This window comes from Janthinobacterium svalbardense (assembly GCF_002327145.1).
Taxonomy (GTDB): domain Bacteria; phylum Pseudomonadota; class Gammaproteobacteria; order Burkholderiales; family Burkholderiaceae_D; genus Janthinobacterium; species Janthinobacterium tructae.
The window spans coordinates 1-57417 of record NZ_CP023422.1; the positions used below are offsets into that span (position 1 = coordinate 1).

Annotated in this window: 50 protein-coding genes (1 of these 50 only partly in view); 27 read left to right on the top strand and 23 right to left on the bottom strand. The window is 60.1% G+C overall.

Features of this window, described 5'->3' with window-relative positions:
• The first annotated feature begins 292 nt into the window (after positions 1 to 292).
• From dnaA to CNX70_RS00020, 4 genes are all read left to right on the top strand, one after another.
• Positions 293 to 1687, top strand: a complete 1395-nt coding sequence (gene dnaA / locus CNX70_RS00005) for a chromosomal replication initiator protein DnaA (RefSeq protein WP_034781304.1) — start codon at positions 293 to 295, stop codon at positions 1685 to 1687.
• Between the two features lie 149 nt (positions 1688 to 1836).
• A complete protein-coding gene (dnaN, locus tag CNX70_RS00010; RefSeq protein ID WP_086147318.1) occupies positions 1837 to 2943 on the top strand; it encodes a DNA polymerase III subunit beta in 1107 nt (368 codons plus the stop codon).
• A gap of 142 nt (positions 2944 to 3085) precedes the next feature.
• A complete protein-coding gene (gene gyrB / locus CNX70_RS00015) occupies positions 3086 to 5584 on the top strand; it encodes a DNA topoisomerase (ATP-hydrolyzing) subunit B (RefSeq protein ID WP_096232447.1) in 2499 nt (832 codons plus the stop codon).
• A 351-nt stretch (positions 5585 to 5935) separates the two neighbouring features.
• Entirely contained in the window at positions 5936 to 7243 is a 1308-nt protein-coding gene (locus CNX70_RS00020; protein WP_096238201.1) for an STAS-like domain-containing protein, read from the top strand.
• 232 nt (positions 7244 to 7475) lie between these two features.
• Here CNX70_RS00020 and CNX70_RS00025 read toward each other — a convergent pair whose 3' ends face one another.
• The 7 genes from CNX70_RS00025 to CNX70_RS28665 form a co-directional block, all read right to left on the bottom strand.
• Complete coding sequence (locus CNX70_RS00025; RefSeq protein WP_157750860.1) at positions 7476 to 8153, bottom strand: hypothetical protein; 678 nt, start codon at positions 8151 to 8153, stop codon at positions 7476 to 7478.
• On the bottom strand, positions 8150 to 9292 hold the full coding sequence (locus CNX70_RS00030; RefSeq protein ID WP_096232451.1) for a hypothetical protein: 1143 nt from the start codon (positions 9290 to 9292) through the stop codon (positions 8150 to 8152). The genes CNX70_RS00025 and CNX70_RS00030 overlap by 4 nt, the downstream gene beginning before the upstream one ends.
• Complete coding sequence (locus tag CNX70_RS00035; RefSeq protein ID WP_096232453.1) at positions 9285 to 10271, bottom strand: PD-(D/E)XK nuclease domain-containing protein; 987 nt, start codon at positions 10269 to 10271, stop codon at positions 9285 to 9287. Before CNX70_RS00035 ends, CNX70_RS00030 begins: the two co-directional genes overlap by 8 nt.
• A 328-nt stretch (positions 10272 to 10599) precedes the next feature.
• The gene (locus tag CNX70_RS00040) at positions 10600 to 11424 is read right to left on the bottom strand and encodes a restriction endonuclease (protein ID WP_096232455.1); all 825 of its coding nucleotides are present in this window, start codon (positions 11422 to 11424) and stop codon (positions 10600 to 10602) included.
• 5 nt (positions 11425 to 11429) lie between these two features.
• On the bottom strand, positions 11430 to 11789 hold the full coding sequence (locus CNX70_RS00045) for a hypothetical protein (protein WP_096232457.1): 360 nt from the start codon (positions 11787 to 11789) through the stop codon (positions 11430 to 11432).
• Positions 11790 to 11907: 118 nt separating this feature from the next.
• Entirely contained in the window at positions 11908 to 12081 is a 174-nt protein-coding gene (locus CNX70_RS28660) for a hypothetical protein (RefSeq protein WP_208624476.1), read from the bottom strand.
• Positions 12078 to 12440, bottom strand: coding sequence for a Fic family protein (locus tag CNX70_RS28665; RefSeq protein ID WP_208624477.1), 363 nt, complete (start codon positions 12438 to 12440; stop codon positions 12078 to 12080). Before CNX70_RS28665 ends, CNX70_RS28660 begins: the two co-directional genes overlap by 4 nt.
• 547 nt (positions 12441 to 12987) lie before the next feature.
• Between CNX70_RS28665 and CNX70_RS00055 the strand changes: the two genes are divergently transcribed.
• The gene (locus tag CNX70_RS00055; protein ID WP_096232459.1) at positions 12988 to 14049 is read left to right on the top strand and encodes a GGDEF domain-containing protein; all 1062 of its coding nucleotides are present in this window, start codon (positions 12988 to 12990) and stop codon (positions 14047 to 14049) included.
• Here the strand turns inward: CNX70_RS00055 and CNX70_RS00060 are convergent.
• Complete coding sequence (locus CNX70_RS00060; RefSeq protein WP_096232461.1) at positions 14028 to 14396, bottom strand: hypothetical protein; 369 nt, start codon at positions 14394 to 14396, stop codon at positions 14028 to 14030. The genes CNX70_RS00055 and CNX70_RS00060 overlap by 22 nt on opposite strands.
• 153 nt (positions 14397 to 14549) lie before the next feature.
• Between CNX70_RS00060 and CNX70_RS00065 the strand changes: the two genes are divergently transcribed.
• Positions 14550 to 15515 (top strand): hypothetical protein, encoded by a 966-nt coding sequence (locus tag CNX70_RS00065; protein ID WP_096232463.1) that lies wholly within the window; start codon positions 14550 to 14552, stop codon positions 15513 to 15515.
• Between the two features lie 3 nt (positions 15516 to 15518).
• Here the strand turns inward: CNX70_RS00065 and CNX70_RS00070 are convergent, their stop codons facing one another.
• Entirely contained in the window at positions 15519 to 16280 is a 762-nt protein-coding gene (locus CNX70_RS00070) for an SDR family NAD(P)-dependent oxidoreductase (protein WP_096232465.1), read from the bottom strand.
• Between the two features lie 182 nt (positions 16281 to 16462).
• On the opposite strand from CNX70_RS00070, the gene CNX70_RS00075 reads away from it, so the two are divergent.
• Positions 16463 to 17359, top strand: coding sequence for an AraC family transcriptional regulator (locus tag CNX70_RS00075; RefSeq protein ID WP_096232467.1), 897 nt, complete (start codon positions 16463 to 16465; stop codon positions 17357 to 17359).
• A 147-nt stretch (positions 17360 to 17506) separates the two neighbouring features.
• The gene (locus tag CNX70_RS00080) at positions 17507 to 18649 is read left to right on the top strand and encodes an AI-2E family transporter (protein ID WP_096232469.1); all 1143 of its coding nucleotides are present in this window, start codon (positions 17507 to 17509) and stop codon (positions 18647 to 18649) included.
• Positions 18650 to 18689: 40 nt separating this feature from the next.
• Here CNX70_RS00080 and CNX70_RS00085 read toward each other — a convergent pair whose 3' ends face one another.
• The 3 genes from CNX70_RS00085 to CNX70_RS00100 all read right to left on the bottom strand — a co-directional run bounded on the left by CNX70_RS00085 (position 18690) and on the right by CNX70_RS00100 (position 23331).
• Entirely contained in the window at positions 18690 to 20408 is a 1719-nt protein-coding gene (locus tag CNX70_RS00085; RefSeq protein ID WP_096232471.1) for a methyl-accepting chemotaxis protein, read from the bottom strand.
• A gap of 357 nt (positions 20409 to 20765) precedes the next feature.
• A complete protein-coding gene (locus tag CNX70_RS00095) occupies positions 20766 to 22376 on the bottom strand; it encodes a toxin-antitoxin system YwqK family antitoxin (protein WP_157750862.1) in 1611 nt (536 codons plus the stop codon).
• Between the two features lie 40 nt (positions 22377 to 22416).
• Entirely contained in the window at positions 22417 to 23331 is a 915-nt protein-coding gene (locus tag CNX70_RS00100) for a DMT family transporter (RefSeq protein ID WP_096232477.1), read from the bottom strand.
• Between the two features lie 103 nt (positions 23332 to 23434).
• On the opposite strand from CNX70_RS00100, the gene CNX70_RS00105 reads away from it, so the two are divergent.
• The 3 genes from CNX70_RS00105 (at position 23435) to CNX70_RS00115 (ending at position 25519) form a co-directional block, all read left to right on the top strand.
• A complete protein-coding gene (locus tag CNX70_RS00105; RefSeq protein ID WP_096232479.1) occupies positions 23435 to 24223 on the top strand; it encodes an AraC family transcriptional regulator in 789 nt (262 codons plus the stop codon).
• 117 nt (positions 24224 to 24340) lie between these two features.
• A complete protein-coding gene (locus CNX70_RS00110) occupies positions 24341 to 24940 on the top strand; it encodes a MarC family protein (RefSeq protein ID WP_071075094.1) in 600 nt (199 codons plus the stop codon).
• Between the two features lie 33 nt (positions 24941 to 24973).
• Positions 24974 to 25519 (top strand): DinB family protein, encoded by a 546-nt coding sequence (locus tag CNX70_RS00115; RefSeq protein WP_096232481.1) that lies wholly within the window; start codon positions 24974 to 24976, stop codon positions 25517 to 25519.
• On the opposite strand, the gene CNX70_RS00120 is transcribed toward CNX70_RS00115, so the two are convergent.
• Both CNX70_RS00120 and CNX70_RS00125 read right to left on the bottom strand, forming a co-directional pair.
• Positions 25484 to 26674 (bottom strand): MFS transporter, encoded by a 1191-nt coding sequence (locus CNX70_RS00120; protein ID WP_096232483.1) that lies wholly within the window; start codon positions 26672 to 26674, stop codon positions 25484 to 25486. The genes CNX70_RS00115 and CNX70_RS00120 overlap by 36 nt on opposite strands.
• A complete protein-coding gene (locus CNX70_RS00125) occupies positions 26671 to 27852 on the bottom strand; it encodes a serine hydrolase domain-containing protein (protein ID WP_208624478.1) in 1182 nt (393 codons plus the stop codon). Before CNX70_RS00125 ends, CNX70_RS00120 begins: the two co-directional genes overlap by 4 nt.
• Before the next feature lie 120 nt (positions 27853 to 27972).
• Between CNX70_RS00125 and CNX70_RS00130 the strand changes: the two genes are divergently transcribed.
• The 3 genes from CNX70_RS00130 (at position 27973) to CNX70_RS00140 (ending at position 34297) form a co-directional block, all read left to right on the top strand.
• On the top strand, positions 27973 to 28863 hold the full coding sequence (locus tag CNX70_RS00130) for a LysR family transcriptional regulator (RefSeq protein WP_096232485.1): 891 nt from the start codon (positions 27973 to 27975) through the stop codon (positions 28861 to 28863).
• Between the two features lie 208 nt (positions 28864 to 29071).
• On the top strand, positions 29072 to 30784 hold the full coding sequence (locus tag CNX70_RS00135; RefSeq protein WP_096232487.1) for a methyl-accepting chemotaxis protein: 1713 nt from the start codon (positions 29072 to 29074) through the stop codon (positions 30782 to 30784).
• Between the two features lie 174 nt (positions 30785 to 30958).
• A complete protein-coding gene (locus tag CNX70_RS00140) occupies positions 30959 to 34297 on the top strand; it encodes a DEAD/DEAH box helicase (protein WP_244198982.1) in 3339 nt (1112 codons plus the stop codon).
• Here the strand turns inward: CNX70_RS00140 and CNX70_RS00145 are convergent.
• Entirely contained in the window at positions 34294 to 35694 is a 1401-nt protein-coding gene (locus CNX70_RS00145; protein WP_096232491.1) for a heavy metal sensor histidine kinase, read from the bottom strand. The genes CNX70_RS00140 and CNX70_RS00145 overlap by 4 nt on opposite strands.
• Entirely contained in the window at positions 35691 to 36401 is a 711-nt protein-coding gene (locus CNX70_RS00150) for a heavy metal response regulator transcription factor (RefSeq protein WP_096232493.1), read from the bottom strand. The genes CNX70_RS00145 and CNX70_RS00150 overlap by 4 nt, the downstream gene beginning before the upstream one ends.
• Positions 36402 to 36540: 139 nt before the next feature.
• On the opposite strand from CNX70_RS00150, the gene CNX70_RS00155 reads away from it, so the two are divergent.
• Together CNX70_RS00155 and uraH are read left to right on the top strand one after the other, a co-directional pair.
• Positions 36541 to 37035, top strand: coding sequence for a GlcG/HbpS family heme-binding protein (locus CNX70_RS00155; RefSeq protein WP_096232495.1), 495 nt, complete (start codon positions 36541 to 36543; stop codon positions 37033 to 37035).
• Between the two features lie 11 nt (positions 37036 to 37046).
• Positions 37047 to 37457: a hydroxyisourate hydrolase gene (uraH, locus tag CNX70_RS00160; RefSeq protein ID WP_096232497.1), complete on the top strand. Its 411-nt coding sequence runs from the start codon at positions 37047 to 37049 to the stop codon at positions 37455 to 37457.
• Positions 37458 to 37471: 14 nt separating this feature from the next.
• On the opposite strand, the gene CNX70_RS00165 is transcribed toward uraH, so the two are convergent.
• Positions 37472 to 38170 (bottom strand): glutathione binding-like protein, encoded by a 699-nt coding sequence (locus tag CNX70_RS00165; protein WP_096232499.1) that lies wholly within the window; start codon positions 38168 to 38170, stop codon positions 37472 to 37474.
• A gap of 190 nt (positions 38171 to 38360) precedes the next feature.
• On the opposite strand from CNX70_RS00165, the gene CNX70_RS00170 reads away from it, so the two are divergent.
• On the top strand, positions 38361 to 38786 hold the full coding sequence (locus tag CNX70_RS00170; protein ID WP_096232501.1) for a YdgH/BhsA/McbA family protein: 426 nt from the start codon (positions 38361 to 38363) through the stop codon (positions 38784 to 38786).
• Between the two features lies 1 nt (position 38787).
• Here CNX70_RS00170 and CNX70_RS00175 read toward each other — a convergent pair whose 3' ends face one another.
• Positions 38788 to 40434, bottom strand: coding sequence for a methyl-accepting chemotaxis protein (locus CNX70_RS00175; RefSeq protein WP_096232502.1), 1647 nt, complete (start codon positions 40432 to 40434; stop codon positions 38788 to 38790).
• Positions 40435 to 40761: 327 nt separating this feature from the next.
• Between CNX70_RS00175 and CNX70_RS00180 the strand changes: the two genes are divergently transcribed.
• Positions 40762 to 41127: a hypothetical protein gene (locus CNX70_RS00180; RefSeq protein WP_096232504.1), complete on the top strand. Its 366-nt coding sequence runs from the start codon at positions 40762 to 40764 to the stop codon at positions 41125 to 41127.
• 60 nt (positions 41128 to 41187) lie between these two features.
• On the opposite strand, the gene CNX70_RS00185 is transcribed toward CNX70_RS00180, so the two are convergent.
• Positions 41188 to 41589: a hypothetical protein gene (locus tag CNX70_RS00185; RefSeq protein ID WP_096232506.1), complete on the bottom strand. Its 402-nt coding sequence runs from the start codon at positions 41587 to 41589 to the stop codon at positions 41188 to 41190.
• A gap of 171 nt (positions 41590 to 41760) precedes the next feature.
• Between CNX70_RS00185 and CNX70_RS00190 the strand changes: the two genes are divergently transcribed.
• Positions 41761 to 42603, top strand: coding sequence for an AraC family transcriptional regulator (locus CNX70_RS00190; RefSeq protein ID WP_244198983.1), 843 nt, complete (start codon positions 41761 to 41763; stop codon positions 42601 to 42603).
• A gap of 47 nt (positions 42604 to 42650) precedes the next feature.
• Here CNX70_RS00190 and folE read toward each other — a convergent pair whose 3' ends face one another.
• Both folE and nudC read right to left on the bottom strand, forming a co-directional pair.
• On the bottom strand, positions 42651 to 43217 hold the full coding sequence (gene folE, locus CNX70_RS00195; protein ID WP_035822985.1) for a GTP cyclohydrolase I FolE: 567 nt from the start codon (positions 43215 to 43217) through the stop codon (positions 42651 to 42653).
• 73 nt (positions 43218 to 43290) lie between these two features.
• Positions 43291 to 44130, bottom strand: coding sequence for an NAD(+) diphosphatase (gene nudC / locus CNX70_RS00200; protein WP_096238204.1), 840 nt, complete (start codon positions 44128 to 44130; stop codon positions 43291 to 43293).
• 293 nt (positions 44131 to 44423) lie between these two features.
• Here nudC and CNX70_RS00205 point away from each other — a divergent pair, with 293 nt between their 5' ends.
• From CNX70_RS00205 to CNX70_RS00225, 5 genes are all read left to right on the top strand, one after another.
• Positions 44424 to 46754 carry a catecholate siderophore receptor Fiu gene (locus tag CNX70_RS00205; protein ID WP_096232508.1) on the top strand — a complete coding sequence of 777 codons (2331 nt, stop codon included), beginning with the start codon at positions 44424 to 44426 and terminating at the stop codon, positions 46752 to 46754.
• A 374-nt stretch (positions 46755 to 47128) separates the two neighbouring features.
• The gene (locus CNX70_RS00210; RefSeq protein ID WP_071075063.1) at positions 47129 to 48442 is read left to right on the top strand and encodes a dicarboxylate/amino acid:cation symporter; all 1314 of its coding nucleotides are present in this window, start codon (positions 47129 to 47131) and stop codon (positions 48440 to 48442) included.
• Positions 48443 to 48550: 108 nt separating this feature from the next.
• Complete coding sequence (locus tag CNX70_RS00215) at positions 48551 to 49543, top strand: porin (RefSeq protein WP_096232510.1); 993 nt, start codon at positions 48551 to 48553, stop codon at positions 49541 to 49543.
• Between the two features lie 121 nt (positions 49544 to 49664).
• Positions 49665 to 51572, top strand: coding sequence for a sensor histidine kinase (locus CNX70_RS00220; protein ID WP_096232512.1), 1908 nt, complete (start codon positions 49665 to 49667; stop codon positions 51570 to 51572).
• Complete coding sequence (locus CNX70_RS00225; protein ID WP_096232514.1) at positions 51565 to 52908, top strand: sigma-54-dependent transcriptional regulator; 1344 nt, start codon at positions 51565 to 51567, stop codon at positions 52906 to 52908. Before CNX70_RS00220 ends, CNX70_RS00225 begins: the two co-directional genes overlap by 8 nt.
• Here CNX70_RS00225 and CNX70_RS00230 read toward each other — a convergent pair.
• Complete coding sequence (locus tag CNX70_RS00230) at positions 52901 to 53647, bottom strand: metallophosphoesterase family protein (protein WP_096232516.1); 747 nt, start codon at positions 53645 to 53647, stop codon at positions 52901 to 52903. The genes CNX70_RS00225 and CNX70_RS00230 overlap by 8 nt on opposite strands.
• A gap of 222 nt (positions 53648 to 53869) precedes the next feature.
• On the opposite strand from CNX70_RS00230, the gene CNX70_RS00235 reads away from it, so the two are divergent.
• Positions 53870 to 54718, top strand: a complete 849-nt coding sequence (locus tag CNX70_RS00235) for a porin family protein (RefSeq protein ID WP_096232518.1) — start codon at positions 53870 to 53872, stop codon at positions 54716 to 54718.
• 6 nt (positions 54719 to 54724) lie between these two features.
• Here the strand turns inward: CNX70_RS00235 and CNX70_RS00240 are convergent, their stop codons facing one another.
• Positions 54725 to 55234 (bottom strand): GNAT family N-acetyltransferase, encoded by a 510-nt coding sequence (locus CNX70_RS00240; protein WP_096232520.1) that lies wholly within the window; start codon positions 55232 to 55234, stop codon positions 54725 to 54727.
• A gap of 257 nt (positions 55235 to 55491) precedes the next feature.
• Between CNX70_RS00240 and CNX70_RS00245 the strand changes: the two genes are divergently transcribed.
• Positions 55492 to 56418, top strand: coding sequence for an ABC transporter ATP-binding protein (locus CNX70_RS00245; protein ID WP_071075057.1), 927 nt, complete (start codon positions 55492 to 55494; stop codon positions 56416 to 56418).
• Between the two features lie 9 nt (positions 56419 to 56427).
• Positions 56428 to 57417 carry the 5' portion of a M1 family aminopeptidase gene (locus CNX70_RS00250; RefSeq protein ID WP_096232522.1) on the top strand. Its footprint extends 2592 nt past the window's final position, so only the first 990 of its 3582 coding nucleotides appear in the window; it begins with the start codon at positions 56428 to 56430; its stop codon lies beyond the right edge, outside the window.

Genomic DNA, 57417 nt, shown 5'->3' on the forward strand with positions numbered 1-57417 from the left:
TGCCGTGATCGCCCGGAAATTTTCGCGCCGTACCCCATCCACCGGCACGCCCCCGCCACAGGCCGCGCCAGCACTGCCTGCATCGGGATAACCGGGGGATAAGTCGCCTCTTATACACACGGCGCCCCACCCCGCCACAGAAAAATAACAGCCGTGCCTGTGGATAACTTTGGCAGTCGGGAGTAGAATAGCGCGTTACGTGTGGCGAGCCCTCGCGCGACGCCGGCCTTGCAACACGGTGAACGCAGGGCAGAATCGATACGCCCTCCCACACCTTTTCACATAGACATACATGGATAATTTCTGGCAGGCCTGTTCCGCGCAGTTGGAACTGGAGCTGACACCGCAACAATTCAGTGCGTGGATCAAACCGCTTATCCCTCTCGATTACGAAGAGGGCAAGCTGCGCATTGCTGCGCCCAATCGCTTCAAGCTCGATTGGGTCAAGACCCAGTTCGCCAGCCGCATCACTGCCCTGGCCATTCAGTACTTCGAAGCGCCCACGGAAGTGCAGTTCGTGCTCGACCCGCGCCTGGCCCTGCCGAAGAAGCCCGTCACCGCCAGCACCCCGGCCAGCGATCCGAATGGCGGCGCGCCCAGCGCGCGCGCCGCGGAACCGCAGCCCAGCGTGCCGGAACTGAGCATCGGCGCGGCGCCGCGCCGCGAGCAGAGCCGCATCAACACCGACCTGACTTTCGACAGCTTCGTGACGGGCAAGGCCAACCAGCTGGCGCGCGCCGCCGCCATCCAAGTGGCGAACAATCCGGGCGTGTCGTATAACCCGCTGTTCTTCTACGGCGGCGTTGGCCTGGGTAAAACTCACTTGATCCACGCCATCGGCAACCAGGTGATGGCAGACAATCCGGGTGCGAAGATCCGCTACATCCACGCAGAACAGTACGTTCGCGACGTAGTGACCGCTTACCAGCGCAAGGGTTTCGACGACTTCAAGCATTACTATCACTCGCTCGACATGCTGCTGATCGATGATATCCAGTTCTTTGGCGGCAAGAGCCGCACGCAGGAAGAGTTTTTCTATGCGTTCGAGGCATTAATTGCTGCGAAGAAACAGATCATCATCACCTCGGATACCTATCCGAAGGAAATCACGGGCATGGACGACCGCCTGATTTCGCGCTTCGACTCGGGCCTGACGGTGGCCATCGAGCCGCCGGAACTGGAAATGCGCGTGGCGATTCTGCTGAAAAAAGCCAAGCAGGAAGGCGTGACCTTCTCCGACGACGTGGCCTTCTTTGTCGCCAAGCACTTGCGCTCGAACGTGCGCGAGCTCGAAGGCGCGCTGCGCAAAATTCTGGCGTATTCGCGTTTCCATGGCAAAGATATAACTATCGATATCGTCAAGGAAGCCCTGAAGGACTTGCTGTCGGTGCAGAACCGCCAGATTTCCGTGGAAAACATTCAGAAAACGGTGGCCGACTTCTTCAATATCAAGGTAGCCGACATGTATTCCAAGCGCCGGCCCGCGAATATCGCCCGGCCGCGCCAGATCGCCATGTACCTGGCCAAGGAATTGACACAGAAGAGCCTGCCGGAAATCGGCGAGCTGTTCGGCGGCCGCGACCACACCACGGTGCTGCATGCCGTGCGCAAGATCGCGCTGGACCGCACCAAGAACCCGGAATGCAACCACGAATTGCATGTGCTGGAGCAAACGTTGAAGGGCTAAGCACCATTTGGCAAGACTGGCTCAAAACGTGCTTTACCCTTATCATCTGGGAGGGCACCGCAGCCGGCCTGTCGGGGCTCCCTATGGCAACAATTGTTAAATTAATACGTTAAACGTCGTACTGTTCAACCTATACATTGAGGATAAATATGCAATTGGTCAAAACCACCCGAGATACCCTTCTCCGGCCACTGCAGATCGTGAGCGGTATTGTCGAGCGTCGGCACACTATGCCGATTCTGGCCAATATCCTCATCCGCAAAGACGGTGAAAATGTCTCCTTCCTGTCGACCGACACCGAAGTGCAGATCACCACGCACGCGGAAATCGGTTCCGGTGCGGACGTGACCGGCACCACCGTGGCCGCGCGCAAGCTGCTGGACATTTTGCGCGCCCTGCCCGAATCGGGCGACGTCACGATGACCCTGCTCAACAAGCGCCTGACCGTGCAAACGGGCAAGTCGCGCTTCGCCCTGCAAACCCTGGCGGCGGAAGAGTTTCCTACCGTACAACAGGCGGAAAGCTACAACGCGTCCGTCACCCTGCCGCAAAAAACGCTGAAACACCTGTTCAACATGGTGCATTTCTCGATGGCGCAGCAAGACATCCGCTACTACCTGAACGGCTTGCTGCTGGTTCTGGATGGCAATCATGTCATCGCCGTGGCCACCGACGGCCACCGCCTGGCGTTTTGCCAGGTCGCCACCGAGCAGACGTTTGCGCGCCAGGAAGTGATTATTCCGCGCAAGACCATCATCGAACTGCAGCGCCTGCTGGAAGAGAACGATGAACCGGTGCAGCTGGACATCGCCGCCAATCAGGTGAAACTGACCTTTGCCGACATCGAGCTGATCTCGAAGCTGGTGGAAGGCAAGTTTCCCGACTACACGCGCGTGATTCCAAAAGGCTACAAAAACGACTTCACCATCGGCCGCGATGAACTGCTGCGCTCGCTGCAACGTGCCGCCATCATGACCAGCGACAAGTTCAAGGGCGTGCGCTGCATCATCACCCCGGGCAGCATGAAGATCAGCTCGACCAATGCGGACCAGGAAGAAGCCGTCGAAGAGCTGGAAATCGATTACGGCGGCGACTCCGTCGACATCGGCTTCAACGTGACGTATCTGCTCGATGTGCTGAACAACCTGAAATGCGAATACGTCAACATCGCGCTGGGCGACTCGAATTCGTCCGCCCTGATCTCCATCCCGGACAATGCCGACTTCAAGTATGTCGTCATGCCGATGCGCATTTAAACAAAGGGGTCAGTCCCTCCGGGTCTGACCCCAGCAGTTGCCGTTGGGGTGAATTACGCTATCACCCAAAACCCAATGAAAGGCCGGGGTCAGACCCGCAGGGTCTGACCCCTACAGCAATCGTTATTTGAGAAAGCAGTCCATGTCCGAGAATCCACAAGACACCCCGATCCAGGCCATCACGGAAGAATACGGCGCCTCCTCCATCCAGATCCTGGAAGGCCTGGAAGCCGTGCGCAAACGCCCGGGCATGTACATTGGCGACACCTCGGACGGCACCGGCTTGCACCATCTGGTATTCGAAGTGCTGGACAACTCCATCGATGAATCGCTGGCCGGCCACTGCACCGACATCCACGTGACCATCCACAGCGACAATTCGATCTCGATCACCGACAATGGCCGCGGCGTGCCGACCGGCCTGAAAATGGACGACAAGCACGATCCGAAGCGTTCGGCGGCGGAAATCGTCATGACCGAACTGCACGCGGGCGGCAAGTTCGACCAGAACTCCTATAAAGTATCGGGCGGCTTGCACGGCGTGGGCGTATCTTGCGTGAATGGCCTGTCGAAATTGCTGAAACTGACCATCCGCCGCGATGGCAAAGTGCATCACATGGAATTCGTGCGCGGCGTGCCGCAAGACCGCCAGATCGTCATGGTGGGCGACATCGCCACCTCGCCGATCAAGGTCATCGGCGAGACGGACAAACGCGGTACCGACGTACATTTCTGGGCCGACGAAGAGATTTTCACGCATGTGGAATTCCACTACGAAATCCTGGCCAAGCGCATCCGCGAACTGTCCTTCCTGAACAATGGCGTGAAGATCAAATTGTCCGACCAGCGCACGGGCAAGGAAGAAATCTTCGCCTTCGAAGGCGGCACGCGCGGCTTTGTCGAGTACATCAACAAGGCCAAGTCGGTCTTGCACCCGACCATTTTCCAGGCCACGGGCGAGCGCATGTCGGACCAGGGCACGAACATCTCGGTCGACGTGTCGATGCAGTGGAACGATGCCTACAACGAACAGGTGCTGTGCTTTACGAATAACATCCCGCAACGCGACGGCGGCACCCACCTGACGGGCTTGCGCGCGGCCATGACGCGCGTGATCAACAAATACATCGATGAACACGAGTTCGCCAAAAAGGCGAAAGTGGAAATTTCCGGCGACGACATGCGCGAAGGACTGACCTGCGTGCTGTCCGTGAAAGTGCCGGAACCGAAATTCTCGTCGCAGACGAAAGACAAGCTGGTATCGTCCGAAGTGCGCGGTCCCGTCGAAGAGATCGTCGCCAAGACCCTGGCCGATTACCTGCAAGAAAAACCGAACGACGCCAAGATCATTTGCGGCAAGATCGTCGAAGCGGCACGCGCCCGTGAAGCGGCCCGCAAGGCCCGCGATTTGACGCGCCGCAAAGGCATCATGGACGGCCTGGGCCTGTCGGCCAAGCTGGCCGACTGCCAGGAAAAAGACCCCGCCCTGTGCGAACTGTACATCGTCGAGGGTGACTCGGCAGGTGGCTCGGCAAAACAAGGGCGCGACCGCAAGTTCCAGGCGATCTTGCCGCTGCGCGGTAAAGTCTTGAACGTGGAAAAAGCCCGTTTCGAGAAAATGCTGTCGTCCGAGCAGATCACCACCCTGATCGCCACCCTCGGCACCTCGATCGGACCGGACGAATTCAACGTCGAAAAGCTGCGCTACCACCGCATCATCATCATGACCGATGCGGACGTCGACGGCGCCCACATCCGCACCCTGCTGCTGACCCTGTTCTACCGCCAGATGCCGCAACTGGTCGAACGCGGCCACATCTACATCGCGCAACCGCCGCTGTACAAAGTGAAAGCGGGCCGCGACGAGCGCTATCTGAAAGATGACGCCGAAGAAGCGAGCTACATGATGACGGTGGCGCTGAACACGGCCGTGCTGGTGCCGCGCACAGGCGCGGAAGGCATTTCCGGCGAGACGCTGACGGAACTGGTGCGCAAGTTCAACCTGTCGAACAGCATCATGACGCGTCTGACGCGCGTCATCGACCGCGCCGCCCTGACGGCCATCATGACGGGCGTGCAGCTGGACCTGTCGACCCTGGACCTGGCGGAAACCTCCGCCCTGGCCCTGCAGACGGCCATCAACGACAGCGCGGTCAAAGTGCATGTGCGTTCCGACGAGTTGTCGGAAAAACACATGCTGCGCATCGAGCGCATGCACCACGGTAACATCAAAGTCACGGCCATCGACGCCGACTTCGTGCAAGGCCCGGACTACGCCGTGCTGAGCAGCGGCGCCGCCACTTTCGAAGGCCTGATCGGCGAAGGCGCCTTCGTGCGCCGCGGCGAAGGCGAGCGCATCAAGGAAATCGCCGTGGCCGACTTCCACCATGCCATGCAATGGCTGCGCGACGAAGCCGAACGCACCGTCTCGAAACAGCGCTACAAAGGTCTGGGCGAGATGAACCCGAGCCAGCTGTGGGAAACCACAATGGACCCGACCGTCCGCCGCTTGTTGAAAGTGCAGATCGAAGACGCGATTGCTGCGGATCAGATCTTTACGACGCTGATGGGCGATGATGTGGAACCACGCAGGGCGTTTATTGAGAATAATGCGCTGCGTGCGGGGAATATTGACGTATAAAGCTGTCGGATGACACAATTAATGAAAACTGTGCCAAATTAGTGAAAAATTGTGCTTCAAATTAAGTAAAAATGCCAACTTTTTAGTTGGCATTTTTCATTTAAAAGGCTGACTTGAACAATGCATACCAGAGCATCTAAGAAAGATTCCAAAAGGAACATAAGGTACTACCATTGTTATGGAAATTATTATAATATTGATTTGAAATAACATTCGCATTCCTAAGGAGATTCCATCACTTAGGTTCAGGTTAGAAATTAGTAAGCCGCATTTAAGTAGCAAGCGGCAGAAAGAAATATTTTAATTTCCTTGGAAATCGATTACAAAAACTTTAAATGCGAGAGGACAAACATGCTTCCCAGCGAACTGAGAGCTATAAAAGAGAATATTTCCAGAAATCGGTCTATTACACTAGACCTCCCGCGCGTATTTGCTTTTAAGGATCATGATATATTTGATTTTGAGTCCTTTTTAAAATTTTTTGATTGGACACTGAGCGACCGAAATGTCAGAATTGATTTGCGTAACTGTTTGTCGGCCAATTTTCAAGCATTATCCTTATTAGTTCTTTATGGCTGGAGACTGAGTACTCAGGGATGTAACGTAAGGTTTATTACTGAAAACACAAAAGACCATGGAGTAAGCGCGATGTGGGGTCAAATGGGTGCCCCTGGACTATTTTGGGTACTTGGTAATGAAAATCAGCAATTTAAGGGGTATCAAAAAAAACCACTGTTTGCGGTTAGAAACATTGATGACTTCAAAGGTGTAATTCAGGCGGCAGAATCTTATACAAAGGGATTCAATGTAGAGTACGAAGGAACATTACGATATGTACTTGGGGAGCTTTTATATAATACTTTGGAGCATGGACGCGCCTATACAAAAAAAGGAAGAAAACAAACACAAATTCCATCGATTGTTCAATTCACTTGGTATAAGACTCGTAATGAAATTCAATTCATTATTGCGGACATTGGGATCGGCGTAAAAAGACATATAGAACAAGCTTATCCTGGACAAGAATCGGATGAAGAAGCTATTAAGTTGGCAATCAAACCAAAAATTTCGGGCACTTTCGGGAGAAATGATCCTTACACGAACAAGAACAATGCCGGCATGGGCTTATACATATCATCTAATATTATTCGAAGATTGAATGCTGATATGCACGTGGTTTCTGGCAATGGACTTTTGCACATTTCCCCAAGAGACATTACGGGGAAAACAATGCAAACCAACTGGCCAGGTACATTCGTGCTAGTTACTGTCCGACTTGAAGACAATCCCCAATTCGAACTCCATAAGATCATGCAAGAATTTCGCGATTTTGCTGCCAAGGAGTTAAAAGAGGGAGATAAAAAGGAAGATGACAATCGGCATTATATAAGTATATCTAACTATTTTGGGAATTATGCCGAAGATAAAGAAGCGGCTATTAAATTTCGTGATCGACGTCTATTTCCTGAAATTAATGCTGGAAAAACAATAGTGATCGATTTCGATAGAGTAGTCAGTTCGCCACATAGTTTTTTGAGCGCACTATTAGCCTCGCCAATTAAAACCTTAGGCATGGCGGCATACAAGCAACTAAAGTTCGTAAATGCTACTCCTGAAATTCGTGAAACTATTGATTTTATCTTTGACGATAATACTTAGACTTCAAATTAATTTGTACGCGCTGTGTTAGCCGCTTTTAGCGCAAAATCAAAAGGAAGGCAGAGCAAACGGCCTGCCCGCGCTGTCGCAAGGCGGGCGTAAATAGCATCACACTTGTAATAATCGCGGTGGTAAGCGCGCGCAGGTTTAGTGTTAGTCCGCGTTCCTCCAGCAGCCAGTGCCCTACGGTTGGAATCCCATCTCCTGGAGGCGATTCATTCGCATGCCCGTTCTAAGGATTTGCCGTCAAACTCTGGCGGACGATCCGGATATAGTCGTTCAGGTGTTCTTCCGGAATCCTAGCTATACCAGAGTTGGACATATGGATTGGAAACACGAGTTGGCCAACCGGGATTTTCACTTGAATTTTTTCCAGCGTAGATTTTCTTTTGCCCGATAGCTGCTTCAGAGCGTCACGAACGTCTTTCCCGCCCTTCAGCAGAATTTTTGCGCTAATTTCCGGTTCGAGTTCAAGGCCAGCGACCTGAAGCGAATCGACAATCACTTTCTTGCCCAATTGCTTTTGAAGAATTTCGACCCACAGCAAGAGATCGACGTTGATTGGCTCCACCGCAACCGAGAAATTACATAGTTCGAGTACCTTGCTGAGGAATTCGCGCGTGCTCCGGTGAGCATCACGCAGCTCAATATGCGGGAATTCTGAAAAAAAGGTGAAGTCAATTCGCCTGTATGTTATCCGGTCAAATGATTCTTCGTTTCCGAACGGATCGGTAACGGTCTCCTTATAGTTCAGCTTTTCGATGTAGTGGGCTTCGATGGAGTCATCGCGAACTCGTTCGATTACGAACCCGTCAAAACTATCCGGAGTAAAAAGCTGCGTCTTCATTTTCGCGGCCAGCGCCCTAATCGTAAAGGGCCACTGAGCTTTCAACCACCGAACTCGTTTCATGATTGGGTTCCAGACAAAGGCTGCACTGCGGCGGACTCCGATTCGGAAATGGTCTTTCGAATTTCCGAAATGATGCGACTCGCAGTTTGCTCGATGGTTGCCAGGAATTCCTGCCTGTCTTCAGTCGAAATCGGACGCAGCGTCTTCGTGTATTCGCCATCGGAAAAATTCAATGCGCCGCGCACGGAATACTTGAAACCTTTTCCCGCACCCGGATCTTCGAACGCGGCTTCGAATTCGACAATCGGATACGGCACTTGCGTTTGTTTCGACCGCCAAATGATCGAGGTAATGAAGAACCCTTTTTTCTGAAGGCTTTGGTACTCTTCAGACGCGAGCAGACTTTCCCCCTTGAGGGCTACGTTCCTAACCAATGCCAATGCTTCCTGCTTTGCGAGATCCTTGCCTTGATCGTCCTCAAGGTCCAGCTCTTCGTCGTCGACTTCCCGCTTAATCGGCTCGACCTTGACGCTCGTTACATTGTCAAGCTTGAAGCCATTCAATGAACTGATCAGCGAAGTGAAGAATTGCGTCCTCTGGGCAGCAGTGGAAAATTCTGATATCTCGATGAGCTCCGTCGGGATATCGGCTTTCTTCCTGCCGTCGAGGCGATCCTTCAAGTCGCTGACGATTTCCTTTGCCTTCGCGTTTGCGGGCATCCGTACAATCGTCTTGTCGCCTTCAACGTGAAACTCGATGCCGGCCTCCTTCGGAGTGCGCTGGACTAAGCGAGTCTTCGAATAATCGATTTCGGAGTACTTGACGTTGACCACGTATTGGTCCGTCCCCTTTTGATGCGCGGTCGCCTTTTCGTCCGACGGGGAATCGGCGATGTATTCTTTCGCTATCTCCTTGATGTCTTCTATCGTCAGCGCGGCATTGAGGGTAACCGAAGTGATTTTTTCCGCGCGACCGGCGTGCTCGCGCTGGTCCAGGATAATGTTCAGGTCGTTGTAATCGTGAGTCAGCAACGACAGGCTGTCAACCAAGGTTTCCCGACTGTCTTTCGACGAATAGAAGATGCCCCTGTCCTTTGCCAATTCGAGGATCACGGCTGGGCTGATGCGCTGTCTTGATGACATCAGGACATCATAAATTTCCTTATCGGTCGCGCAGTACAGCAGCGTGTTCTTAGCCATTGTCCATCCCCAATTCAAGTTCAGAAAATTTCGTTCGCACGTCGTTGATCTGGGAAAACTGGATCGAATTCAGGCGATCCTTGATGTCAGTGCCGCCGCCGTATTCATCGACATACTGATCCTTCGCCTTACCGAAATGCGCTGCCGCACTCGGATGAGCATCCAGCGTCTTGATAAAAACGTCTGTGCCGTCCACGAGGACTTGGTAGTGCATGAGGTAGTCGATGAGGTACAGGTACTCTTCCACGGACGTTCCCCGCTGCCTGCAAAAAACGACGAAGCCCTTCCTGTTCTGTTTCTTTGGGTCCGTATATGACAGCACTATCCAAGGCGCAGTCAGCATTTCCAACGTACACGCTTTTGCGTGTTCGAGTTGCACGTTCTTCCGCCGTACCAGATGCGGATAAAAATATCGGCAATATTCCCGGTCCGGCAGGATGCTAGCACTACCGCGCATATAGGCGATTTCGTGATGCACGTTGTTCAACCAATACACGTCGCTTGGCCCGAACACGACGATTTTCGACTTGGTCGGGATATCGAGCTTCTCGTTCTTGATCTGGGTCAACAACCCATTGAAGTCCTTGTCGTATTCGCCGTCATGGTTATAGACGAATAGCAGGCCGCAAATTTCCGGCGAAATGTGGTCGTGCAAGAAATTGGTCCGGAACTCTTCGCTTTTTTCGGCGCAGCTGATCGCTCTCGCGAGGCTTTCAATCGCGGACCGAATACTGCCGGCAGTAATCGAACCCTTACCGTAACTCTTCAGGTCACAGTTCACGTAGGTTCGGGCCTGCCGATATGGTTCTTCGTAGTAGAAGACCACATCCGACGGATGCGTTTTGACCTTGTGGGTGGCTTCGTCCTCGCACGGCCAATTCAGGTTTGTCGGCCCCATTCTTTGCCAAAGGAATTCAGCGAAAATCTCTCTCGACAGCTTTTCGGCCATTTTGGCCTTGTTGATTGTTTCACCTGCCATCGTCACTCCTTAGAATTGTTCTTTTTTTGCCAGGCGCCTTGTCGACGCATTTAGTGTAGATGGCATTCATATCGCTCTATCATTGCCAATTTTATAATTTTAGCAAATCAAGCTCTCCATGCCTATGAATTAATCAGAACAGGCATGGGGATGTGCATTTGAAATCGCTCTACTTCCCTTACGGCAATGAGCGCATATCTCCTGAACAAGCGCGGCGGCATTACCGCCATACAGATGCAGCTCGGCCAGCGGACCATCGCGTACAGGGTAGCCGGTACACCTTTCACGGCAAGTGAAGTGAACGATATCGGCATCGGCAGTGCAGGCATTACGTCGTCCCTTGAAGTAGCATGTCTGCAAGTTCGGTCGTTGGGGACCATAAACCGGATTCGCCTTGCAGATAGTTTTGACACAAGGAAACGATTTTGCTCTCCGTCCCGAGGCGAACTATGTGCTGTTCGACTTCAGTTCGACCGTTCATAACATCGGTGGTGAATCCCGTTGATGAAAGTAACAATCCCGTTGTCCCGTCAGCTGCTCGTGCGATCACGTCGATCAGTGATTTTAGAGCTGTGCGACCGGGTTTCTTGCCGCTACCTGCCCAGTGCTTGACCTCGACAAGAAACGTCTTACTCCCACTAAGACCGGTACACTGAAGTTCAAGATCGAATCCGCCGTCCTTGCCCGAGCGCGTTAGCCGGGTCATGAATCCCATTTTTTCAAACACCTCGCGAAGTACACGTTCTAAATCTCGCCATTCGACATCCTTCAAGCACAACGGATTCTCAGCGATAGCAATTGCTATACCTCTCATCGCAGCACGAACAATGATTTCCAGCCCCGACGAAGCGATGGTGAGCGAATCGCTAGTATCTGGTGCGCTTACTTCGCTTAAGAAGCGTTTTAGAGTGATCCTTCCGGACGATGAAATCTGAATGCGTCCATCTGCTTCGAGTTCAAATGCTCTTTCCTTAAGGTAGCGCCAAGATCTGCCGCTTGGAGGAAATTTTCCGTGCCATTCGTATTGTAAAATCGGTCGATCAATAGGCGCAGTTACATCGACCGAAACATACGGCCCTCGCGGATCATTGTCGGGATTTTTGTATCGAGACCGATCCAATGGAGTCGTAGTTGATTTCCGTTGACTTGTCATGGTAATTAGAACTGTGCTAACTTCTTCAGCGCATCCGAAAGGCGTTCGGCGCCCTCAATGGGATTATTGTCGAATACCATCATGTACTTGAACGACGCTCCAGCTTTCGATTCCCATAATTTCCCGAGCTTCAACTTGAGTTCTGAATCGGTATTATCTCGGTCATCACCCTTAGTTTCCAAGACTACGGTTTTTCCAGATTTCATTTTTAAAATGAAATCTGGGTAGTGATTGAGGAATCCATTGATGCGGAAGCCCTTTCCTCTCGAAAGATTTCGATGCCACCATTGAACGCTTTCCAAATTTGCGATGTCGTTGATTACGCGGCCTTCAAACGTCCCAAGAGACGGGGTCAGATCCGCCATTACGACACGATCTCAGCCGTGCCGATATCCAAACTTCTGCGCAATCTCAGCGCCAATGCATCATCGCGCAGCACGTCGCTGGGGTTCCAGAGTTTCTGGACAATATCGTTGTTGTTCATTAGCTTGTATCCTGATTCAAAATGTTGATGTACGCACTGTAGGCATACACGCGGTTGCGTTTTTGGCCGGTCACTTCCTGCACCATGCCCAGCGTACCTGCCATGGCATCGAGTGCCTTGCCCACCGTTGCGGCGGTCAAGCCGGTGGTCTTGCTCAGGGTGGCAATATTCAAGATGGGGTGCGCAAACAGCGCATCGAGGATGTGCTTGGCCGACCCCGCCAAGCGACCAGTTCCGCCAGCCGTGCCTTGTCTTGCGCCAGCAACTGCGTCAGCGCCTGGGCCGTGCTGACGGCCTGATTAGCGGTGGCGGCGATGGCATCGGCAAAGAACAGCAGCCATGCTTCCCAGTTGCCGCTGATGCGTCCCTGTTGCAGGAAGCGGTAGTAGGTTACACGATGCTGTTTGAAGAACACGGAAAGATACAGCAGCGGTTCCTGCAGGATACGGGCGTCAACCAGTATCAGCGGTATCAGCATGCGACCGAGGCGGCCATTGCCATCCAGGAAGGAATGGATGGTTTCAAATTGCACATGCCCAACGTCATCAGCGCTTGATGTACTTCCGTCAGCAATCGAAAACTGACGGGCTACCCTTGCCGTATCCATTCCCCGTGAGTCCACGTTGCATAGATTCGCTGAAGTTAACATGAATGGATATCTTATTTTAACTTAAGGTCAAAAATGAAATAATGAAATCCTTATTTTATGTTGGCGCTATCAAGCCGCCTTCGGCCACAGCACTTCGCCAAAGGTTTGCAACACTGGCTCCAACTTGCCATCCAACATCGCGTCAAGACGCCGACGATGCTGGCGGCGATATCTGATTGGTCTTGCTGCGCCAGACGGTTTGCAGCATGGCCTCGGTATAGCTGTGTTGATCGAGCAATAAGCGCACTTCTTTCATACTGTGGCGGCAGCAGGACATTGTCCACCGTTTTCCTCGCCTCGACTCCCACTGCCCCCAAGAAACCAGTACACTAGTTCCTGAGCGCAACTACTTTTGTACTTGCGCCATGCCGCCTGCCGTTGCCGGGAGGCGGCCCTGCCGCAAGGCGTGTTGTCTGCCAGGACAAATGCAATGTTCTCTTCGCGCAGCCTGTCGCCTGCCTTCTATTACCTGTTCTTTTCAGGAGAACGGGAGCAGCAGCAGCGCTTTTTCAAGGAACTGCATTTCATTTCGATAGCCATCCTGACGTTTGGCCTGGTTTGCTGGCTGGTCACGTTCAGCCTGACCTTGTCGCGCGCTTCGCTCGATCATACGCAGGCGGCGCTGGGCGTGACGGGCATGCTGGTGGGGCTGCTGCTGACCGTGTATGCGAGGTCGCTGCAGGCCATCATCGCCAGCGGCAGCATCAGCGTGCTGTTCATCGCTTTCGGCTTTCGCGTGCTGATACTGGGCACGGAAGATCCCGCTTTTTGGGTGTTGCCACTGGGCGTGATGATCACCTTGACGACGGCACCCATCTTCAGCGGCATCGCGTATTACCTGGGCGTCTCGCTGGGCGTGTGGGCCATCGTTGGGCTGGGGCAGTTTCCCGTGCATGCGGGGCGTATCGACCAGCATTGGCCTGTGCTGGCCGTGACCATCAGCGTGATCATCGGCCTGGCGCTGAATATCTATTTTCTCGTCTTGCGCATCCATAACTACCGCTCCCAGCGCGAACTGGCGACGATGGCCTACAAGGATGGTTTGACCGGGCTCAACAATCGACGCATGTTTACGCAAAGCGCCCGCGTCCTGCAGCGCACGGCGCACACGCCCGCATATTTTTTAATGATCGACATCGATGACTTCAAGCAAATCAACGACGTGTACGGCCATGAGGTGGGCGACGAGGTGCTGAAAAAGATTGCCGATATCATCGCCGGGCTGTGTGGCGAGCATCTGTGCGGCCGCCTGGGCGGCGAGGAATTCGCCATCATTTACCTGGGCGAAAAGAACGCGGCCTGCGCCTTTGCCGCGCAACTGGTCGACAGCGTCGAGGCGGCTTTCGTGCCGGAACGCAAGGTGTCCGTCAGCATCGGCATGGCGGAAATGCTCAAGGAAACGGACTTGTCGCACAGCTACCGGCGTGCCGATGAATCCTTGTACCAGGCCAAGAAAAGCGGCAAGAACCGCTACGTGCTCAACGCCGCCTGACCATCGCCGTCGGGCGTGGCATCGAGCAGCGCCAACAAGGCTTGCGGCGCAATCTTCCACGGATCGCGCTGTTCGGGATCCACCTCGTACCAGCTGTCCAGAGCGCCGATCTTGAGGATGGTCAAGGGAATGTCCTTGCTCTCAAAGAACGCCAGCATGCGGCGAATCAAACGGCTCACCTTGGCGTGGTCTGCCTGGTACAACGAACTGGTATAGAAGCAGCCCTTCTCTCCCATGCGCAATCTCCTGGCCGCGCCGACACGCGATTGAAGCACGTACTTGTGCAGGAACTCGGTCACGACCTCATCGTCGACGGGAATACTGCAGGAAATGGTGACCTTGGCCATGATAACGGGGACAGTGATTCAATAGCCAAGCTTAGCAGAAAGAGTTTCATTCCTGGAATGCTAAGATCGCGGCGCGCGCATGCCGGCAACCGGGCCGGCATGGCGTCTCGACAAGGATTGCCATTGAACACCCCAGGAAAATTCACTCTTCGCATGCTGTCGCTGTGCGCTACCCTGTGCCTGCCGCTTTCCAGCATGGCACAAGCCATTTCTGCCGAAGATGCCGCCTTCGTGGCCGCCACCGTGCCCGTCTCCGTGCCATCGCCGCCGCTCAGCCTGAACGAGCATCCCGAGATCCGCGCCGACGTCTTCAAGCTGCTGGGCTATGCGCGTGGCAGCTATACGCAGGACGACACCCTGGTCGCGCTCCAGGTACTCGACAGCATGCAGTCACTGGACGACATCACGCGCACCATGCTGCCCGACGGCCGCTCGGTGCTGGCCTCCATCGATGCCGGCACGCGCGGTGCATGGCGCGCCGCCATGCTGTTCGACCCGCAACGCAAGCTGTTGGCGCTGGGCCTCGTCAATGGCCATTGTGCGCCCGCCTGCCTGCCGTCCACGCATGCCGTGCTGACACTGTTCCTGCCACCAGGCGCAGAGGACGAGATGGCCGCACCGCTGCTGGTGTGGGCGCGGCAACTGCCGCCGATGCTGGTGCAGGCTGCGCCAGAACAGCGGCAAAGCATTGCCGTGGTGGAATACATTAGCACCCGTCCCGACCTGCCCGGCTGGAAGCAGCGCGACGTGCCGCCCGGCTTTCCCGCCAGCTTGCTGCACCTGCTGCTGCCGAATGCGGAACTCAACAGCAGCTCCAGCGGCGGCAAACTCATCGCGCCGGCCGGCCTGGCCGGTTTGCCCATGCGCACGCCCACGGAAGCGGCCGAGGCCGGCGACGAGCCCATGCCCGATGCCAGCATCACCCTGCGCAGCTATGCCGATTTCCACTGGGTGCTCAACACCTACGCCAAGCTGGCCAAGGGCGCGCAAGTGAAGGGGCATGACGAGAAGGTGGTCTTCAGCGGCAGCGATGCCAGCGGCCGCTACACGGTGACCTTGCGCGAACAGGGCAAGAAAGACAGTGTGTTCATCACCGTGGCCAGCTGGAAGAAAGAATAGCTCCTACAAGTAGGCGCCACCCGAGACTTCGATACGCTGGCCATTGACCCAGCGGTTGCTGTCCGACAACAGCGACGCGATCATGGCGCCGATGTCATCCGGCTGGCCCACGCGGCCCAGCGCCGTTTGCGCGGCGATGAACTGGTTCGTCTGCGGATTGTCGCGCACGTCGCCGCCGCCGAAATCCGTGGCGATGGCGCCCGGCGCCACCGTGTTGACGGTGATGCCGCGCGCGCCCAATTCTTTGGCCAGGTAGCGCGTCATCACCTCGACCGCGCCCTTCATGGCCGCGTAGGCCGACATGCCCGGCAAGCTGAAGCGGGTCAAGCCGCTTGACAGGTTCAGGATACGCCCGCCATCGGCGATCACTGGCAGCAGAGTCTGGGTCAGGAAGTAGACGCCCTTGAAATGGATATTCATGAGCTGATCGAACATGGCCTCACTGGTATCGGCAAACGGCGCCATCAGGCCGATGCCGGCATTGTTGACCAAATAATCCAGGGTATCGCGCCCCCAGCCTTGCAAGGTGGCTTGCAGCGCCTGCGAAAAACCGTCGAACGAGGCCACGTCGCCGCAGTCGAGTTGCAAGACGGCGGCACGGCGGCCCAGTTGGCCGATTTCGGCCGCCACGGCTTCGGCTTCGCCACGCTGCGCATGGTAGGTGAGGATGACGTCGACGCCTTGCCGGGCCAGGTGCAGGGCGGCATTGCGGCCCAGGCCGCGGCTGGCGCCCGTCACCAGTGCGATTGTTTGAGTGGTTGACATGTGCATTCATTGGGTGGGTGAGGAGGCGACCAGTGTCGCGCCGCAGGCGGTCCGCGTGAATAGGCAAAACTCCACATTCCATGCCTAAAACTCCAAGCCGCTTGCCAGCCGACGAACAGGCACGCTACGATGGCTGCACAAAAAAAAGTCAGCACCGTTGCTGCTATCAGACCAGGAATGCCATGTCCACTACCCCACTGGCGGCCGCCATCGCCGCGCATACCGCAACGCGCAACACGCCGGATGGCTTTTATGCGACCGATATCGCAGCGCTGAAACTGATGCGCATAGGCGAAAAAACCCTGCCCGCCTATGCGCTGTACACGCCCGCCCTGTGCCTGGCCGTGCAAGGCGCCAAGCAAGTGATGCTGGGCGATGCGCTGTTCGATTACGGCGCCATGGAATTTTTGATTGTCAGCGTGGACTTGCCTATTCTTGGCAGGGTGACGCACGCCACGCCGGAACATCCCTTCCTCGCGCTAATCCTCGAACTCGACGTCAAGCTGTTGCAGGACGTGATCCGCCAGCTCGACGGAGAGGCTGTCGCGCCGGGCACGGCGGCGCTGGGCGTCTTCGTGGGACGGCTGGAAGAGCAGGCGGCCGATTGCCTGCTGCGGCTGGTGCAACTGCTGGGCCAGCCGCGCGCCATCGCCATGCTGGCGCCATCCATCCTGCGCGAACTGTATTACTGGCTGCTGAGCAGCCCGCAAGGCGAACAATTACGCCGCCTGGTGGCGCCCGACAGCCGCACCCTGCGCATCGCCGAAGCCATCCACCTGATGCAAGCGGATTTTGCCGCCCCCATCGGCATCGGGCGCCTGGCGGCGCTGGCCGGCATGAGCGTCTCGTCCTTCCATGCGCACTTCAAAAGCATCACGTCGCTGACGCCGCTGCAATATCAAAAACAGCTGCGTCTGCTGCAAGCGCGGCGCCTGATCGTCACGCGCGCGGCCAATGCCTCGCAAGCCGCGTATCAGGTGGGCTATGAAAGTGCCTCGCAATTCAGCCGCGAATACACGCGCATGTTCGGTACGCCCCCCAGCCGCGAACGGGTGGTGGGTGATGTCATACAGCACTGAAAGATTGCCCCCACGCATAGGCAAATGGCATTTTGCTATTTTGCAGTATGATTTCTTACTGTGCGGCTACGCCGAATCCCTACCCTGCGCATCTATTGAACTCAAGCTCAACCACGCTTGAGCAGCAACTCTGTCTAAGGAATTTTTATGTTCGGTTTTAATCTGCGCGTCGCCAAGATGGTGTGGACGGCTTTCCTCATCGCCTTTCTGCTCTTCCTCACCTACAAGGTCTCGTCGACTCTGATCGTGGTGGTCTTTGCCATTTTCTTCAGCTATCTCGTGTATCCACTGATCGGGCTGCTGGAGCGCTATGGGCCGAAGCGCCTGCCGCGCACGGCCAATATCGGCATCGTTTTCCTGGTGGTGATCTTGCTGGTGGCGATACTGGGCTCCATCTTCGGGGCGCGCATCGAGGAAGAGGCGATCAAGCTCAGCGATCAATTGCCAACACTGCTTAAAGGGAATAATTTTGCCGAGCGCATCCCCTTGCCGGAATTCATGGAACCCTTGCGCGCGCGCCTGCTGTCATTCATGCAGACACAGCTGAGCAGCGGTACCGGACAAGCCATGCCGCTGGCGAAAGAACTGGGCTTGACCGTCATGCATGCGGCCAGCAACCTGATCTATCTGGTGCTGGTGCCCGTGCTGAGCTTTTTGCTGATAAAGGAAGGGCCGGACATGCGCGACGGCTTGCTGTCCCTGCTGAACCGGCCGAACAAGAAGCTCTGGGGCGCCATCATCGATGACCTCGACATCTTGCTGTCGCGCTATGTGCGCGCCCTGCTGCTGTTGTCGATCGCCACTTTTGTGTCCTACAGCATCGCCTTTTCCCTGCTGGGCGTGCCGTACAGCCTGCTGCTGGCGGGCGCCGCCGCCTTGCTGGAATTCATCCCGTTTGCCGGCCCGCTGGCGGCCGCCGTCATCGCCGTAGTCGTGGCCGGTTTCAGCGGCTACGATCACGTGTTCTGGCTGATCGGCTTTATCGCCGCCTACCGCTTGTTCCAGGATTACGTGGTCAATCCGTACCTGATGAGCGAAGGCGTGGAAGTGAGCCCGCTGATGGTGATCGTCGGCTTGCTGGCCGGCGACCAGTTGGGGGGCGTGGTGGGCATCTTCCTGTCCGTGCCCGTGATGGCGGCCATCAAGATCGTCTTCGTGCGCGCGCGGGCGGCGCTGCAGGCGCGCCATGATGCGCATGAGAAAGCAGAACAGGCGGCCGAGGAAGCGCGCGCCCAGGCCCTGGCCGAGGCGGCGCTGCTGCAGGAACAGGGCAGCAAGGTGGCCCTGTAAGCGCAGTAATCCCTGTAAGCGCAGTAACTTAAGCAGTCACTTAGAACTCTTCCCACTCGCCGCTGTTGTCGGCGGCAGGCTTGGCTGGACGCGGCTTGGCGACGGCAACCGATGCCTGCGCCAGGCGCACTGCCGGGCGTTTCAAGGCCGTGCTGGCGGCGGCCACGACAGGCTTGCGCAAGGCAGGCTTGGCCGCTGCCGGGCCGCTGTGGGCAGCGTCGAGTTTGAAGATGCTGACCATTTCGGCCAGCGCCGCCGCCTGCTCCTGCATTGCTTCCGAAGCGGCTGCCGCCTCTTCCACCAGTGCTGCATTTTGTTGCGTCACGGTATCCATTTCCGCTACAGCTTGATTGATCTGGCCGATGCCCAGTTCCTGCTCGCGACCAGCGGCGCTGATTTCGCCCATGATGTCCGTCACGCGGCGGATGCTGGAGACGATTTCGTCCATCGTCGTGCCCGTCTGGCTGACCAGCGCGCTGCCGGCACCCACGTTCTGCACCGACGCTTCGATCAGCATCTTGATGTCCTTGGCGGCGCTGGCCGAGCGGTGCGCCAGGTTGCGCACTTCCGTGGCGACGACGGCAAAGCCACGGCCTTGCTCACCGGCGCGCGCCGCTTCCACGGCCGCGTTCAGAGCCAAAATATTCGTCTGGAAGGCGATACCATCGATCACGCCGATGATGTCGGCGATCTTTTTCGACGATTCGCTGATGGTGCCCATGGTATCGACCACTTGCGCCACCAGCGCGCCGCCCTTGACGGCCACGTCCGATGCGGAGACGGCCAGCTGGTTCGCCTGGCGCGCATTGTCTGAATTCTGCTTGACGGTCGAGGTCAGCTCTTCCAGCGAGGAGGCCGTTTCTTCCAGGCTCGACGCTTGCTGCTCCGTGCGGCTCGACAGATCCAGGTTGCCCGAGGCGATTTCATTGCTGGCCGTGGCGATGGCGCCGCTGCCGTCGCGCACGCCGCGCACGGTGGTCGACAGGCGTTCCTGCATCTTCTGCAAGCCCGTCAGCAGGGCGCCCATCTCGTCGTTGCGCGTGATGACGATGTCATTGGCCAGGTTGCCGTCGGCAATAGCACCGAAATGGCGCAGGGCCTGGTCCAGCGGGTTAAAGATGGCGCGCAGCAGCAAGATGCTGGAAATAATCGTCAGCAAGGCGCCCACTACCATGCCGATGATGGCCATGGTCACCTGGGTTTGGTAGCTGGACTGGCTCTCCGCATACATTTTGGCAGCCGAGGTGGCCTGGTATTGCGTCAGGGTTTCTGCCGCCTGGTCCAGGGTACGGTAGAGAACCGACAAGCCTGTCATCATCAGCTTGTCCGCCTGCTCGATATTGTTTTCGCGCAAAGCCTTGCTCATGGACAGCATGCCATTGTTGATATAGTCGTTGCGCTTCTTGTCCATATCGTCGGACAGGCTCTTTTCTTCCGCACTTTGCGGCAAGCCCAGATACACCTTCCAGGACTTGTTGGAAGCCTCGATGAATTGCTCGGAACGCAACAGGATATCCTTGGCATCGGCCGCATCCGGGTGCACCATCACGCGGTCCATCGTGAAGCGGGCGCGGCCCAGGGCGATTTGCGATTCGCCGATCGCCTGCGTCGACGCCAGCTGGTTGCTGTAGACCTCGTTGAGGCTGTTGTTGGCCGATTTCAGGCTGATGATGCTCATCACGCCCAGCAAGGCGATCAGCAAGCCCAGCACACTCATGGTGGCAATCAGGCGCATTTTTATTGTTATATTCGACAGCATGCAATTTTCCTTGGTAAGGGCGCAACCATGCCTGGGCATGCCGGACGGATGACGGCAAGCGCCAGATGGGCGGGGCAGTTCTTCATTGTTCAGGACAAAATTAGGTCGATGGAGCGTGACTGGCGGCTGGGGGAAGGCGGCCGGCTCATCATCGTCAGGAGTGAAATACAGGGCAACAGGGTTGAGGTTTCCTGTACTTTTAATTTCCTGATTGCAAGATACAGGGAAAGATTACCAGTAGCAACATCCAACAGGAATTTTCACGCTTTGTAACAAGCGGATGATGTTTTTTGCGCAGAACTGGCATTCCGCAATCGTGCGCGGTCGCGCCGGCATGCCAATATGTTAATCAGCAAGTTAATACATGGTTTCTTCGATGAGCTGGCCATCGTCGCGGAAAGACTGAAACCGGCCCGTTTTATTGCCCATGTTGTAGGCGCCGATCTGCTTCGGTTTGCCGTTCTGGAAATGTTCGATGTTGACGCCATGCAGCACGCCTTTGTGCCAGTTGCGGTGAAATTGCGGCACTTCGCCATCGGGATAAAACAGGGTTTCCGCACCATCGCGCTTGCCGTCGGCAAAGCTGCCCTGGTAACGCCGCTTGCCATCCGGATAAAAACTTTCCATCGTGCCATCGAGCACGCCCAGGCGGTAATGCTCGACCAGTTCCAGCTGGCCGTTGGCCGCATATTGCTCCAGCTTGCCATCTGGCTTGCCGTCGAGCATGGTCAGCACTTGCCAGCCGCCATCCGGCGTCGCCTTCTTCCACGGCCCCTGCTTCACGTCATCGACGTAGTTGCCGCCACCGCCAGGTTCGACCCACTGGCCCTGCTTCTTGCCATTCACATAGTTGCCTTGCCATTGCAGCACGCCATCGATGCGACGCTCGCTGGGACCGTTCAAACGGTCTTTCACAAAATGGTCGTAGCCGGTGAAGCTGTGCATGTCCGCTGCGCGCCATTCTGCCACGCCCGGGCTTACTTCCCAACGCCCAGTGCGCTGGCCCCGCTGCATCATGCCGGTGGTGGTGTCGTCACCGCTTTCATATATCCATGGCCCCTCGGCCCTGTCGTCGACATACGCGCCAGACGAGCGGATGGTGTTCGGCTCCTCGAAGTGCCATACGCCGGTGCGCTTGCCCTGCACATACTGGCCACGGGCAAACACGCTGCCCACGCAGCAATTCACGTCGTATTCGATAAATACGCCATCCTGGCTGGCGGCAAAGCGCTGCGGCTGCGTTTCCCAGGTGATCCACTTGACGTGGTAGCTGGGCGCGCGGCCCCCTTCCCAGCCCTTGCCCAGCAGATACGTGACGGTCAGAGCATGGCCATCCTTTTCCTGGAAGGTTTTTTTATAGGCAAACGCGGGCGCTTCCGCCGGTTTGCCCGGCAGTAACTCGCCGTCGATATTGAAATAGCCGACCAGGGTGCCGTGCGCATGCTCGATGGCGTCGAATTCGGCCACGCCCGAAGGCGCGTAAGCGATGCTGTAATCGATCAGTTGCAGGGACGCCAGCGCCGCGTGTACCCGCGCTTCATCCATGACCTTGGCACCGTGCACGATGGCGTCCAGCGCCGGTTGCAAGGTGGCCACCTTGAACATCCTGCCGCCGCTGCGCTCGTAGCGGTAGGCATGCAAGCCGTACTGACCATCGTTGCGGCTGAGCACGAACGTGGTCTCGCCTTCGCTGTCGAGGTCCAGCTGGAACACGGCTTCGATGCTGGCCTTGCCGTACTGGTCCAGGTTCATGCGTTTTTCGCTACCCTCGTTGCACTGGCAGTAGTAGCCGTTGACTTCGCCATTTTCCCGCAGGAAAGCCAGCACCACGCCGCCGTCGCGGCGCTCGATGGCGCTGGCGGTGGCCATGGGCGCGCCTTCATAAAAACGCGGCGCCGCCTGCGCCGGGGCCAGGCTGCCCAGCGCCAGCAGCGCCACCATCGTACTCATCCAAAATGTTTTCCGCATGCCAACTCCACTACCCAAAAGTGCCATTATGCATGGCCATTCAGGCAGTCCCGGACACCCCAGGACGCTGGCGCCACAGGGGCCGCTGCACCGTCTGCGCCAGCAGCACGCCCAGCAGCGAGATGCCGCCGCCGACCAGGTGATATATATGCATGCTTTCGTGCAGCCAGACGATGGCCAGCAAGGCCGTCAGCAGGGGCAGCAGGTTGACGTAGATGCTGCAGCGGTTCGGCCCCAGCAGTTTGACGCCTTCGATCCACAGGTAGGACAGCACGATGGACGAGCCGATGCCCGCATAGCCGATCAGGGGCAAGGTGGTGGCGTCCAGCCGGGCGCTGCCGGCTGGCAGCAGCAGGAACAGCGGCAGCATGCACGCCAGGGCCGCCAGCGCCTGGCAATAAATGGCTTGCCAGGCAGGAATGGACAGACGCCAGCGGCGCAGCAGCACGCCATACAAAGCGAAGATCAGGCAGGCCAGCAGCATCAGCGCGTCGCCCGCATGCACGCCCTGCTGCAACAGGGCCAGCATATCGCCGCGCCCTACCAGGTACAGCAAGCCGCCAAACGACAGCACGCCGCCGGCCGCCATGCCCACCGTCAGGCGCTCGCCCAGCAGCAACACGCTGAGCAGGGCCGTCATCAGCGGCGCCAGCGCCGTGACGATGGCCATATTCGTCGCCGTCGTCGATTCGGCGGCGCGGTAGGACAGGCTCTGGAATAGCGCCATCGACATCACGCCACACAGCGCCAGCTGCCACCACTGGCGCCGGATGGCGGCGCGGTTGCGCCACAGGGGGAGAATGATAAACGGCGTCATCACCAGCAAGACCAGCACCAGACGATAAAAGGTGATGGCCGTGGGGGCGATGCTGGACGCGGCCAGCTTCGAGACGACGACGTTGCCGGCCCACAGCAGCATGGCCAGAAACGGATACAGATAGGCGCGCACAGGCATGCGAGGCTCCATAAAACATTGCGGGGGAACCATCATGCCGCAGGCGCGCTGCGCTTTCTCGCGCTAAGATGCCTGTACCTATCGCAAAACTGACCCTGTTTTTATGGATTGCACCTCCGCCGCCTTTCAGGAATTGCTGCCCGTCACGGCGCGCGCCATGGCGCTGGCCGTCGACTATGTGCATGGCCACGTGATTTCCGTGCACCGCCACACGCATGCGCAATTGCTGTATGCCATCGAGGGCGTGATGACCATCGAGGCGCAGGGCGGGCGCTGGGTGGTGCCACCCACGCGCGGCGTATGGCTGCAGCCCGGCATCGCGCACCAGGTGCGCATGAGCGGCGCGGTGAAAATGCGCACCGTCTTCATCGATTGCGCCAGCTCGCCATTGCTGCCGCGCCACAGCTGCGTGCTTGACATCAGCCCCCTGCTGCGGCAACTGATCGTGGCAGCCGTCGACATCGCGCCCGATTTTACGGAAGGCAGCCGCGACTGGCATCTGCTGCAATTGCTGTTGCACGAGCTAAACAGCCTGCCCGTGCTGCCCCTGCATCTGCCGCTGCCCTTTGACGCGCGCCTGCGCGGCATCTGCGCGCGGCTGATGGCACAACCGGGAGAGCAAGTGACGGTGGCGCACTGGGCGCAGGAACTGGCGATCACCGAGCGCAGCCTGCACCGTTTGTTCCAGAAACAGACGGGCATGCGCTTTGGCCAGTGGCGCCAGCAGGCCCGTTTGCTGCGGGCGCTGGAACAATTGGCGCACGGCAGCAAGGTCATCGACGTGGCCATGGAGAATGGCTACACCAGCCCGAGTGCGTTTACTGCCATGTTCAAGAAACATTTCGGCACCACGCCCACCGCGTTTTACCAGGCAAAAGTCATCGCGGCGTAAAAAAAATGCTGCTATGCATCAATAATCATGGGCGATAGCCGCCGCTCTTGTTATCATCGCAAGCCTTATCGCACCGCGCCCATCCTGGCAGCGGTGCTGACCTCAGCCTACATCACCATGACACAGAATTTCTTCCAGACTTTTATCCTGCTCTTGCTCGTCACCGACCCGTTCGGCAACGTTTCCCTGTTCGTCAATGCCCTGAAACGGGTACCGGTCGAGCGGCGCTGGAAAGTCGTGGTGCGCGAGTGCATGATCGCCTTCGGCATCTTGCTGCTGTTTATGTTCTTCGGCCGCCATTTCCTGAACGCCTTGCAATTATCGGAAGTGGCGCTGCGCATCGGCGGCGGCGTAATCCTGTTCCTGATCGCCATGCGCATGGTGTTTCCACAACCCAACGCGGGCAATAGCGACCACGAGATGGGCGGCGAACCGTTCATCGTGCCGCTGGCCATCCCCGCACTGGCCGGCCCGTCGGCACTGGCCACCGTGCTGCTGTTTTCCTCGCACGAAGTCAATGAAGTGATCGCCCACGTGGCGGGCTTGACGGCCGTGGCCGTCGTCTGGCTGGCCGTCTTCCTGTGCGCCGAACGCTTGCAGCGGGCGCTCGGTCCAAGGGTCATGACGGCGTTCGAGCGCCTGATGGGCTTGATCCTGACGGCGATGGCCATTGAAATGTTGCTGGCCGGCATACGCGCATTTTTGAAGTCTGTATAAAATAGCCTTTCATTCATACACGGAGGTTTGTCCATGAGCCGTTGCGCCCACCTTTGCCTGATGGCCGACTACAACCAGTGGATGAATGCCAAGGTCTATGCGGCGGCGGCCAGCCTGCCACCCGGCGAGCTGCAGCGCGAGCGGGGCGCCTTTTTCGGCTCCCTGCTGGCCACCCTGAACCACGTGATGGTGGGCGACACCCTCTGGCTGCAGCGCTACGCCAGGCACCCGGCCGGCTTCCCCCTGCTCGACCCCATCCGCGCCATTACGCCGCCCGCCTCGCTCACGCACCCGCTGTTCGCGGCCGAGGATTTTGCCGCCATGCACGCGCACCGGCTGTGGCTGGACCAGCTCATCATCGACTGGGCCGCCTCCATCCGCGAAGAAGACCTCGATCATTTGCTGGACTACCGCAACAGCAAGGGGCCGAACCGGCGCGAGTTTTTCAGCCTGCTCATGCATTTCTTCAATCACCAGACGCACCACCGGGGCCAGGCCAGCACCCTGCTGTCGCAAGCGGGCGCGGACATCGGCGATACGGATCTACTGTTTCGCATCCCCAACCATATCGAGGACTGAGGGCAGGCGGTAGCGCCATGCCTTGAGCAGGATCACCCCCAGCGCCAAGGCACCCAGCAGCGCGCCGCAGGCCAGCGCCCCCCGCATGCCGTAGGACTCGATGGCCATGCCACCGGCCAGCGCGCCCAGCGTCACGCCCAGGTTGATGGCGGCGATATACACGCCGATGGCGAACGCGGGCGCCTCGCGCGCTTCGCTGCTGAGCCACACTTGCGTCACGATCAGCCCGCTCGTATGCGCGGCGCCCCAGAACAGCAGCAACACGGCCAGGGCCACCCAGCCGATATCGCCGCCCGCATACTCATACAACAGCCAGTACGCCAGCCCCAGCAGCACAGGCTGCAGCACCACCGTGCGCAGCACGTGCGTGCCCAGCTGGCGCCCGGCAAACAGATTACCGGCCACGCCGCCCACGCCAAACACCACCAGCGCCAGCCCCGTCTGGTGCGCCGACAAGCCCGCCACCTGCTGCAGATACGCGGCCGCATACGCATACACGGCAAACATGGCGGCAAACACCAGCACGGCGGCGGCAATGGTGAACCACAGGGCGGGTTTGCGCAGCACGGCCAATTGACGGCCATACGCCATCGGCGCCTCCTGCTGCGTGTCCGGCAGGAACAGGTATAGCCCCAGCGCCGCCAGCGCATTCACCAGTGCGCAGGCAAGGAACGATGCCTCATAGCCATACTGGGCGGCGATCCAGGTGGTGAGCGGAATGCCCAGCACCATGCCCATGCTGGTGCCCGTAAACGCATGCGCGCCGGCCCGCGCCGCTTGCTGCGGCGGATACAGGGCGGCGGCGGCCACCATGGCCAGCGAGAAATACACGGGGTGAAACAGCGCCGGCACCATGCGCAGCGCCAGTAGCCACCCGAAGCGCGGTGCATACGCCGAGGCCACGCTGGCCAGGGCGAAGACCAGCAGGGAGACGACCAGCACGCGCTTGCGGCGCCAGCGCGTGGCCAGCAGCACGAGGAAGGGGCCGCCCACGGCGATCACCAGGGCGAACAGGCTCACCAATGAGCCCGCCTGCGCCGCCGTCACACCATAGCGCTGCATAATCATCGGCAAGATGCCCACCACGCCAAACTCGATGCAATACACGCCGAACAGGCCCAGCGCGAGAAAGACGATCGGGTGCGTGCGTCTCATTGCCCTTGCTCCGCACCATACACAGCCTGGCACAGTTCCGTGACAAACGGTCCCGCCATGCCTTCCAATGCCGTATTCGTGAACGCCACCACGGACAGTTCGCGGGCCGGGTCAACAAACCACGAGTGGCCATACGTGCCGCCCATGCGCCACGTGCCCGCCGCTTCCGGCGTGGCGGCCAGTTGCGGATCGGTCAAGACGGTAAAACCCAGGCCAAAACCACGGCCCGGCCAGAACGGCAAGTCAACGCCTCCCGTCTGGCTTTCGCCCATCTGGCGTGCCAGCGCAGGCGGCAACAGCGGTGCGCCGCCCTGGCGCAAGGTTTCCAGCAAGCGCATGAAGTCGGGCGCCGAGCCGAGCATGCCGGCGCCGCCGGACGGGTAGGCGTGCGCGTCGAGCGCGCGCGCCGGCGACAAGCTAAAACCTGCCATGCCATCGAGAAACGGCAGATGGTCTTCCCCCGCATCGAGCAAACGCCGCGGCCGGGCTTCGCCCGCTGCGCGGTCCGCATACGCCACGGCCAGGCGCGCCGGCTCCGTGCTGATAAAACCCGTGTCGCGCATGGCCAGCGGCGCCGTCACCAGCTGTGCCACGGCGTGCGCCAGCGGCAAACCAGTCACCGCTTCGATCACGCCGCCCAGCACGTCGGTGGCGATCGAATACGCCCAGCGCGTGCCTGGCGCATACGCCAGCGGCGCGGTGGCCAGGCGGCGCAGGTTGTCTTCCAAAGAAGTACGGGACGCATCCATGCCGTCCGACACGCCAGCCTGCGCATACGCGCCGCCCGGCGGCTGGAAGAAGCCGTAGTCGAGCCCGGCCGTGTGCGTGAGCAAGTGGCGCACGGTCATCGCCGCCACGCTGCCATCCGGCTGGCGCGGTGCAAAATATGGCAGCCAGCGCGCCACCAGGTCGTCCAGGCCCAGGCGGCCTTGCCCCACCAGCGCCAGCGCGGCCGTAGAGACGATGGGTTTGCTGACGGACGCCAGGCGGAAGACGGCGTCTTCAACCATGGGCGTGCCCGCCTCGCGGTCCAGGTAGCCGGCCGCGCGGCGATAGATTTCCTGGCCACGCTGGCGCACCAGCACCACGGCGCCCACCAGGCGCTGCTGCTGCAAGACGGCATCGAGCAAGGGATCGATGCGGGCGGACAAGGCCGCGGAAGAGAAGTTGTACATCATGGCGTCACCTTTCAAATGATCGAACTGCCAAGGTAAAGCAGGCGCGATCAAAGAAAAACAGGCTATAGTTTCTGTCTGTGCGGACGTTGGTATCCGCAATCAATGATGACAAGGGACGACATGGATAACCTGGCGGGATTCACGGCCTTCGTGCAGGCGGCGGAAACGCGCAGTTTTGTGGCGGCGGGCCGGGTGCTGGGCATTTCCGCCTCGGCCATCGGCAAGAGCATCGCGCGGCTGGAAGAGCGGCTGGGCGTGCGCCTGTTTCACCGCAGCACGCGCAGCATCGCACTGACCAGCGAAGGCACGGTGTTTCTCGAACGCTGCCGGCGCATCCTGGGCGAGATCGAAGCAGCCGAGCTGGAGTTATCCAACAGCAAGAGCGCACCGCAAGGCCGGCTGCGCGTCAGCCTGCCGCAGGTGGGCAGCTTGCTCAATCCCGTGCTGGCGGCCTTTGCGCGCGCCTATCCGCAAGTGGAACTCGATCTCGATTTCAGCGACCGCCGGGTCGACGTGATCGAGGAAGGCTACGACGCCGTCGTGCGCGCGGGAGAGAGCGCCGACAGCCGCCTGATGAGCCGCCAGCTGGGCCAGTTCCAGCTGCAGCTGGTGGCCGCGCCCGCCTATCTGGCACAGCACGGCACACCCCTGCTGCCGGCAGATCTGTTGCGCCATACTTGCCTGCTGTACAAATTTCCCAGCAGCGGCAAGGTCGAGGCCTGGCCCCTGCCCGAATGGCCCGCCCTGCACGCGGCGGGCTTGCCAGCACTACTGAACTGCAACAATGTCGAGACCCTGCTGCACTTTGCCGAAAACGGCCTGGGCATCGCCGCCCTGCCCGACTTTGCCGTGCGCGCGGCACTCGACGCGGGCCGCTTGCACAGCCTGCTGGATGCGCACCACCAGCACGACGGCGCCTTGCGCATCCTGTGGCCCAGCAGCCGCCACCTGACGCCGAAACTGCGCGCCTTCATCGATTTCCTGGCCGTCCACGTGTTTCCCCAGCGTTGATGTTTCCTCCTGACGCCGTGCTCGTTGTTTCCATGCGACAACTTATTTAATTTACTACCAATTTTCATACTTTTCGGGGACTTGATACAAGTTTTTGTATTGCAGTGCGAAATTTTGAGGAACAATTACAGGCTGGCCGCCCTTACGTATAAACCCGTAGTCCAGGCTTGTCGACGTTTTCTCTCACTTCCGCAATACGAAAGCAATCATGTCACTCACACAATTCAAAATCGGCACCCGGCTCGGAATCGGGTTTGCTGTCGTCCTCGGTCTGCTGGTGGCCGTCTTGCTCGTCGGCCTGTACTCCATGGGCCAACTGAGCGCACGCACCCACGACATCGTGGCCGACAAGAACGTCAAGATGGCTGCGGCCAACACCATGAGCGACAACGTGCGCAACATTACCCTGGCGATCACCAGCGTGGTGGTGGCGCCGACGGAAGTGCTGGTACAGACGGAACTGGCGAAAATCGGCGAAGCGCGCAAGAAATACGGCGCCGCCAAGGAAACCTTGCAAAAGAGAATCTCGACGGACAAGGAAACGGCGCTGATGGCCGAGCTGGACGCAGCCCTGAAATCGGGCGCACCGCTGAACAACAAAGTCATCGAGCTGCGCAATGCGGGCCAGACGGAAGAGGCGATCGCCTTTTTGACGCAGCAGGCGGCACCCAGCCTGAAGATCGTGCTGGGCGCGCTCGACAGCCTGGTCGCGTATGAAGCGCAGCAGGCAGCGCAGGCGGCGACGGACGCCGAAACGCTGAGCGCCAGCGCGCGCGCCTACATGATTATCCTGGGCAGCGTGGCCGTGTTGCTGGGCGCTTTTGTTGCCTGGATCATCACGCGTTCGATCACCCAGCCCATCAATGCGGCGGTCAGCGTGGCCGAAACCGTGGCCTCCGGCGACTTGTCTTCGCACATCGTCGTCAATTCCAGCGATGAAACGGGACGCCTGTTGGGCGCCCTGAAAGCCATGAACACCAGTCTGCTGGGCGTGGTGGCGCAAGTGCGCCATGGCACGGAGGCGATCTCCACGGCATCGAGCGAAATTGCCGCCGGCAACCTCGACCTGTCTTCCCGCACGGAAGAGCAAGCCAGTTCGCTGGAAGAAACGGCGTCGGCCATGGAAGAACTGACTTCCACCGTGAAACAGAACGCGGACAATGCGCGCCAGGCGAATCAACTGGCGAAAAGCGCGTCGGAAGTGGCCGTGCGCGGCGGCAGCATCGTCTCGCAAGTGGTCGACACCATGGGCACCATCAACGCCTCGTCGAAGAAAATCGTCGACATCATCGGCGTCATCGATGGCATCGCCTTCCAGACGAATATCCTGGCCTTGAATGCGGCCGTGGAAGCGGCGCGCGCAGGCGAACAGGGCCGTGGCTTCGCCGTGGTGGCAACAGAGGTGCGCAACCTGGCGCACCGTTCGGCCTCGGCCGCCAAGGAAATCAAGGAACTGATCGCCGCCTCGGTGGCCAACGTGGACACAGGTTCGCGCCTCGTCAATGAAGCGGGCCAGACCATGGGCGACATCGTCGACAGCATCGTGCGCGTGACCGACATCATGGGCGAAATCACTTCCGCCACGCACGAGCAAACCATCGGCATCGAGCAGATCAACATGGCCATTGCCCAGATGGATGAAGTGACGCAGCAAAACGCGGCCCTGGTGGAAGAAGCGGCAGCCGCCTCGCAAAGCATGCAGGAACAGGCGGGCGAGCTGGCGCACGTAGTGGGCTTCTTCAAAACCGGCAACCATGTCGCCAGCGCAGCCAGGCTGACGCCAGTGCGCACGGCACCGGTAGCGGCAGCGCCCGCCATCGCACGCCCAGCGGCCAAGCCCGCACCCGCGCGCCAGGCCGTGGCGGCTGCACCGGCACGCCGCAGCAACGCTGGCGCCGAAAGCGAATGGGAAGAGTTTTAAGTAATAGCAGCAAGCGCCAGACGTGTAAGCCAGGCAGGAAGTTGCTGCCTGGCTTTTTTTCGTCCGCAATCGCCACTTTTTTTGCGGCAAAGCCCGCGCAATAGGCGAAAGTGCAAAACACGCGCCGCGCATACGCTTTACAATCCTCGCTCGCTTTACAAAATATTGGTCATCATGAATCAGGCAGAACAGCAGCGCCTCCTGGCTATCCTGGAGTATTGGCACAAGATCGAATTCTTTATCCCGTTTGACCTGAATCAAATCACGGACGTTGAAGACCCGTCCACCGTGCGTCTCCTGCACCGCGAACAGCTGGCGCAATTGCCGCTGCAGTTCGCCACGCAATGGCAAGTCCCATCCGACCGCGAGATCGACGGCTTCTCACTGTTCCTCGGCGTGTTCGACAAGGCGGAAATCAACAAGGCTTGTCCGCCGGCCAACGGCCCGGAAAACATCGCCGACACAGAAAAAACAGAGCTGCTGGGACGCTCGTGCTTTGCCCGCCTGAATCTCAATGCGCTGGGCGAGCCGCAGTTCGATCCCGTGTCCGTGTCGACGTTGCCGTGGGCGCTGGGCCGCGCGCGCACGCCGGACTGGTCGGGCCTGAGCCTGGACGCCTTCAGCGACAGCCAGCTGGCGCTGCAAGACAGCTTGCGCAATTTCGCAGCAAGCCGTGTCCCGCAGCAAGTGACGGACGAGGCGGGCAATGTCTCGGTGCCCCTGTCCGGCATGGAAATCGCGGCCCTGGCCGACCTGCTGCGCGACTGGGCCGGTTTCCACCCGTCCGCAGGCCAGCCGCTGGCCGTGCTCGAATTGCGCACGCGCAAGAAACGCGCCGCCGTGGCGGAAGGCGACCTGGCTGAGGCCAGCCAGAACCGCAGCCTGGACTTCGGCGACGCGGTGGAACCATCGATCGATATCCTCAACAGTTTTTACCTCGACGACCTGGAACAGATCATCCGCGCCTTGCGCGGCGGCAAGCTGCCAGCCACCGTCGCTGCCTACCTGACGCCGCTGGCGCAGGATGAGCGCATCGACCTGTACAGCCCGGCAGGACGCCAGGCGCTGGCCGCCATGCTCAATCCGGGCAATATGAACCGCGGACACTGGCTGGAAGACGCCAGCTACGCCATGAGCCTGATGCAGCAGTTCGCCATCCATGGCGCGCGCACGGGCTTGAGCGAACGCGGCATCTTTTCCGTCAACGGCCCGCCCGGCACGGGCAAGACGACCTTGTTGCGCGAATTATTCGCCGACAACATCGTGCGCCGCGCCAGCGTGCTGTCCTGCCTGGACCGCGCCGGCGACGCCTTCATCAGCAAGGTCGCCGTGGCCTTCGAAGGCGTGCGCGACCCCATCACCATCGCCCGCTTGCGCCCCGAACTGACAGGCTTTGAAATGGTCGTCGCCTCGTCGAACAATGCGGCGGTGGAAAACATTTCCGGCGACTTGCCGAAACCGAAACAGCTGGGCAAGGAATGGGCGCGCACGCGTTACTTTGAAAGCGTCGCGCGCCGGGTCGTGGCCGACGGCAATGGCGCCAACCGCGCTCTGGCCGAACAAGAGGCGCCATGGGGCTTGATGTCCTGTGCGCTGGGCAATAGCGCCAACCGCCGCCGCTTCGTCAGCAATTTTTATGATGACGACTGGGATAAAACCACGGCGCGCAAGACGCCGAACGCACAAAATATCCGCCAATGGCTGGCCAGCTACCAGGGCGTCAGCTTCGCCCAGGCCGCGCGCGAGTTTCGCGAAACGGAACACGTGGTGGAAAAGACCCTGGCCGAGCACGCCCAGTACGCAGCCCTGTGGCAAGCCGTGGGCACCTGCACGGAAGCCGACTTCATGCAGGCCAGCCAGCAGGCGCTGATTACTGCCGAGCAAGAAATGGATGCGGCGAATGGCGCCCTGTCCGGCGCGCTGGCGCAGCAGGACACCCTGCTCGCCAGCAAGAAGGAATTGCTGGAAGAGGAACGCCTGGTAGCGCTGACGCAGCCCGGCTTTTTCGCCCGCCTGTTCCGCACGGCCCCGGCGCGTGCCTACAAAGATGCCGTCATCGCCAATGCCGAGGCGCAGCGCCAGGCCGCGCGCGACGTGTCCGCCATCAAGCTGCTGCTGAAAGGCGAGCTGGAACCGCGCTGCGAGCGCGCCCGCAACAGCCTGCACATCGCCCTGCGCACGGCGCAGTCGCGCCAGCGCGAATGGGATGACAGCACGGAACTGCTGCGCCGCGCGCGCATGCGTTTCCCCACCATCATCGCCCCGGCCACCCTGGACGAGCTGGACGGCGACGCACTGCAAATTGGCGGCCTGTGGCATGAACCGGCGCTGGCGCGCCTGCGCTCGCGCCTGTTCGCCAAGGCCCTGGCCCTGCATGAAGCGTGGCTGGCGGAAGTGGCGAAGAAAGGCGGGCCCGGCTTTGGCGGCAACTTGCTGGCCGTATCGAAATTGCTGAAAAACAAGCGCGCCTACGACCAGTCGCACATCGCCATGGTCTGGCACAGCCTGTTCATGGTGGTGCCCGTCGTGTCGACCACGTTCGCCTCGTTCGCGCGCCAGTTCCGGGGCATGGGTCCGGAATCGCTGGGCTGGCTGTTCATCGATGAAGCGGGCCAGGCCGTGCCGCAAGCGGCGCTGGGCAGCCTGTGGCGCGCAAAACGTGCTGTCGTCGTGGGCGACCCGCTGCAGATCGAACCCGTGTTCACGGTGCCTGGCCGCCTCGTGCAAACCTTGTCAGCCCTGTCGCCGCATACGCAGAATGGCAGTTACGCGCCGACAAGCGTTTCCGTGCAGACACTGGCCGACAAGGCCAACCGTTATGGCGCGCATGTCGGCGCCGGCAGCGCCCAGCCGCTGTGGATAGGCAGCCCCTTGCGCGTGCACCGCCGCTGCGTGGAGCCGATGTTTTCGCTGGCCAACAGCATCGCCTACGAAGACAAGATGGTCTACGGTTTGAGCGAACGCACGCCGCCGGCCGGCGCGCGCGGCCTGACGCGTGGCCCCAGCCGCTGGATCGACGCTCTTGGCCCCGTCAGCTACAAGCAGGTGGTGCCCGTGCAGCTCGATTTCGTGCTGGAAGTGCTGCTGAAACTGTATCGCCGCGACGGCAAATTGCCAGACATGTATGTGATTACGCCGTTCAAGGCGGTGCGCAACGAATTGCGCTCGCGCATCGTCGACCTGGACTGGGACCGCCGCCTCGGCTACGGCAAGGCACCGACGGCGCGCGAATTGCGCCAATGGAGCAGCCAGATGGTGGGCACCGTGCACACCTTCCAGGGCAAGGAACAAAGCGTGGTGATGCTGGTCCTGGGCGCCGACGACAGCACGGCCGGTGCCGCGCAATGGGCGGCGGCCACGCCGAACCTGCTCAACGTGGCCCTGACGCGCGCGCAACACTTTGTGTACATCGTCGGTAACCCCTTGCTGTGGGGACAGTTGCCGCACTTTGCACCCGCCTGCGCGCAGTTGCCGCATACGGGCATGCATGAGTTTTTGGTGGAGATGGGTTAAACGGGGAAGGTCAGGGTAAACGTCGTGGCGGCCGCGTCGGATGCGACCGTCGCGCTGCCGCCGTGCAATTGCATGATGGCCGTGACGATGGCCAGCCCTAATCCTGTAGAAGCGGCCGAGTCGCTGCGGGCCGGGTCGGCGCGGTAAAAGCGCTCGAACAGGTGCGGCAAGTGGCGCGCAGGGATGGCCGTCCCCAGATTGGTGACGCTGAGTTCCATGCCCTCGCCCGTTTGATGCGAGCGCAACAGAATCGTGCTGCCCGGCGCCGCGTGACGTATCGCGTTCGACAGCAAATTGCCCAGCGCGCGGCGCAGCAGTTGCGGCTCGGCCATCACCGTGCCGCTGCCGTGGCAAGCCAGCGCCAGCCCCCGTTCTTCGGCCAGGCCTTCAAAGAAATCGGCCAGGCGCAAAAATTCATCGTGCACGGACAACGCCTGCTTGATCAGGACCATCTCGTCCTGTTGCGCCCTCGCCAAAAACAGCATGCTGTCAATCATGCGCGACAGCCGTTCCAGCTCTTCCACATTCGACGACACCAGCTGTTCATACTCGTGCGCACTGCGGGGGCGGGCCAGCATGACCTGGCTTTGCCCCAGCAGATTGGTGACGGGCGTGCGGAATTCATGCGCCAGATCGGCGGAAAACTGCGACAGCCGCGCATAGCCTTCCTGCAGCCGCGCCAACATGGCGTTCAAGGCCTGGATCAGGGGCAGCAATTCCGTGGGCGCATCGCGCGCCTCCAGTTGCTGCTCCAGCTTGCCGGGCCGCACCAAGGCCGCATGCGCGGCGATATTGCGCAGCGGACGCAATCCCCGCAGCAGCATCACGCTGGCCAGCAAGGCCGCCACCAGCGCGCTGATGGCAACCGACACGACGATCTGCCAGCGGTAGGCGGCAAACATGGCCGTGCGGTCGCCATAGACGCGTGCCACGGAAATGTCGGCCATCTGCGCCGGGTCGCCGATGCGCGCGCTGGCCGCCACGACCCTGGCCGGATAGCCGTCGCGGCTGGTCCAGCTGGCGATGTCGCTGGCCGTGACGGGCGCATCGACGGCCACGGGAACAGCATGCGCCACCGTTTCGCCATGCGGATTGACATCGATCAAACGCGTGCCATCGGCGCGCACGATGCGCACCAGCGAGTTTTCTTGCCCGCTCATGGTGTCGCGAAAATATTGGGGCCGCTCGCGGATGATGTCGAGCGTGCCCGCATTGCCCAGCAGCTGCTGGATTTGCCGCAATTTCCCCAGCAATAAAATATCGTCACGGCGCTCGATTTCCGCCACAAAAGAGCGGTACAGATGCATGCCCAACCCGGCCGACACGAGCGCCACGATCAGCACGAAGACGAGCGTGACGCGCAGGGTCAGCGAGCGGCGCAATGGTGCCAGCTTCATGCGCTGGCGCCGCTGTCTGGAGCGGATGGCGCGCGCAATTCGCAGACATAGCCCATGCCCCGCAAGGTGTGGATCAGCTTGGGTTCGAACGGGTCGTCGAGCTTGCTGCGCAGACGGCGGATGGCCGCGTCGATGACGTTGGTATCGCTCTCGAAATTGATGTCCCACACTTGCGAAGCGATGATGGAACGCGACAAGACCTCGCCCTGGCGCCGCGCCAGTAAATGCAGCAAGCCGAATTCCTTCGCAGTCAGGGTGATGCGCTGGCCTTGCCGGCTGACCTTGCGTTTCATTACGTCGATTTCCATGTCGCCGATGCGGATCACGTCATCTTCACGCGGCGGCCCGCGCCGCAGCAGGGTGCGGATGCGCGCCACCAGTTCGGCAAAGGCAAACGGTTTCACCAGGTAATCGTCGGCGCCCAGTTCCAGTCCTTTCACACGGTCTTGCACCTCGTCGCGCGCCGTGAGGAAAATCACGGGCACGTCCGCGCCGCCTTCCTGCAAACGCAGCGCGCGCAGCACTTGCCAGCCGTCCATGATGGGCAGCATGACGTCGAGCACGATGAGATCGGGCGCTTCCGTGCAGGCCATGTGCAGGCCGTCGCGGCCGTTGCGCGCCAGGCTCACCGTAAAGCCGGACTCGGCCAGGCCACGCAGCAAATAGTCGCCCGTCTTCGGTTCGTCTTCAATCACGAGGATGCGCATGGCCGCTTTCTAAGGGGAATATAAAACCATTTTACGCCCGGAGACGGGGCGCGCGGATGATAAAAATGTCATGCGGCGATCATCTTCTCGTAGGGCAACACTGGCCATACTGGCGTCACTTTATTCAACGGACCGCCCCATGAAAACCCTGTTACTCGGCAGTACCCTGCTGTGCCTGCTGGCCAGCCCCGCCCACGCCCAGCTGCGCAAGGTCGATGATCTTTCTCTGGCAGCGGCCAACAAGCTGGCCGATGCGGCCATGGCCGCGTGCCAGGCGCAAGGACGGCACATCGTCGTCACCGTACTGGACCGTGGCGGCAATGTCGTGGCCGTGCAGCGCGCCGATGGCGTCGGGCCGCACAACACGGAGGCCAGCCGGCGCAAGGCCTACACGGCCCTGTCGACGAAAAACGATACCCAGGCACTGGCCGTGGCCGCGCGCGGCAATCCCGACATGGCCAATTTGACGACACTGCCGGAACTGTTGCTGCTGGGCGGCGGCCTGCCCTTGCGAGCCAGGGGCGAAGTAGTCGGCGCCATCGGCGTGGCCGGCGGCGGTGGCGCCCTGCAAGACCGCGCCTGCGCCCATGCCGCCCTGGCCGCCATGCCAGAACTCGATTCCCCCACCCTTTGAAAGAGACAACGATGACTTACCTGAAAAAAATCACCGCCACCCTGGCCTTCGCCAGCCTGTCCAGCATGGCCCTGGCCGCCGCCAATCCCTTGAGCGTGCACATCCTCGACCTGCAGAGCGGCCAGCCGACTGCGGGCGTGACGGTGACCCTGGAGCAAAAGAAGGACAATGACTGGAAACAATTAAGCAGTGGCGTGACGAATGCGCAGGGACGCATCGCGGCCATCTATCCGGAAAATCAAGCCATGCAGGCGGGCGACTACCGCATCGTGTTTAAAACAGGCGAGCACTATGCGCGCCTGAAACAGGAAACCTTCTTCCCGGAAATTCCCGTGCAATTCCACGTGGAAAAGACTGACCAGCACTATCACATACCGTTGCTGCTCAGCCCTTTTGGCTTTTCCACGTATCGGGGTAACTAAGGACCAACTGAAACTTAGCCGAGTGTCTTCGCCGTCTGGCCAAACAGCACGCTTTTCGCATCGCCGCTGACGGTGGGCTGCACGTTGATTTCGGCAGCACGGGCATACGCGCGCACGGTGGCGGGACGCTCGGCAATGGCTGCGAACCAGCGCGCCAGGTGCGGAAAATCTTCCAGCTTCTGGCGCTGGCGCGCGTGCGGCACGATCCACGGATATATCGCCATGTCGGCGATGGAATACGTGTCGCCAGCAACGAATTTGCGGTCGCCCAGGCGCTTGTTCAGCACGCCGTACAGGCGGTTCGTTTCATTCACGTAACGCGTGATGGCGTACTCGATGGGTTCGGGCGCATATTGCACGAAATGGTGGTTTTGCCCGGCCATGGGGCCAAGACCGCCCATTTGCCAGAACAGCCATTGCATGACTTCGGCGCGCCCGCGCACGTCCGCCGGCAGGAATTGCCCGCTTTTTTCGGCCAGGTATTGCAAGATCGCCCCCGACTCGAACAGGGACAGGGGCGCGCCGCCATCTTCCGGAGCCTGGTCGACGATGGCGGGGATGCGGTTGTTGGGCGCGATGGCAAGAAACTCGGGCTTGAACTGCTCGCCTTTGCCGATGTGTACGGGAATGATGTTGTAGGGGATGCCTGCTTCTTCCAGGAACATCGTCACTTTGTGCCCGTTGGGCGTGGTCCAGTAATACAGGTCGATCATCGTCGTCTTTCAGCTCGTTGGCATGGGGAGGGCGCAACTATTGTCGCGCCGCAACTGGTGTGCATGGATATAATGCCACGTAAGCGAAAAACAAGACGGCGCGTGCCCCGCTTACCATGCGAGCAAGCGCCCACTCTCGCCGCAAGAATTGAACGCCGACATACCCGAGAACCACCAAAGAAAGCCGACCATGCGCAAACTCCTGATCGTCACGCTGTCCGTCCTGCTGTCAGGCTGTGTCCAGGACTTCGCCATCTATATGTTCGACGGCCAGGACCATTCCCTGACCGTGCGCCGCGAGCAACGTTATTTTTGGCAAGATAGCGTGGAAGTACAGTTGATGGCCACCAATTTGCCGCAATGCCAGCGCCGGCATATCCTGTCCACCGATGCACCCGCCGACATCAAGGTGGAGCTGTTTGCGGCCGGTGATGGCCTGTGGAATATCCGTATGGGCAAGCAGTTGTGGCAGGCGGAAACGACGACCTGCAATGAGCTGACGGAAATGGAAAACGACCCGAAAGCCGACCTGGGCCAACCGGTCGGGCAATTCGTGGTCGTCGATGACAAGCTGGAATTCGAGCCGGCGCCGCCAGCGGCGGCACCAGCCCAGTAAATCAGCGCGCCGCCAGGCTGCGCAGCGGCTTTTTCGCCACGGCGCGTGGCGCGCCAGCCGAACTGGAAGCCAGGCGCGACGCCGTCGCCGGCTCCTGCGCCGACAGCTTGAAGCGCGCCACCAGTTGCGCCAGCACGGCCGCCTGGTCCTGCATGCTGGACGCCGCTGCTGCCGCCTCTTCCACCAGTGCCGCATTTTGCTGCGTCACGCTATCCATTTCCGTGATCGCCTGGTTGACGTGGCCGATGCCCGTGCTTTGCTCGTGCGAGGCGGCCGTGATGTCGGCCATGATGTCGGTCACGCGCGACACGGAAGCGACCACCTGATCCATGGTCGTGCCCGCTTGTGCGACGAGGGCGCTGCCGGCCGCGATGCTGTCGACGGAAGCGCCGATGAGTTCCTTGATTTCCTTCGCCGCGCCCGCCGAGCGCTGCGCCAGGTTGCGCACTTCCGACGCCACCACGGCAAAGCCGCGGCCCTGCTCGCCCGCGCGTGCCGCTTCCACCGCCGCGTTCAAGGCCAGGATATTCGTCTGGAAGGCGATGCCATCGATGACGCCGATAATGTCGACGATCTTGCGCGACGAGGCGTTGATGGTGTCCATGGTGCCGATCACTTGCGCCACCACGGCGCCGCCCTGGCGCGCCACTGCCGAGGCGGACTGCGCCAGTTCATTCGCCTGCACGGCATTGCCCGCATTTTGCGTCACGGTCGAGGTCAATTCCTCCATCGAGGCCGCCGTTTCTTCCAGCGAACTGGCTTGCATTTCCGTGCGCGCCGACAAGTCCATATTGCCGCTGGCAATCTCGCTCGATGCCGTGGCAATCGTTTCAGCGCTGTGGCGGATTTCGCTGATCGCCTCGACCAGGTTGGCCTGCATGGTTTTCATCGCGTACAGCACGCTGTGGCGGTCGTTGGCATGCGTGCGCACGGCGCCGCTCAAGTCGTTATTCGCAATCTGGGCAGCCACGTCGGCCGCATATTCGGGATCGCCACCCAGCGCATGGCGCAGGCTGCGGTTGATCACCACGACGACGGCCGCCAGCAAGCCGCACACCAGCACCAGCACGCCCAGCGAGGTCAGCAAGGACTGGCGGAAGGCCGCGTCGATATCGTCCATGTACACGCCCACCACGATGGTCCAGCTCCACGGTTTGTAGGCCACCACGCGGCTCATCTTCGGTTCCGGATTTTTCTGGCCCGGACGGGGGAAGTAATAGTGGACGAAGCCCTTGCCCGCATCGCTCTTGCCGACGGCAACGATGTCGCGGTACAGATAGGTGCCATTGGCATCTTTAAAATCCGACATGTTCTTGCCGTTGGTTTGCGGCGCGGCGGGATTCATCACGACAACGGCATCGAGGTTGATGATGGACAAATAACCGGTCTCGCCAAAGCGCATGCTCTTGATGACGGCGGTGGCCTGCTTCTGCGCTTCTTCCTGTGTCAGGGCGCCGCTGGCGGCCAGGTCGCCAAACATCTTGACGGCGCCCAGGCCCAGGTCGGCGGCATTGCTCAGGTCGGCGCTGCGCTCTTCGATGCGGATCTTGCGAATTTCCAGGGCGTTATAGACAAAAATAACGGTGATGCATAACAGGCTGCAAATCAGGGGGATCCATAACTTCTGCTGGAACGTCAATTTTTTCATGCTGTGTCTCCAACTCTCTATTGTGCGGCGAAGGGTCATGGCCTACTTCCAGCTCTGCAGGCCAGGAATGCGGCGGCGACGGTGCTCTGGCGGCACCGTTCAGACGTCTCCAGCATACGCTCGAACTACCGTTTTTTACAATGCTGAAAAGCAATGTTTTTTGCCCGGTGTTGTTAATGGGCTGCGACAATTGATGAGAATTGATGCTGCGTTGCAATAAAAAAGCACGCAGATAGGCTATAGCAAGGCAGGCGGGGGTGACGTGCGTGTGTCAAAATGCACACCGGCCGATACACGACGCACTACGACGAATCACGAAAGCACAGCATGACCAAGAATGAAGCCATGAAACGCATCAACGACCGCCTGGGCAAACCCACCCTGACGGACAAGAACACGCATTTTGCCAGCGTCGCCAACTATGGCACGGACGAAGGCTGGTGGCTGAAGATTCCCTTCCTGACCTTCAAGCAGGAATTGCACTTCATCCTCAACAATGAGAAAACGAAAAGCTTCCAGCACCTGAAAATCGGCGCCAACCAGATCCTCAGCCCCGGCATGAGGTTCCGCAGCACGGGCGGCGCGGCCGACGCCTTCATGTCGGCCTCCGCGCCGAAACGCCTGGTCGACTTGCTCGACGGCGGCAGCAAGTACAACTTCACCAAGCATTTTGTCAACGATTATCGCTATTAGGAACACCTGACCAAACCTGCTGCGCGTCGGTATAGGCAGGCGTTGTGTAGCCTTGTCAGATCATTTTTGCGGCGGTAGCCACGCCCTGAGCAAATGCTGCGCGATGTCGAGCGCGTCGTCGCGGCTGGTGCCGAAATGCAGGGGGTAGCCCCAGAACTTGCCGAACATGACGGCGAAGGCCTTGCCGGCCAGGCGCTTGGCGGCGCTCGGTTCGACCAGCACCATGCCCTGAATATACGCGCGGATGGCCGCCTTGTTCTGCTTCATCCAGAGCGCGGCCCGCTTGCGCTCTTCTTGCGGGTGTTCATGCCCGTCTTCGTCAAAACCTTCCTCGCTGAGGATGACAAATGCCTGGCGGCGCGCCAGCAAGGCGTCAAACTGGGCAAACAGGATATCGGGCTGGACAGGCGCTGCCTCGCGGCGCATCCAGACGAGGGGAAAAGTGGATAAATCAAGCTGCATGGTGTGACTCCTTCGGGGGGGTTGCCGTTCCTCCTTACCTTCATCAGAACACTGGCGGCGGCGGTTGCCGTTGAAGCGGGGCTGCGGATGCCCATACGATAGCGCTGGCGGCATCGCGCGTCATTGCATAAAATAGCCATAATATTGTTCAATCCAGCCAAGGCGCCGCGCATGCCCCATCCATTGCTGCCCAACATGCTCTCCACCCAGCTGGGCCTTGACGCTTCGGCCTCCCTCATGGATTTCGACGTCGATGGCGTGCTGCGTCCGCTGCTGGCCGTGGGCCTGGCCAGCGTGCGCGAGGACGCGGAACATGCGCCGCACCAGCACCGCAAGGGGCAGTTGCTGTATGCCACGCGGGGCGTCATACATTGCGAGGTGGAAAGCGGCGTATGGATCGTGCCGCCCCAGTGCGCCGTGTGGATACCAGGCGGCCTGATGCACGCCGCGCAGGGCGTGGGCGAGGCCGAATGTTATTGCCTGTTTGTCGAGTCGGCCATGGCACCGGCCTTGCCCGCCGTCTGCTGCACCGTGGCCGTCTCGCCCTTGCTGCGCGAACTGATCGCCAAGGCGGCCTGCTTTCCCACCCTGACCGCGCTGCACGGCGCGCAGGAACGCCTGGTGGCCACACTGCTCGATGAGTTGGCCTCGGCGCCGGTGGAAGACTTGCATTTGCCGATACCGCGCGATGCGCGCCTGCGCCGCCTGGCCGCCCTGCTGCTGGCGCAGCCAGCCGATAAAAGCACCCTGGCCGAATGGGCCAGGCGCATCGGCATGAGCGAGCGCAGCATGACCCGGCAGTCAATGGAGGAAATGGGCATGAGCGTGGGCCGCTGGCGCCGGCAATTGCACGTCATCCTGGCCTTGCAAGGGCTGGCGCAAGGGCACAGCGTGAAAGCCGTGGCGCTGGAACTGGGCTATGAAAACACCAGTGGTTTTGTCACCATGTTCCGCAAGGCGGTGGGCAAGCCACCAGCGCGCTATCTGGCGCAACGGCAATCCGCAAAAATATAAAAAAAGGCGGCATCAGCCGCCTTCGTCTTGCATCGTCTCGCAAATAATCAGACTTCGCGCGCCAGTGCCAAAAATTCCGTGCGCAGCGCCAGGTTTGGCTGCATCTCGCCCAGCATCGCCGAGGTGATGGTTTCTTCGCCCGGCGTGCGGATGCCGCGGCTTTCCATGCACAGGTGACGGCAGCGCACGACCACGCCCACCGATTTCGGTTCCAGCACTTCCATCAAGGCATTGGCGATCTGCATCGTCATGCGTTCCTGTACTTGCAGGCGCTTGGAGAAGCAATCGACCAGGCGCGTCAATTTCGACAGGCCAACGATCTTGCCGTTGGGCACATAACCGATGGTGGCCTTGCCAAAGAACGGCGCCAGATGGTGTTCGCAATGGCTGTAGACAGGGATGCCGCGCACGACGATCAGCTCGTTGTACTGTTCCGCGCCATCTTCAAAGGCTTTCAGCAAGTCCACCGGATCCTGTCCATAGCCGGACGTCCAGTGCTTCCACGCCTTGGCCACGCGTGCCGGCGTTTCCAGCAAGCCGGGACGCTGCGGGTCTTCGCCAAAGCTGCTGATCAGCCGGCGCCAGTCGTTTTCGGAGAATTCTTCTTGAGACATGCTACACCACCCTAAAATTTTCAATTGCCGCCAGTATATAGAAAATGCGGCAAGCTGCCGGGCAGCCCCCGCTTTACGACACTGCCGGCGGGCGGTGCGCTCTCACCAGCAGCGCGGAAATCGACACGCTGGAACTCGCTTCAGGCCAGGCATCGCCGGGGCCGAACCAGCGCGCCTCGGCGATCTCGTTCTCGTCGAGGCGGATCTCGCCATCGAGGTAATCGGCCGTAAACGCAATCATCAGCGAATGGGGAAACGGCCAGGACTGGCTCATGAAGTACTGCAAGTTATGCACGCGCAAGCCCACCTCTTCCATCACTTCTCGGTGCACGGCTTCCTCGATCGATTCGCCCGCTTCCAGGAAACCGGCCAGCGGACTGAAACGCTGCGATGGCGAATGCTTGTGCATGGCCAGCAGCACGGAATCGCCCTTGCGGATCAGCACCATCATGGCCGGCGAAATGCGCGGATATGCCAGCATGCCGCAGGCGGCGCACGTGAAACAGCGTTCGCCGCGCGTGCGCTGCATGGGCGTGGCGCACACGCCGCAATGGCGGTGCGTGCGCGCCCACTCGGCCAGTTGCACGGCGCGGCTGGCCAGGCCCAGGAAGTCATCATCGACGGCATGGAACAGCGAACGCATGCCGTGCCAGGCCAGGGGACTATCGGCGGGCAGCGGCTCCGCATCCGTCCAGACGGTCTGGCAATAGCGGCCCTGCCACAGGCCCACGGGCTGGGCGCGACTCAGATCGATATCGAGCGCGGCGGCCTCGGCGGCCGTGGGCAAGGTCAGCCCGGGCGTACGCAACAATAAACGCCCGCGGTGAAAGACAAACGTCAGCGTCTCGGTGGCGGCCGGGGCCGGTTCGGGTGGGTCGATCAGGGGGACAAAGGCATCGGGAGTCTGCAGCATGCTGAAAGTCATTTGTAAAGGTTGCTCATCATACTCCCGCTGCCGGACGCTTGCGCGCATAGCAGCGGCTAAGCTGCAAAGCAAGCATTCATGCGCCATGAGCGTATTTTTTTTGCGGCACGCCCAATCCGTTGCGTAAATGATACTGATAACGATTCTCATTTACGAAATAGCGCCCAGTTATTACAATACGGCCTATTCCGTCTCCATCGCCAGCCACTTGCCCGCGTGCCCAAGCACAGCGGCGCAGAGCCAGCCAGGAACCAACAACCTGAACTTATCGAGAGAGCAAGATGGCAATCAAGAGCCGCAAACACGCCCCAACCCGTTTCAACCAGCACATCGGCGCCGCCCTGGCCGTGATGCTGCTGCCCGTCGCCGCCCAAGCGGCCGACCCGGCCGGCCAGAGTGCCCCGGCATCGCAGCAAACCCTGAACGAAATCAAGGTCGTGGGCTCCAAGGAAAATGATTTCAAGGCTGAAAAAGCCTCGTCGCCGAAATACACGGAAGAGCTGGTCAATACGGCGCAAACCATCGTCGTGATCAAGAAAGAATTGATCGAGCAGCAAGGCGCGCTGACCCTGACGGACGCGCTGCGCAACACACCGGGCGTCGGCACCTTCTTCCTCGGCGAGAACGGCAACACGAACACGGGCGACGCCGTCTACATGCGTGGTTTCGATGCCTCGGGCAGCATCTATGTCGATGGCGTGCGCGACGTGGGCTCCATCTCGCGCGACGTCTTCAACATCGAACAGATCGACGTATTGAAGGGGCCGGCGGGCACGGACAGCGGCCGCGGTTCACCGACCGGCTCGATCAACCTGGTCAGCAAGACGGCGACCATGGAAAACAAATTCAATTCCCTGCTGACGGCCGGCAGCGGCAAGCAGAAACGCGCCACGGCCGACTGGAACCGCATCATCGACGCCGATTCCGGCACGGCCTTCCGTCTGAACCTGATGACGCAGGACAGCGGCAATCCGGCGCGCGACGAAGTCAAGAACAAGCGCTGGGCCTTCGCACCCACCGTCACCTTCGGCATCGGCAAACCGACACGCATCACGGCCAGCTACCTGCACGTGGATCAAAACAACGTGCCCGACGGCTTCGTGCCGACCATCGGCTTGCCCGGCTATTCGACACCCGACACCATCACGTCGACGAACAAGGTCATCCGCACCTTCCTGAACAGTGCCGCCAAGGTCGACCCGAAGAATTTCTACGGCTCCACTACGGACCACGACAAGGTCAAGGCCGACATGGGCACCTTGCGCATCGACCATGATTTCTCGCCGACCGTGCAATTCCAGAACACCACGCGCTACGGCAAGACCAAGCAGGATTACCTGCTGACGGCCTTCATGGGCAGCACTGCCAACCTGAAGACGCCGGTCGCCACCGATCCGTCGACCTGGACCCTGGCGCGCTCGCTGCGCACCGTGAAGGACCAGGAAAACACGATTCTGACCAACCAGACCGTGCTCAGCGCACAATTCGACACGGGCGTGCTGAAGCACTCGGTGGTGGCCGGCGCCGAGTTCACCAGCGAAAAACAGACCAACTACAGCTATGTGCCTGCCAGCCTGGGCACCCTGCCGGACGCCAATCTGTACCATCCAAATCCGCGCGATCCGGTTACCGGCTACCAGCCAGTGCGCAACGGCGCTTACAGCCAAGGCGAAGTCAACACGCAAAGCGCGTATGTCTTCGACACCATCAAGTTCGGCGACAAGTGGATCTTCAACGGCGGCGTGCGTTTCGACCATTTCAACACCACGTATGACGCCATCACCCTGCAAACGGCCGTGGCCCAAGGCCAGGTACAAAAGTTGCCGGTTGGTACGCCTATTCCTGCCCACATCACCTTGAACGACACCTTCGCCAACGGCAAGATCTCGGCCCTATACAAGCCGACGCCGGACAGCAGCGTGTATGCACTGTGGGCCACGTCGAAGGCACCACCGGGCACCAATTTCACGCTGAGCACCGGCGCCAGCAGCGCGCAAAATCCGATCTACGATCCGCAGGAAACCACCACCAAGGAAATCGGCACCAAGTGGGATTTCCTGAAACAAAAATTGTCGCTGTCGGCAGCTGTGTACCAGACAGAAGTGAAAAATGAAGTAGAGCAAGATCCCATCGACCTGATCTACTACCAGACCGGCAAGAAGCGCGTTCAGGGCATCGAGATCGGCATGGTGGGCGAAGTCATGCCTAACTGGCTGGTCAGCGCTGGCTATACGCGCATGAATACCAGTGTCAAATCAGGCAAGGTCGTCACCGCCAGCGGCGTCAACAACCTCAGCTACACGCCTAAACAGGCGTTTACGGGCTGGACCTCGTACACCCTGCCGTTTGGCCTGAAGATCGGCGGCGGCGCGCGTTATGTGGGTGAAATGCTGCGCGGCACCGATGGCGCAGTCGGCACGCCGGCCCGCGTGGATGCCTACTGGGTCTTTGACGCCATGGCGACCTATACCGTCAACAAGAACCTCGACTTGCAGTTGAACGCCTACAACCTGGCCGACAAGACCTATGTGGCGGCCATCAACAAGTCCGGCTTCCGCTACACGCCAGGTCAGCCCCGTTCGTTCAGCCTGACGGCCAATATCAAGTTCTAAACACGCAGCGCGCCATTCCAAGCCCCTCTTCGGAGGGGCTTTTTTATTGTCCTGATAATCTTGTCTTTTTTCCGCACCACCACCCTGCCGCGACTAGCGTATGAAAAGTCATACAGCGATCACCCGCCGCGTCCAATATTTCGCGCAAGCGTGCAAAATTGCGACATCTAAGCAACAAAAAAGCTTCCTTAAATCAACAACTTAAGAAGTTAGGTCGCAAATTCCCATTTCAGGCATATCCTTTGCTATGTACAGGTTTTGCTGCAAATAATCGCTGGCACGCAAAGGCTTGTTTTTGAGAAATACTGACTCCAAGCTTGAGTTGCTCGCTATCAATAATCCGCTCACAGCGGCGTTTCACCGGAGGAGTCAAAATGAAAAAGAAACGGCCATTAACCCTGTACATCCTGATTGCCATGATCCTCGGCATTGCCGTCGGCTATGGATGCAACACCGCCTTCCCTGATGCCAAGCTCAGCGCTCAGATCGCTGGCAATATTTCCATCGTCACCGACGTCTTCTTGCGCCTGATCAAAATGATCATTGCGCTGCTGGTATTTTCCACCCTGACAGTCGGTATCGCCCACATGGGCGACGGCAAGACGGCGGGCCGCATCGGCCTGAAAGCCATGTGCTGGTTCGTGGTTGCCTCGCTGGTCTCGCTGGCGCTGGGCATGGTGCTGTCGAACCTGATGCAGCTGGGTACCAACCTGGGCCTGCCATTGCCGGACGTACACGCGTCAACGAATTTGAAAACGGCCGCCTTCACCTTGAAAGATTTCTTCACGCACCTGGTGCCGAAGTCGCCGATCGAGGCCATGGCCAACAATGAAATCCTGCAAGTGCTGGTGTTCTCGATCTTCTTCGGCGGCGCACTGGCCGGCCTGGGCGAATCGGGCAAGACCCTGACGGCCGTCGTCGACCAGCTGGCACAAGTCATGCTGCGCATCACCGGCACCATCATGAACCTGGCCCCGCTGGCCGTGTTCGCTGCCATGGCCTCCGTCATCACCACCCACGGCCTGGGCGTGCTGATCACGTTTGCCAAGTTCATGGGCGGCTTCTACCTGGGCCTGCTGTGCCTGTGGGCCCTGCTGATCGGCGCCGGCTTTGTCGTCATCGGCCCGCGCATCTTCAAGCTCGTCGGCCTGATCCGCGAACCATTCCTGCTGGCATTCTCGACGGCCAGCTCGGAAGCGGCGTATCCAAAACTGCTGACGGCGCTCGACCAGTTCGGCGTGGACCGCAAGATTTCCAGTTTTGTGTTGCCAATGGGCTACTCCTTCAACCTCGACGGCTCGATGATGTACTGCACCTTTGCCGTGCTGTTCATTGCACAAGCCTACGGTATCGACCTGTCGATCGGCACGCAGATCACCATGCTGCTGCTGCTGATGCTGACCTCGAAAGGCATGGCCGGCGTGCCGCGCGCCTCGCTGGTGGTGATTGCCGCCACCCTGAACCAATTCAATATCCCGGAAGCGGGCTTGCTGCTGCTGATGGGTGTCGACCAATTCCTCGACATGGGCCGCTCAGCCACCAACGCGGTCGGCAATGCCGTCGCCACGGCCGTCGTCGCCAAGTGGGAAGGTGGCCTGGCCACCGAGGAAGAAGCCGCTGCGGCCAACGCCGCCAACCAGAACACGGAAAGCCATTGGGGCGAAGCTGACCACGCTAGCAAAGCCTGATAGCGCCATGGCCCGCCACAAGCGGGCCATTTATTTGTTGTCCATGTTGAGTAACAAGCAGTCAGGTAGTGCGATCAGTAGTCATTCCAACTTATTAGAGAGATTTTCATGAAAAAAGTCCTGTTTACCCTGCTGGCCCTCGGCGCAGCTTCCGGCGGCGCATTGGCTCAATCGAGCGTGACCATGTATGGCGTGGCTGACGCCGGCCTGGTGTTCGACAAGGATGCGGCCGGCGACCGCCTGAACCGCGTCGCTTCCGGCATCGCTTCCGGCTCGCGCATCGGCTTCAAGGGCAAGGAAGACCTGGGTGCTGGCCTGGCCGCCACCTTCGTGCTGGAAAGCGGTTTCAATATCGATACCGGTACCTCGGGCCAGGGCGGCCGGCTGTTCGGCCGCCAGGCGTATGTGGGCCTGACCGGCAGCGCCGGCGCCGTCACCTTGGGCCGCCAATACACGCCGTACTACCTGGCCCTGCGCGACGTGGCCGATCCGTTTGTCATCGGCCTGGCCGGCACGGCATCGAACATTATGGCGACGAATTATCGCATCGACAACATGGTGCAATACAGCACGCCGACCTGGAGCAAGCTGTCGGCCGACCTGGCGTATGGCTTTGGCGAAGTGGCCGGCGACAATGCGAAAAACCGCAGCATGGGCGGCGCCGTGCACTACATCGACGGTCCGCTGAACGTGACCCTGACCCATCACCGCCAGGAAAATCCGCTGGCGACCGCGCAAACGCGCAACACCCTGCTGGCCACGCGCTACGACTTTGGCGTGCTGCAAGGCAACTTCGGCTACGCCGACAACCGCGCCCTCGACAACAGCAAGAGCAACGACATCCTCGTCGGCTTCAGCGCCCCGTTCGGCGCCACCAAGCTGGTCGCGTCGTACATCCGCCACAACGACAAGAGCAATGCCAACCGTGACGCCCAGCAGTGGGCCATCGGCGCCTTCTATGCGCTGTCCAAGCGCAGCGACCTGTACACAGGTTACGGCCACATCAGCAACAAGAACGGCGCTACCTACAAGGTTGGCAATGCCACCGACGATGGCACCGGCACCAGCGGCTTTAATCTGGGCATGCGCCACACGTTCTAAGGACGTTGAGCTGTCCGTGACATAAAAGCGTGAGCCGCCGGATGCATATCCGGCGGCTTTTTCTTTTTACGCAATATTTAAATGCGATACTGTGGATTCTTGCAAGTTGGCAGCTGATTTTATGAATAGCAGTAACAAACCTTCCCTTTCCTGGCGCCAGCGCCTGGCGCAACGCTCGGGCCGCGAAACGCTGGCCTGGGGCGTGGTGCTGGCCGCCTGCCTGGCCACCGTCTGGCTCGTGTATTTCTGGACCGAACGCATCGCCATCGGCAAGCTGCAGGCGAGTGGCGCGCAGCGCCTCGAGGTGTATGTCAGCAGCCTGGAAAATGCGCTGGAAAAATACGACTTCCTGCCCAAGACGCTGGAGCTGAACCGCGACGTGATCCGTCTGCTGCAGCACCCGGAAGACCCGGTACTGGTCGATACGGTCAACCATTACCTGGAGCAGATGAATGCCCAGGCGAAATCGTCGACCATTTTCATCAGCAACCTCGACGGCAATACGCGGGCCGCCAGCAACTGGCAGCAGCCAGACAGCTTTATTGGCGACAATATCTCGTTCCGCCCGTACGCGCAGGACGCCCTGCGGGGCACGCCGGGGCGTTTTTATGGCGTCGGCACGACGCGGCTCGAGCCCGGCTACTTCTTTGCCCATGGCATCTACCAGAATGGCCACATGCTGGGCCTGGCAACGGTAAAGGTGAACCTGGAAACCCTGGAAAAACGCTGGGTGCAAGGCGCGGACAAGGTCATGCTGGCCGATGAGCATGGCGTGATCTTCCTCAGTTCCATGGCGGACTGGAAGTACAAGACCCTGGCGCCGCTGTCACCCGCCATCGTCGAAGAACTCAACCGCACGCGCCAGTATTACTCGAAGCAGCTGGAAGCCATTCCCTTCATCTCCGACCGCCAGTTGGGCAATGGCGCGCGCGTGATCAGCGTGCGCGAGCAGGAACACGCCGATACGCCACCGAAGATCAGCTCCAGCGTCATGACGCAGATCAAGCTCAAGTCGCCGCAAGGCTGGACTTTTATTTACCTGTCCGACCTGGCGCAGGCAAAAGCCAGCGCGCGCGCGGCGGCCGCCTTCTCTTGCGTGCTGCTGGGCTTTTTCATGCTGCTGTTCTTTTACCTGCGCCAGCGCCGCGCAGCCGTGGCGCAAAAATTGCGCGCCCGCGAAGAGCTGCAACATGCCTACGACAACCTGGAAGCCATGGTCGAGGAACGCACCTCGGAACTCAATGCCATGACGCAAAGCCTGAGCCAGGAAATCGAGGTACGCAGCAAGGCCGAGCAGAAACTCCACATCACGCAAAACGAACTGTTTCAGGCCGGCAAGATGGCCGTACTGGGGCAGATGTCGGCCAGCATCACGCATGAACTCAACCAGCCGCTGACGGCGCTGCGCACCATGTCCGACAATGCCGTCATCTTGCTGGAGCGGGGTCGGCTCGACGATGCGCGGCGCAACCTGGCAAAGATCTCGCAAATTGCGGCCAGGATGGGGACTATTACGGGGCAATTGAAGATTTTTGCGCGCAAATCGACCACCAGCCTGACCTCCGTCTCGATTCCCACGGCGATCAGCAATGCCCTGTTCCTGGTCGAGCGCCGCCTGCAGGTTGAAAATGTGCGTTTCACCCTGCAACTGCCGCCTGAAGACATCTTCGCCATGTGCGAAAGCAACCGCCTGGAGCAAGTGCTGGTGAACCTGTACGCGAACGCGCTCGACGCCATGAACGGCAGCGATGTGCGCAGCCTGCGCGTGTCCGTCGAATGCACGCCGGAGCACGTGCTGATCCATGTGGCCGACACGGGGCCCGGCTTGTCGACGGAAGTGTACGAACACCTGTTCGAACCGTTCTTCACAACAAAACCGCAAGGACTGGGCCTGGGACTGGGCCTGGCCATTTCCGAACAGATCACGCGCCAGTTCGGCGGCGTGCTGCGCGCCGAAAACGCCCCCGGCGGCGGCGCCATCTTCACCATCGAACTACAGATTGCAACGCAGGAGGAAAAACATGTTTGACGGCTTGAAGGTCTTGCTGGTCGAAGACGACCCCACCGTACGCGAAGGCAGCGAGCAGGCACTGCAGCTGGCCGGCCTGGACGTGCTGGCCTTCCACTCGGCCGAGCTGGCCTATAAACTGCTGACGCCGGATTTCCCCGGCATCGTGGTCAGCGACGTGCGCCTGCCGGGCATGAGCGGCCTGGAACTGCTGCAAGCGGTCAAGACGCTCGATGCCAACCTGCCCGTGATCCTCGTCACGGGCCACGGCGACATCACCATGGCCGTGCACGCCATGCGCACGGGCGCCTACGATTTCATCGAAAAGCCCTACTCATCAGAGCAACTGGTCGACGTCATCCTGCGTGCGCTGGAAACGCGGCGACTCACGCTGGAAGTGCACAGCCTGCGCCGCCAGCTCGAGGACGGCGGCGGCATCGAATCACGCCTGCTGGGAAATTCCGTGGCGATGCGCGACATACGGCGCTTGATCCTCGACGTAGCAGACGAACCGGCCGACGTACTGATCTATGGCGACACGGGCACGGGCAAGGAAATGGTGGCCCGCTGCCTGCACGACTTCAGCCACCGCCGCAAGCACAACTTCGTCGCCGTCAACTGCGGCGCGATTCCCGAAAGCATATTTGAAAGCGAAGTCTTCGGCCACGAACCGGGCGCATTCACGGGCGCGGCCAAACGGCAGGTGGGCAAGATCGAGCACGCGGATCACGGCACTTTTTTCCTCGACGAAATCGAAAGCCTGCCCCTGTCCCTGCAAGTAAAATTGCTGCGCGTGCTGCAGGAACGCTATATCGAACGCCTGGGCTCGAACGTGCCCACGCCCGTCGACGTGCGCGTCATCGCGGCGGCCAAGCTGGACCTGGAAGAACTGTCGCAGCAGCAGAAATTCCGCAGCGACCTGTACTACCGCCTGAATCTGATCGTGCTGCATTTGCCGCCGCTGCGCGAACGGCGCGAAGATATTCCCATCCTGTTCGAGCACTTCGTGCTGGCCGCCGCCGCCCGCTACAACCGCGCCGCGCCCGTGGTGTCGAGCGCACAGATGCGCAACCTGATGGCCCACTCCTGGCCCGGCAATGTGCGCGAACTGCGCAATATCGCCGACCGCTTCGTACTGGGCATCGCCGGTGGCGCCTCGAGCCTGCTGGCGGGCAATCAGGCCAGCCCCCTGTCGCTGGCGGAGCAGGTAAACGGCTTCGAACGCACGCTGATCGAACAGGAACTACGTGCATATTCCGGCAACGTCAGTGAAGTGAGCACGGTGCTGGGCTTGCCGAAACAGACCTTGTATCACAAGATGCAGAAGTACAACCTGGTGGCGGAAGAGTTCAGGTAAGCATGCCGACACGGCCCGTGCGCAAGGGCGTGACCCAGTCGGGCCGGCCGTTCGCCAGCGCCAGCCGCGCCGCCTTGTCCCAGTCATACTCCACCGCATGAAAGTGCGCCGTCCAGCTGCCGTCCATCCCCTGTTCGGCGATGGCGTAGCGCGCATGCGGCGTGCCGTTTTCCATCACGTGCGGATAGCCGTGGTCATCGTCGTAGGCCTGCAAGCCCACGCTGCCCGGGTTGACGATCAGCCGCCCATCGGCCAGGCGCACCTGGCGCGGCATGTGCGTGTGGCCGCACAGGATCAGGGCCGCGTCGGCCGCGCCCGCGCGTTCGGCCACCTCTTCCGGCGTGGCCGCACGGCTGCCCTGCGGCGTGACGCTGTCGAGAAAATACACGAGGTCGCTGGCGGGCGTGCCATGCACGAGCAGCACATCGTGACGCAAGCGCAAGGTGGCGGGCAGCGCATTGATCCACGCGAGTTGCTCGGGCAGCAGTTGCGCGCGCGCAAAAGCGTCGGACACGCCCATGCGCGCCGGGTTGCCCAGCAGTTGGCGCTCGTGGTTGCCGCGGATGGTGGGCAAGCCCAGCCCCATCAGGCGCACCGCCGTGGCGCGCGGCTGCAGATGGCCCGAGACGATGTCGCCCAGGTTGACAGTCACGTCCACGCCACGCCGGGCGATGTCGTCCAGCACGGCCTCCAGCGCCTCCAGGTTGCCGTGGATATCGGAAATAGCGGCGATTCTCATGTTTCCTCCTGTGCGCACCATTCTGCCCGCGTCCTGCGTTGCAGGCAATGCCGCTGTGAGTACCAGCTGTTACACACGGTAGGACAAATCCGACGGCCACTTGCGCCGTGCGGCTACGTAATTCAAAAGTAACAATTGCTACCATTTCCTCATTGCACTGTTGCCCAGCGTGGGCCGCCCAAGCATCGCGACAGTTTTCACTTTATTTTGAGGAGTTGCCCCATGTTTTCCATGTCCGTGTCTGCCCGCCTGTCCCCACCACGTCCGCACCACCTCGCCTTGCGCGGTGCCATGATGCTGGGTGTTCTGGGCATGGCCACGGCGGCCGCCACGGCGCGGGCCGAGCCATCGCCCACGCTGGACCGTGTCAGTATCTCGGTCGGGGCATTTTCCGCCGATCCGCGCATCAATATCGGCGCCGACACACAGTTTGGCCGCATCGACGCGCCCGAATCGAAGCAAAGCCACACGACCATCCCGCGCATCAAGGCGGATGTGCTGATCGGCGACCGCCACGGCCTGGCATTCGACTACTACCGCTACGACAAATCCTACACCCCAAGCCTGACGGGCGAGACCATCATCAATGGCCAGCCCGTCACGGGCACGGCCACGGCGAATGCGGATCTGAAGCTGGACCTGGCCAAGCTGGCCTATAAATGGTGGCTGGGCAGCGGCAACGACACCTTCGGCATCGGTCTGGGTGCCGCCTACTACCATGCCAGCCTGAACGGCACGGCCACCGGCGTCGTGAATGGCGAAACGGCCACGGCGCGCGACTCCATCGGCGAGCACGCGTTTGCGCCGCTGCTGGAAGTGGGCTGGCGCCACGCCTTCACGCCGGACTTGCGCATGTATGCGGAAGCGTCAGGCATCAAGAAAAACGGCGGACGCATCAACGGTCACATCTACGGCGGGAATGTCGGCGTGGAATGGTTTCCGTTCAAGAATATCGGTTTCGTGGCCGATTACGGCATTTCGAAAATCAAGCTGCACCGCGACAGCGAACGCAATGCCGACCTGAACATTCGCCTGACGGGACCGTCGGCGTATGTGAAAGTGCGCTTCTAAACGCGCTCAGGCCGCCGGTTTCAGCAAGGTCAGCTGGAACTGCGGCAAGGCTGCATCGTCGTACGCCTCGACCCTGGCAAACGGTAGACATGCAAACGCGTGACGCCAGAACGCGCAGGCAGCGGCATCGTCGCGAAACGTTGCCACCAGCCACGTCTGCGCGCTGTCCAGCAGCACCCTGCGCACCACTTCCAGCGCCACGCCCCGGCGCCGGTATTGCTTCAGAATGAAAAAGTCGCTGAACTCCTGCACCGCCAGCTCACCCGCCATGCCAGGCTCCGTGACGAAAAAGCCCGCCAGTTCGCCATCGACCTCGATCCAGCTGGCCGTGTGGCCGGCTGCATGCACATACGACGCCAGCCCCGCATCGCACACGTCGTAGCGGCCATCGGCCAGCAGCGCCTCGCCGCTCCAGGCGGAATTGTCATAACAGTACAGTTGAAACAGCCGCGCCAGTGCCTCCTCTTCGCCCGGGGCAATGGCGCGCAAGGTGATGATCTTGTGTATGGCATGCATGAAAAGCTTTCCTCCACGGTGGTGTCGATCCAGTGCGCGATCTTATCACCGTCACTCATCCCCGCCTGGGGCATTTCATGCCCGTCTTTCCGCCTCCGGTCGCAAAAAGATTACTTTTTTCCCAATTGCTTATATATTATTGTCTTTAAGTAACATCCGCCATCGCGGTTGACAGAAAACAGGGGCGACCCCCTTGCACAGACCGGCAGACAAGTATCTGCCGGCTTTTTAGACCCAAGCTCTGGAGAGTGCTGCACATGCTATCGATCAAACAGCTGAACAAAACGTATGCCAATGGCGTCAAGGCCATCAACGATGTCAGCCTGGAGATTCCCAACGGAATGTTCGGCTTGCTGGGACCGAATGGCGCAGGCAAGTCCTCGCTGATGCGGACCATTGCCACCTTGCAAGATCCCGACAGCGGCAGCATCCATTTCGATGGCCTCGATGTGCTCAAGGACAAGGCTGGCTTGCGCCGCCAACTCGGCTATTTGCCGCAGGATTTCGGCGTGTATCCGAAAGTGAGCGCGGAAACCTTGCTCAACCACTTTGCCGTCTTGAAAGGTTTGACGGAAAAGGGCCCACGCAAGGAAGCCGTGGAAGCCTTGCTGCAACAAACCAATCTGTGGGAAGCGCGCAAGCGCAACTTGGGCACGTATTCGGGCGGCATGCGCCAGCGCTTCGGCATCGCCCAGGCCCTGCTGGGCGCACCGCGCCTGGTGATCGTCGATGAACCCACTGCCGGTCTGGACCCGGACGAACGCAACCGCTTCCTGAACCTGCTGGCGAAGATCGGCGAGCAAGTGGTGGTGATTCTGTCGACGCACATCGTCGATGATGTGACGGACCTGTGCCCGCGCATGGCCATGATCGTCAAGGGACAGGTGCTGGTGCAGGGCGAGCCGCAGGCGGCCATCGATACCTTGCACGGCAAGGTCTGGCGCCGCAGTGTCACGACGGAAGAACTGGCGCAGTACCAGCAAACCTTGAACGTGCTGTCAACGCGCCTGGTGGGCGGCAAGCCGCAAATCAATGTGTATGCCGACAGCCAGCCCGACAGCGGCTTCGTGCAGATCGCCGCCGATCTGGAAGATGTGTATTTCCTGCATGTGCGCAACGCTGCCCGCCACGGCGCCGCTGCTCCCGCTGCCGCACCGGCCACCTCCGCCGCCGTGGCAGCGTAAGGGGCCGCCATGTGGAAGGAATTTTTCAAGTTTGACCTCGTCTACCAGCTGAAACAGCCGCTGCTGTGGGTCTTTGCAATCATCATGGCCCTGATGGCCTTTGGCGCCACCACCAGCGACTCGGTGCAGATCGGTGGCGCCATCGGCAACATCAACCGCAACGCTCCCACCGTGGTGGCGCAGATGCTGGGCATCTTCAGCCTGCTGGCGATGTTTCTCGTCACCGTCTTCATCGCCGGCGCCGTGCTGCGCGACAACGAAGTGGGCATGGCCGACATGCTGTTCGCCACGCCCATGCGCAAGTGGGATTACCTGTTCGGCCGCTTCGCCGCCGGCTTTGTCGCCTGCCTGGTGATCTTCGTCGCCATTGCCCTGGCCACCATGCTCGGCCCCGTCATGCCCTGGGTCGATGCGCAGCGCGTGGGCGCGTTCTCGCTGCATGCGTATGCCTGGAGCTTCGCCGTCATCGTCATCCCCAACCTGCTCTTCATCGGCGCCCTGCTGATGCTGCTGGCGGCCACCACGCGTTCGATGATGCTCGTGTACGTGGGCGTGTTGGGCTTTTTCGTGCTGTGGGCCATGGCCGGGGTATTTACGCGCGACATCAACAATGAATGGTATGCCGTGCTGCTCGACCCCTTCGGCGTGCGCGCCTTTGGCCGCATGACGCGCTACTTCACGGCCGCCGAGTCGAATGCCAGCCTGCCGCCACTGTCCGGTTTCCTGCTGGCCAACCGCTTGCTGTGGCTGGGCATTACCGTCGTGCTGTTTGCCGCCACCGTGATCCTGTTCAAACCGCAGCGCACGGGCACGGGCAAGCGCCTGTTCGGCAAGCACAAGACGCCTGCGGCCGCGCCGGTCGCCAGCGCGCCGCTGCACCTGCCGCGCAGCATTCCCACCTTTACTCCGGCAACGGCCTGGCGCCAGTGGTGGCAGATCCTGCGCTTCGATGCCGCCGGCGTCTTCAAGAGCGTGCCCTTCCTCGTCATGCTGCTGTTC

Excerpts from the sequence above, each read along its gene's own strand:
- dnaA (WP_034781304.1), top strand. The coding sequence starts at position 293 with ATGGATAATTTCTGGCAGGCCTGTTCCGCGCAGTTGGAACTGGAGCTG.
- dnaN (WP_086147318.1), top strand. The coding sequence starts at position 1,837 with ATGCAATTGGTCAAAACCACCCGAGATACCCTTCTCCGGCCACTGCAG.
- gyrB (WP_096232447.1), top strand. The coding sequence starts at position 3,086 with ATGTCCGAGAATCCACAAGACACCCCGATCCAGGCCATCACGGAAGAA.
- CNX70_RS00020 (WP_096238201.1), top strand. The coding sequence starts at position 5,936 with ATGCTTCCCAGCGAACTGAGAGCTATAAAAGAGAATATTTCCAGAAAT.
- CNX70_RS00025 (WP_157750860.1), bottom strand. The coding sequence starts at position 8,153 with ATGAAACGAGTTCGGTGGTTGAAAGCTCAGTGGCCCTTTACGATTAGG.
- CNX70_RS00030 (WP_096232451.1), bottom strand. The coding sequence starts at position 9,292 with ATGGCTAAGAACACGCTGCTGTACTGCGCGACCGATAAGGAAATTTAT.
- CNX70_RS00035 (WP_096232453.1), bottom strand. The coding sequence starts at position 10,271 with ATGGCAGGTGAAACAATCAACAAGGCCAAAATGGCCGAAAAGCTGTCG.
- CNX70_RS00040 (WP_096232455.1), bottom strand. The coding sequence starts at position 11,424 with ATGACAAGTCAACGGAAATCAACTACGACTCCATTGGATCGGTCTCGA.
- CNX70_RS00045 (WP_096232457.1), bottom strand. The coding sequence starts at position 11,789 with ATGGCGGATCTGACCCCGTCTCTTGGGACGTTTGAAGGCCGCGTAATC.
- CNX70_RS00055 (WP_096232459.1), top strand. The coding sequence starts at position 12,988 with ATGTTCTCTTCGCGCAGCCTGTCGCCTGCCTTCTATTACCTGTTCTTT.
- CNX70_RS00060 (WP_096232461.1), bottom strand. The coding sequence starts at position 14,396 with ATGGCCAAGGTCACCATTTCCTGCAGTATTCCCGTCGACGATGAGGTC.
- CNX70_RS00065 (WP_096232463.1), top strand. The coding sequence starts at position 14,550 with ATGCTGTCGCTGTGCGCTACCCTGTGCCTGCCGCTTTCCAGCATGGCA.
- CNX70_RS00070 (WP_096232465.1), bottom strand. The coding sequence starts at position 16,280 with ATGTCAACCACTCAAACAATCGCACTGGTGACGGGCGCCAGCCGCGGC.
- CNX70_RS00075 (WP_096232467.1), top strand. The coding sequence starts at position 16,463 with ATGTCCACTACCCCACTGGCGGCCGCCATCGCCGCGCATACCGCAACG.
- CNX70_RS00080 (WP_096232469.1), top strand. The coding sequence starts at position 17,507 with ATGTTCGGTTTTAATCTGCGCGTCGCCAAGATGGTGTGGACGGCTTTC.
- CNX70_RS00085 (WP_096232471.1), bottom strand. The coding sequence starts at position 20,408 with ATGCTGTCGAATATAACAATAAAAATGCGCCTGATTGCCACCATGAGT.
- CNX70_RS00095 (WP_157750862.1), bottom strand. The coding sequence starts at position 22,376 with ATGCGGAAAACATTTTGGATGAGTACGATGGTGGCGCTGCTGGCGCTG.
- CNX70_RS00100 (WP_096232477.1), bottom strand. The coding sequence starts at position 23,331 with ATGCCTGTGCGCGCCTATCTGTATCCGTTTCTGGCCATGCTGCTGTGG.
- CNX70_RS00105 (WP_096232479.1), top strand. The coding sequence starts at position 23,435 with ATGGATTGCACCTCCGCCGCCTTTCAGGAATTGCTGCCCGTCACGGCG.
- CNX70_RS00110 (WP_071075094.1), top strand. The coding sequence starts at position 24,341 with ATGACACAGAATTTCTTCCAGACTTTTATCCTGCTCTTGCTCGTCACC.
- CNX70_RS00115 (WP_096232481.1), top strand. The coding sequence starts at position 24,974 with ATGAGCCGTTGCGCCCACCTTTGCCTGATGGCCGACTACAACCAGTGG.
- CNX70_RS00120 (WP_096232483.1), bottom strand. The coding sequence starts at position 26,674 with ATGAGACGCACGCACCCGATCGTCTTTCTCGCGCTGGGCCTGTTCGGC.
- CNX70_RS00125 (WP_208624478.1), bottom strand. The coding sequence starts at position 27,852 with ATGATGTACAACTTCTCTTCCGCGGCCTTGTCCGCCCGCATCGATCCC.
- CNX70_RS00130 (WP_096232485.1), top strand. The coding sequence starts at position 27,973 with ATGGATAACCTGGCGGGATTCACGGCCTTCGTGCAGGCGGCGGAAACG.
- CNX70_RS00135 (WP_096232487.1), top strand. The coding sequence starts at position 29,072 with ATGTCACTCACACAATTCAAAATCGGCACCCGGCTCGGAATCGGGTTT.
- CNX70_RS00140 (WP_244198982.1), top strand. The coding sequence starts at position 30,959 with ATGAATCAGGCAGAACAGCAGCGCCTCCTGGCTATCCTGGAGTATTGG.
- CNX70_RS00145 (WP_096232491.1), bottom strand. The coding sequence starts at position 35,694 with ATGAAGCTGGCACCATTGCGCCGCTCGCTGACCCTGCGCGTCACGCTC.
- CNX70_RS00150 (WP_096232493.1), bottom strand. The coding sequence starts at position 36,401 with ATGCGCATCCTCGTGATTGAAGACGAACCGAAGACGGGCGACTATTTG.
- CNX70_RS00155 (WP_096232495.1), top strand. The coding sequence starts at position 36,541 with ATGAAAACCCTGTTACTCGGCAGTACCCTGCTGTGCCTGCTGGCCAGC.
- uraH (WP_096232497.1), top strand. The coding sequence starts at position 37,047 with ATGACTTACCTGAAAAAAATCACCGCCACCCTGGCCTTCGCCAGCCTG.
- CNX70_RS00165 (WP_096232499.1), bottom strand. The coding sequence starts at position 38,170 with ATGATCGACCTGTATTACTGGACCACGCCCAACGGGCACAAAGTGACG.
- CNX70_RS00170 (WP_096232501.1), top strand. The coding sequence starts at position 38,361 with ATGCGCAAACTCCTGATCGTCACGCTGTCCGTCCTGCTGTCAGGCTGT.
- CNX70_RS00175 (WP_096232502.1), bottom strand. The coding sequence starts at position 40,434 with ATGAAAAAATTGACGTTCCAGCAGAAGTTATGGATCCCCCTGATTTGC.
- CNX70_RS00180 (WP_096232504.1), top strand. The coding sequence starts at position 40,762 with ATGACCAAGAATGAAGCCATGAAACGCATCAACGACCGCCTGGGCAAA.
- CNX70_RS00185 (WP_096232506.1), bottom strand. The coding sequence starts at position 41,589 with ATGCAGCTTGATTTATCCACTTTTCCCCTCGTCTGGATGCGCCGCGAG.
- CNX70_RS00190 (WP_244198983.1), top strand. The coding sequence starts at position 41,761 with ATGCCCCATCCATTGCTGCCCAACATGCTCTCCACCCAGCTGGGCCTT.
- folE (WP_035822985.1), bottom strand. The coding sequence starts at position 43,217 with ATGTCTCAAGAAGAATTCTCCGAAAACGACTGGCGCCGGCTGATCAGC.
- nudC (WP_096238204.1), bottom strand. The coding sequence starts at position 44,130 with ATGCTGCAGACTCCCGATGCCTTTGTCCCCCTGATCGACCCACCCGAA.
- CNX70_RS00205 (WP_096232508.1), top strand. The coding sequence starts at position 44,424 with ATGGCAATCAAGAGCCGCAAACACGCCCCAACCCGTTTCAACCAGCAC.
- CNX70_RS00210 (WP_071075063.1), top strand. The coding sequence starts at position 47,129 with ATGAAAAAGAAACGGCCATTAACCCTGTACATCCTGATTGCCATGATC.
- CNX70_RS00215 (WP_096232510.1), top strand. The coding sequence starts at position 48,551 with ATGAAAAAAGTCCTGTTTACCCTGCTGGCCCTCGGCGCAGCTTCCGGC.
- CNX70_RS00220 (WP_096232512.1), top strand. The coding sequence starts at position 49,665 with ATGAATAGCAGTAACAAACCTTCCCTTTCCTGGCGCCAGCGCCTGGCG.
- CNX70_RS00225 (WP_096232514.1), top strand. The coding sequence starts at position 51,565 with ATGTTTGACGGCTTGAAGGTCTTGCTGGTCGAAGACGACCCCACCGTA.
- CNX70_RS00230 (WP_096232516.1), bottom strand. The coding sequence starts at position 53,647 with ATGAGAATCGCCGCTATTTCCGATATCCACGGCAACCTGGAGGCGCTG.
- CNX70_RS00235 (WP_096232518.1), top strand. The coding sequence starts at position 53,870 with ATGTTTTCCATGTCCGTGTCTGCCCGCCTGTCCCCACCACGTCCGCAC.
- CNX70_RS00240 (WP_096232520.1), bottom strand. The coding sequence starts at position 55,234 with ATGCATGCCATACACAAGATCATCACCTTGCGCGCCATTGCCCCGGGC.
- CNX70_RS00245 (WP_071075057.1), top strand. The coding sequence starts at position 55,492 with ATGCTATCGATCAAACAGCTGAACAAAACGTATGCCAATGGCGTCAAG.